We start from the raw sequence: 57,671 nt of genomic DNA on the forward strand, positions 1-57,671 counted from the left end.
TCCAAATCCAATGACAAGGAGGGTTAACCCGATGAGTGGGGCTGACCGGTAACTCAGAAGGACCATCAAAGCTGAATGAAGCTAAAGCACAATTGTCTTAAAAATTTAAGATCAATGCGGAAGCGAGGCAGTGTGTCATGGAGCACTATAAGTAAGTGAGAATCATGCCCGGGATATTTTCCCGGGTTTTTTATTTTTGTTTTTCGATACTGTAATCACCTCTTTAGTTTTTCTTTACGGTGATTTTTTTAATGACATGTTATAAAAAATAATAAACGGTCTATACTATTAAAGATTTCACTTCAAATCCAATGACAAGGAGGGTTAACCCGATGAGTGGGGCTGACCGGTAACTCAGAAGGACCATCAAAGCTGAATGAAGCTAAAGCACAGTTGTCTTAAAATTTAAGATCAATGCGGAAGCGAGGCAGTGTGTCATGGAGCACTATAAGTAAGTGAGAATCATGCCCGGGATATTATTCCCGGGTTTTTTATTTTTGCTTCGATACTGTAATCACCTCTTTAGTTTTTCTTAGCGGTGATTTTTTATGGATATTTATGTTAAAATTGTACTTTAACTAACGGAGCGGTATAGTTGAAGAAGGAACTTAACATTCAATCGAAAATCAAAAATTTCAAGATAGACAGGAGTTCGTTACGATGATAAAAGGTTTCGGAGGAATATTTTGGAGAACTAAAAATCTTGATGTAGTAAAAAAATGGTACAGTGAAGTTTTGAATATTGAAATGGAAAATTGGAATGGGGCTATGATTAAACCTCAATTAGGAAATGAGACGATCTTTTCTTTCTTTCCCGAAGATGACAGTTATTTTCCAACAGAACAACAAGTAATGTTAAATTTCCAAGTACATGACCTAAACGAGATGATTAAGCATCTTGAACATATTGGTGTACCCCTTGAAAAGAAACAAGAGATTAGTGAATATGGAAAGTTTATTTGGATTAAAGATCCTGAAGGTCGATTGATCGAGCTTTGGGAGAAATAGCAGATAGTAATACATTGCGAATATAAAGGAAGTGCCTAATTCTGTTGAATTAAGCACTCCCTTTTTCATTTTAAACTGTTTTCAAAAAAGATTGAAGAGCATCGAAGAAACGCTCTCCATATTTTTCGAATTTTACTTCACCAATCCCACTAACATGTCGTAAATCTTCAAGCTCATTCGGTTTTTTGTCACATAAATCACGTAATGTTTTATCAGAGAACACAACAAATGGTGGTACCTTTTCCTCGTCTGCAATCTCTTTACGTAATAATCGTAAGTGCTCAAATAACGGATCATTGTCTACAAGCTTACGCACAGTAACTGCTTCTTTTCGCATGACCTGCCGATTTCCAAGTAGAACTTCTTTGCCTTCCTCTGGTACATATACTGTCGGAAACGTGCCATGTTTAACGGCAAGTACGCCTTCAGAAATTAAAAACTCAATAAAGTTTGACACATCCTTTGAGGAATATTGGCCTTTTAAAATGCCATAGGTAGACAACCTTGCAAAGCCAAATTCAGTAACCTTTTGGTTTTTGGAGCCAATTAACACCTGGGCCACCATTGTCTTACCAAATTTTTGCCCCATCCTTACGACACAGGCTAATACCTTTTGTGCATCTACCGTCACATCTTTGACTTCCCGTCCATCATTACAGTTACTACAACGACTACAAGGCGCCCCTGCTTCCTCAGCAAAATACGTTAAGATAGCATTTTGTAAGCAGCCTTCAGTATGACAATAATCAACCATCGTTTGTAGCTTTCCTAATTCTTGAGCAATTCGTGTTTCATCCTGCGTTTGTTCAATTAAAAAGCGCTGTGTTTGAACATCACCTGATGCATAAAGCAAAATACAGGCACTTGGCAAGCCATCCCGTCCTGCACGTCCCGCTTCCTGATAATAGCTCTCCATATTGCGGGGCATTTGATAATGAATAACAAAGCGTACATTACTTTTATCAATACCCATCCCAAATGCATTGGTAGCTACCATAATGCGAGCCTCGTCTTTTAAAAAGCGCTCCTGCTCTGACATACGCATGTCCTCTGACAGTCCTGCATGGTATTTTGCAACAGCTTCGCCTGAGCGACTTAAAAGCTCATAGATTGCGTCTACAGCCTTTCGTGTAGCTGCATAAATAATGCCCGCTTCATTTTTATTTTTCATTAAATAGTTTTTAATGTAGCGCTCTTTGTTTTCACCGATTAACACAGAGAATGCTAAATTATCGCGCGAAAAACCGGTAATCACAGTTGATTGCTCATCAATATCTAATAATTGTCTAATATCATCACATACAGCTGGTGTAGCTGTTGCTGTAAGAGCTAAGACAGTTGGCTTTTGTGGCCACAATGTAAATAATTTTTGGATTGCTCGGTAACTTGGTCTAAAATCATGACCCCACTGGGATATACAGTGTGCTTCGTCCACAGCAAGCAAAGGTACAGATAAATTCGATAATACCTGTAAAAATGTTGCACTTTCCAATCGCTCTGGCGCTATATAAAGAAGCTTTAAATAACCTGCACTTGCTAGCTGAATCGTTTCATTCACTTCTTGCACGGTTAAGGTACTATTTATATACGCGGCTGGGATATTTGCAGCACGTAATGCTTCTACCTGATCTTGCATAAGAGAAATTAAAGGAGATATGACGACTGTAAGGCCATCTAGCATGAGTGCCGGAATTTGATAGCAAATTGATTTCCCTCCGCCAGTTGGCATCACACAAAGACTTGATTGACCTCGTAATGTTTGTTCAATAATTGGTGCTTGTCCATTGCGAAATGAATCATAGCCAAAATGATGTTGTAGCATTTGTCTTGCTTGCTCCATCCAACTTTTCACTCCTCAGTTGTTAGACGAATAAGTTTATACTCGCCTTGTTCATTTTTATTTATTTCATATACCATCATAGAGTTCGCAAGTGCCTCTTGACCAGCAGAATTTGTTAGTACATATTCTGATTTAGCACGAACAACAATATTTTGTCCTTTCATGCTGATGTTTTTAATTGAAGTATTGGTAAAATTAATTTTCGCTTGCTTAGAGGCATAGTATGCAACCATGTTATCCAATGTGTCTTGTAAATCGTCAGTACCTACGAAAGGTTTCATGACACTAACATCCTGAATCTCAACGGCTGCTTTTAAATACTTATGAAATGTATCTAAAAACAGCTTTATTTCATCGGCATTATAAGCAAAAACGTTCTTCCCATATTGATTAATAGCTTTCTGAACCGCTTCTTTATCGCCCTGTTCTATATATGGATATAAGTTTTGGGATTGCGTTAGTCGATCACTTGTCTTCATATTCCCTGAGATCTGTTCATCCAATAACTGTACAATATCTTTATATGGCAATATAAACGGCTGTGATACACCGTTTTGCTTGCGTTTTAAATAGATGCCCACAAGTTCACCATTCTCTGCTTCTAGAACCGGGCTCCCTATAAGTGTTTTTTCTTCTGCATCTATGTAATAGGCTGCTACGTTGTCACTATATTTTTTAATTATATACGGTAAACTATCGACATAAACAGCTAACTGATTTATTTCACCGTTATAGATGGTCGGCATATTAACCGATGCATTATATGCTACTTCCAAAATGGCTATATTAAAAGCTGTAGATATAAAGTGCACATCAGCTTCCATAAGTTTATCATTATTAAATTGTACGAGAGCAGCTGGCTTTGACGCTACGAGCGCACCATTTGTTAATATATAGAGCTTAGCATCTTCTTTTTTAATAATGACTCCTGCACCTATTCCATTCTCCCCAACTACCTTTACTTCCGGTACAATTTTTTCTTGCTGCTTCGTCACATTCTTTTCCGATTTTACATCGGTCTTTTTTGTATGAAACACCTCTGCCAATGTTTCATTTCCACAGCCCGTTAATAATAAAGCTGTTGCTCCAAGAATGAGCATCTTTTTCCGCATACGTTCACCAAAACTTTCTTTAAACATCTTTCTTCTATCAATTATACCTTTGCATATAATTGCGTCCAGAGGCTTTAACTTCTTTCAGTGGAAATTGTCAGCTCAAATGACACATGTAGCTGACGCTTTGCTTTCGCTACATAAAAAATTTGCTGAAAGAAGTTAAACATCTTTCTATTCTATCATAAACAAGGTTTTTATACGTTTCAAGTTTACATAATAATATTATTTACGTATATATATTATAAAAATACTGCTCTCACCTTTTATTCAATTAGTTATACCTATAAAAAACGACTCTTTTTTAACTTTGCTATGAAAAACGCCTTATGTTTAGCCCTTAAAATATTATTAATAAAAAAAGAAAAGCTTCCCTCTTTGATTAGTGCAACTTGTCATAAAGTGTTAATATTTAAAATCCAAGATGATGATAAGGAAAAGGAACATTCCTCATAAGTGGGAATGTTCCTTTTCTGCATAATGAATGACATCAGCCATAATGGCATACATCTCTTTTAATTTTAGTTTCTTGTTGTCAGAAATTCTTTTTCCTAATTTTTCGCTGATAATCCCTTTTTCAATCAATATATCCCAATTGTTTGCACTTGATTTGCCTACTAATACTTCCGTCAAGAATTCTGCAACTTCATCTCTCGTAATTTTGCTATTTTCTTCTTTAGCTACTTTATAGATAACGATATCCAGCTTGTCTCCTAGTTCTTTCATTTTCTCAGGACTAACACGTTGAATACCCTCTTTGAGCATCTTCGCAAACTTTATCTTTGTTGCAGAATCTTCTACATGTAAGTCATTCGAATAACCACCAACAACGAGTCCGTAATTGATTAATGTTTGAATAGATTTATCATACCATTCACCTTTATATGGATAATCCATCTTAAATGGATCTACTAATGCCCCTTGTTTTTTTAAATCTTCCCTTAACGTATTGATGAGTTTTTTATTCTTGCTCATTTCTCTAAAGGTTACGTCGTCTTTAATCGCTAAGGCTGCCGCCGCACCCGCTGCCTCTCCTGTCACCATACCTGTTGGAACGACACGTGCACTTCCCGCTGCGAGCGATGAATAGCCAGCAGAACGACCCACAACAAGCAAGCCATCTATTTCTTTAGGTACTAAAGAACGGAAAGGAATGGCATATTGATTTGGAGCAGAAATAACATATCCATAATCATGAGGTGTTTGCGCTTGTACATCAACTGGATACGCAGCCAAGCCAATACTATCCCAGTGATCACTATTTTTCCAAACATCGGACATCGGTAATTGATATTCTGCCCTTATATGTCTTGTTTCTCTGACATATAGTTCCTCAGGATAACTCACAACTTCTGCATTTTCAAAGCCAGGAAACTCTTCATGTAAATATTGTAAAATATGTTCTGTCTCTTTCTTTCCTTTTTCGATTGCTTCCTGTTTGGAAAGTTTATTCAAACCATCGATTCCAAAAATTTGTAAAGCATTAATATAATATTCATCATCTACTTTTGCTAAATTCAAGCCTCGCAATCTCGTACCTTCTTCTACTGGCTTATAGTCATCATGAAGCTTTGTAAACCCCCACATGACTGAATCATTTAGGTGAGCACCACCGAAAGTATTTGCGTTTGCTTCTTTCTTCACCTTATCCCAATCAACATTTTTCAAATGAATCATCAAGGTAACAGCCATTCTTTTATCCTTTATGCCAATATCTTCTCCACCCATGAAAAAAGGAACTTTTGACATCGCAGCAAAATTGGCATCCTGTGTAGCATCAATGAAAGCCTTGCCTTTCACAACATACGTACCATATTTATTTTTTAAATTCACTGACGTTAGCTGATTTTTGTCAAGATTGGCATTTATGACTTCTGTTTGTACAGAAAGCGTTAAATTTGGTTCGTCATCGACAAGCTTTTTAAAGGCAGCTTTAGCATCTAAAATTCCAAATGCATCTTTCCCTCTAACAAGATCGTGCCATTCTTTAAAAAGACCCATACTGACTGGTCGCTTAGCATCATTTCGAGGAATATCAAGGAAGTTTAGCATTCCATACGTAAATAGCCCTCCTAATTCCTCACGATTTTCTACTAGCAGTGTTTTTGCACCATTACGAGCTGATGATACTGCAGCAGCAACTCCTTCTGGTTCGCCACCAATGACAATCACATCATATTCTTCATTTATATTTTTATCAGGAATTGGCTTTTCATAGTTTTCCACAAGTTTTTTATGCACCATTTCATTTCTAATTTCTGTTATAAAATAATAACTTACTATCCCTAGTACAACTACTATTATTAAAATGGCTGACCTTATCAAGCCCTTACCCATAATATACCTCCTATAGATAAAATTTCCATTCGCATCTCTTCTTTTATAATCATGCTCATCTCTTAAAAGAGTTGACATGACATATGTATAAAGTTATTTACGGTTTTACATTTCAACGTGAGTTCGTAGCAAACCTAGAGGGTCGCTTCAGTCTAGGTATTCTTCAAAATAGCTTTTCATGCAGCAGGTGAAATTAAATCCTTCAAAAACGAACATAACCTAACGCGTTCAAAGGTTTTCATTTCCAATAACAAGTGATATCATTTGTGGACGATGTTGCATGAAAATATGATGAATATTAGTCTTCTACTGACAGTTACCTATACTGATATTCGTAGTAGTGAAGCGTTGGGGTTGGAATTGCAGAATATCAACTTTAAGAACTACCCAAATGCATTAAGAGCACAAGAAACGATAGATATGTAAGTATAACCCAAAACAAAAAAGACACATAATCATTCTAGTCGATAAAGTAGCAATGAAGCAACTAGAACCTATAAAATTATTGTAGGTCTTTATGATTGTTTTATTATAATGAAAAATTAACTACATATAAAAACAAGTATACCTTTCAAGAAAAAAGTAAAGATTTCTTTACTAAAATTAATGCTGGCCATATAAAACAAGGTGAAATCGGCTTTCTTCATGCCTAATAGCTCTATCTAAAAAAAGACATGCACGTACACTTGCGCATGTCTCAACATTATTTTTTCTTTAGCATAATTGTAGTAGCTATAATACCCATCATTAATATTAAAAAAATCATATAGGTAAATGTATGGTTTCCAGTCACATCGTAGCAGTAGCCGATAAGTATAGGGATAATGGAGCTTATCATAAAGCCACCTGAAAGCACCATAGATGACCAGCTATTTGCCTCCTCGTCATTTCTTGCCTCATCCAATGGTAACAATAAACCAATAATAAGCCGCTTAATACGATACCTATTATTAATACAGCAATCCACAACAAAGATCCCGAGCCTAACCATAGCAACACGAAGCCAACCATACCTAAGACCCCTAAAGAAAAGAGCCAACCAATTCGACTCGACCATTTTTCCATTAGTATAGGGACCAAAATATTTCCAATCATTTGTATAATAGACAAAAATGTTAGCATAGAGCTTGCAGCGACAAGGGAAAAGCCTTTCGCCTGTAATATCGGTGCTAGCCAGGACATTATCGAGAAGAACAAAGATGTCTGTATGCCAAAGTAAATTAAGATTGTCCAAGCACGGACATTTTTCCAAGGATTTCGTGCTGCATTTTTTGTTAATACACTTGTCTCTGACAGCTCTTGATTTTGTATTGCTAGTACCCATATACAAAGAGCAATAATAGCAAGTATTGCCCAACTGCCAAGCGCAATCGTCCAACTCTCATGAAAATGACTATAAAATGGTAATGTTAGTGCTGCACTCAATGTTGCCCCTGTTCCTATTCCAAATGAATAAATACCTACCACCGTAGTAAAACGGTTCGGGAATTTTTTCTTTATATAGGCATTTAATATGGGTCCAATAAGTGCAATAGCAAATCCTGCAACAAAGCTTGTGACTACAAGTAATACATAACTTTCTTTTAAAAAGCGTAGCCCATTTGCTAAAACCAGGATAATTATTAAAAGCGTAATAGCTGTTTTTGTTCCGAGTTTTCTTTGTAATGGTACCGCGAATGGTGCAAAGAGTCCCATACAAAACACCGGAATAGATGTCAAAAAGCTCATTTTTGTATTTGATATATGAAGTGATTCCAAAAGTATATTAAATAGTGGCCCTATTCCAGTGACTACTGGTCGCAAATTGAGCGCAACGAAGAAAATACTAACAACCACAAGTACCATGGAAACACTCCATTGCTTTTTCTCCATACTTTCTAAAAACCTTCTCTCTATTAATACGGTTAAAAATTCAACCGAAATCTAACATTATTGTCAGACTTCCGAATTCTTACTATTTCCTTTTACCATTTTTTCTAGTATCGGTCAATTTCAAAGCAATTAATGAATTGTCCTTACATTTTTTTAGGCGCTGCAATTCCTAATAATGATAACGATTCTTTTAAAACAACAGCTACACAATGACAAAAAGCTAATCTTGATGTTCTTTGGCTGTCATCGACCAATACTTTATTTTGCGCATAATATTTATTAAATTGACGCGCTAATTGTAAAGCATATTTAGCAATTTGCGATGGGTCTGCTTGCTCAAAAGCGTTGGCAATTACTTTCGGAAACTGCTCCAGCAATAAAATAACTGGCCATGCTTGCTCCCCTAATGCTTCGAACAATACTTCATAACTATGTTCATTTGATTTCTCCAAAAGAGATGAAATACGTGCATACGTATATTGAATATATGGCCCTGTCTCACCTTCGAAATTCATCATGTGCTCAATGGAAAACTCAATATCATGAAGACGATCATTTTTTAAATCATTAAAAATAACCGCTCCTACACCAACCTGATACGCAACGTTCTCTTTATCCACTAGATTAGGATTTTTCTCTTCGATATTTCGCTTCGCCGTAGCAATCGCTTCTTTTAACACATCTGCTAATAAAACGATCTTTCCTTTACGCGTCGACATTTTTTTACCCTCTTTTAGGATCATACCAAAAGGCACATGCTGTAAATCTTTTGCCCAATCGTACCCCATCTTCTCAATGACCTTAAATAGTTGATTAAAGTGAAGAGATTGTTCATTCCCTACAACATAAAATATTTTTTCAGGATCATATTGTTGTTTACGATAAAAAGCAGCGGCTAAATCACGTGTAGCATAAAGCGTAGCACCGTCTGTTTTAGTAATTAAGCATGGAGGCATATTGGCTATTTCAACAACATAAGCACCATCCGATTGCACAAGCAGCCCTTTTTCTTCCAACTCCTTAACAACAGCAGGCATTTTGTCATTGTAGTACGATTCCCCAGCGAATGAATCAAAATTTATCCCAAGCAGTTGATAAATAGTCTTGAATTCTTCTAGTGATGCATCTCTAAACCATTGCCAAAGCGCTAACGCCTCTTCATCCCCATCTTCTAATGCTTTAAACGCGGTACGTGCCTGTTCGTTGAGTGAATCATCTAGTTCCGCTCCTTCATGAAACTTTACATAAATTTTTAACAATTCCTCTATTGGGGCGGCTTCAATAGTTTTTTGATCTCCCCATTTTCGATAAGCAACGATTAGCTTACCAAACTGTGTTCCCCAATCACCTAAATGATTAATGCGGATTGCTTGATAGCCGTTTTTCTCGGCAATGTAGGCCAAAGCATTACCGATCACTGTAGAACGTAGATGGCCCATGGAAAAAGGCTTCGCTATATTAGGTGAAGAAAAATCCAACACTACATTCCCCTTCGATTCCTGCTGAGTCCCGTATAAATTTTTTTCTTTTACTATTTGGCTAAGCACTTGATGCGTAATCGTTGGCTGATGGTAAAATATATTGACATATCCACCTACTACTTGAACCTCTTGTATTAAGTCACAGCTTAAATTGTTTTTTATGTCGGATGCGATACTGTTAGGAGATTTTCTTAATTTCTTTGCTAAAGTAAAGCACGGAAATGCCAAGTCCCCTAGGTCTAAATTTTTCGGTTTTTCTAGTAAATTTTGAATGTCATTGACAGACAGCTCGTTATTTAATGCCACAGCGATGCTTTTCGCGATTTGTGTATTCATGTTCGTTCTCCTCTCAATTTAAAATCAATTTCGCCTTGGCGTAATTGTAGCTGACGCTTTGCTTTCGCTACAGATAAACAATGCGTCCGGATTTTGAATTGTGCCAGCACAATTCATTCCCTTGAAAATCCGTGACATCCGCCGGAGGCTTTTTCTTCATTCAGAAGGTGTTTGTACATTCACAAAAAAGGGACCACCTCTCCTTTTCATCTCGTACCAATAGAGGTAAGAGATTTCTACTGAATTAAGATAAAAAAAAGCCCCCGTCTCTAAATATAGAGACGAGAGCATAGTTATCCCGTGGTACCACTCTAGTTGCCATAATAATATGACCACTTTCCATTGTTAACGAGGTGACTCCCCGATATTCTCTACTACTAATTCGAGAACCTTCTCCAAAGTGCGTTTCATTTATGGCTTCTGCATTAGGCTCACACCATCCCTAATTCGCTTTCCAGTAACACCATAAACTACTCTCTTTTTCATCAAATTTAACTTATTTCAGCGGGCGTCCAAACATCCGCTGAAATAAGTTAAAGCCTCCGGCGGATGTCACGGAAATCGGAAAGGAGTTAATAAAGGATGTTAGCCTAAAATCATCGCATCCATGCGATAACGGCTAACTGACCTGCATCACGCAGGCCTAAGCACAAAGCCGATTCCGGACGCAATTATGCCGAGGCATAATTGATCTGTAATTTCAAAATATTCTACACGAGCCGCCATTTAAAGTCAACAGTCTTTTCTAAATTATTAAAAAATTAGTTTTACATTAAAAATGTCCCGCTGAATAATTAACAATAACACTTTTTTCTGCCTGCCAGACCGTTCTCACCTTATTTTTCTTGAAGTCATAATATGAGAGGACGCTCTCTTTAGGTATTTCTAAAATACTATAACGTTTACTTTCATCGATTATACTAGATAAAAAGTAAAATCCATTTTTGTTTTCAACAAATTTAACAGAACGAATTTTTGAATAAATACCACTACTATCTAGTAGAGGCTTCACGGTGTTTGATTGGATATCTATTTCTACAACATGCGAAATAGAGCTGTCTACAGCTTCATCATAGCTGATTATTATTGAGTTCGCACCTGGTGCCAATGATGCGCCACTAATAAATCTCTCAACATCGGCTATATGTTTTATTTTTTGACCTTCAATATTATAAATATCCAAACTGTTTTTGATCGGTTGTAATTTCGTTTGATTTTTATTAGCCTCGGTAATTTTCTTCTGATCTTCGTTCGCGGAAAAAGTAACTACAATTAATTGATTATTATTCGGGTTATAATTAAAATCTAAAACACTTCTATCCTTGTTTTCTTCGTCCCATATTTGTATTTTCTTTGTTTGAAGATTATACGTAGCTATATGAAAATTTCTAAATTCATCTCTTAATAGCACTCTCATCAAAATAATTTTTTGCTCCTTGTCTATTTGGATAAAATCAACGTTATTAAATACAGTGGTTAATTGTTTTATTTGATTCGTGATTAAGTCATTTTCAAATAATTGTATAGTATGATCTTTTATGCCATCAGCAAAGTACAATTTATTATTAAGTTCAGAATATGCGAAAGCAGTATAATCCGCCGTTTCTTTACTTAATAATAATTTACTTTTATTCTGAATCTGGTCAAATTGATAGAAGTTAAACTTCAAACTTTTAGGGTCAAACACATTGATATAAAGCTTAGATTCAGAGGAGTTATGATCATCAATTGAAAATATTTTTTTACTAAAGACAATGCAAATTATTACGATGATTATCAAAATAAATAAAAATCTTTTCAAAATCCGCTCCCTTTCTACTATAAAGTTTTGCCATTTTCACCCTACTATTTAAAGTACCCCTCACGCGTACCTTCTAGAACTCTTCCTAAAGGTTATTTAGCAAAGGAGGTCTCACAACACATATTCCACGGTTTTCACTTCACATAAAAAGAAAACTATAAAAAAGTAACCCTGATATAAATGAGAATATTCGCATCAATTTTAACCTAACCTACTCTTTAAATAAGAAAGTAAAGCTCTCCTAAGTACCAAAACGGTTGTAAACCTCTTGAAGAATAGAAATAAATTTTGCTCAGCAATGTACTAATGGTTGTACCTATTCCACTTCCTTCAGCTGTTGCAAACTAGACTAATGCAGTTGGAGCAGACACGACTAACCAAATTACTGTAATCAGAATCTGTATCTTTATTCAGAAATTTTCTACAAGGAACTCAGGTTCAAACAATAATTTAAATAACGCAAACGTTGATTTAATAATGTTTATAGACTATGGTACATATTTCATGATATACTAATGCCATTGTGAAAAAAGGAGGAACTTGCATGATTCAAGTAAGTAATGTAGGTCTTCGCTATGGCGATCGTAAACTATTTGAAGACGTAAATATAAAATTCACACCGGGGAATTGCTACGGTTTAATCGGAGCAAATGGTGCTGGTAAATCAACATTTTTAAAAATTCTTTCTGGTGAAATTGAAGCGCAAGAAGGACACGTATCAATGGGTAAGGACGAACGTTTATCAGTCCTTAAACAAAACCACTTTGAATACGATGAATACAATGTATTAGATACAGTTGTTATGGGGAACAAACGTCTTTGGGAAGTAAAAGCTGAAAAAGACGCTATCTACGCAAAAGAAGACTTTTCTGATGAGGATGGCATGCGTGCTGCTGAATTAGAGGGTGAATTCGCTGACCTAAATGGTTGGGAAGCTGACTCAGAAGCAGCAACATTATTAAACGGGTTAGGGATTGGCGACGAGCTTCACTATATGCTAATGGCTGACCTTGAAGGTTCTGACAAAGTCAAAATATTATTAGCACAAGCTCTATTTGGCAAACCAGACGTTCTATTACTAGATGAGCCTACCAACCACCTTGACTTAAAAGCAATCCAATGGTTAGAAGAATTCTTAATTAACTTTGAAAATACGGTTATTGTCGTATCCCATGACCGCCACTTCTTAAATAAAGTGTGTACGCATATCGCGGATTTAGACTTCTCTAAAATCCAATTATATGTTGGTAACTATGACTTCTGGTATGAGTCTAGCCAATTAGCACAAAAAATGATGGCAGACCAAAACAAGAAGAAAGAAGAAAAGATTAAAGAGCTACAAGCATTCGTTGCTCGTTTCTCCGCGAACGCTTCGAAATCAAGCCAAGCGACTTCTCGTAAGAAAATGTTGGATAAAATCGAACTTGACGACATTAAACCTTCTAGCCGAAAATATCCATTCATCAACTTCCAAACTGGACGTGAAATCGGTAATGATGTGTTAACAGTGGAAGGCCTTACAGCAAGCAATGAAGGCGAATCATTATTTAAAGATATTCGCTTTTCAATGAACAAAGAAGATAAAATTATTTTACTTGGTAATCCAATGGCCAAAACGGCTCTTCTTGATATTTTAATGGATGAAAGAAAAGCAGATGCTGGTACGTTCAAATGGGGCGTAACAACTTCTCAAAGTTACTTTGAAAATGATCACGATAAATACTTCGAAGGCTCAGAGAAATCATTAGTGGAATGGTTACGCCAATATTCTCCTGATGATGAAACAGAAAGCTTCTTACGTGGCTTCTTAGGTCGTATGTTATTCTCTGGTGAGGAAGTAAAAAAATCACCTTCTGTACTTTCAGGTGGAGAAAAAGTACGTTGTATGTTATCTAAAATGATGCTTGCTACAGCAAACGTTGTTTTACTAGATGAACCAACGAACCACCTTGACCTTGAATCTATTCAAGCACTAAATGAAGGACTTATGCGCTTCAAAGGTGCTATGCTCTTCACATCTCATGACCATCAGTTCATCCAAACAATTGCGAACCGTGTTATCGAAATCCGTGAAGACGGCACAATTTTAGATAAACTATTAACTTATGATGAATTCCTAGAGTGGAAAGATAGCCAAGGCTTAAACTAATTAACAAAACAGGGTTCTCCTATTCAAAAAGGAGAACCCTGTTATTTTATACATATCTTTACTTACAAAAAAATGGTGGTAGCTATTTCAAATACACTTCATTTTTGTAAATAAATTATTACTTTGTCGAGGTTGTCATTGCTACTTCCACTTGAGCATCTGACATGCTTTCATTTTCTTGTACTTTCTCGACAGCTTCTTCATATTGACTGATCATCCGTGTATCTGGTGCAAATACTGCAAGTAGCAGTGATAACAATAGCCCCGCGATCATTAATCCACCGAACAAATATGGTGATGCCCCATACTCTGTAGCTAAAGATGTCCATAGCATTGGTCCAAAACCGACGATTGCCGCAGCGACTTGATAGCCAAAGGATAGTCCTGTGTATCGAACATTCGCAGGGAATAATTCAGAGAAAAACGTACCTTGAGTCGAGAAAATGGCTGCCCATACGACACCAAGTAAAATGATTTGCAACATAAAGAAATAGGTTGAATTGATTGGAATCATTACGAAATATGGAATCGCTAGCAGTAACATTGTGATAAGTCCACCAATATAAATTTTCTTTCGACCTATAAAATCTGAAAAATACCCAACAAGTGGAATTGTGACAATCATTGTTGCACAGCTTAACGTTAGAGCAAATAACGCGACATCTCTTGTATAGCCTATATACGTAGTTGCGTACACCAAAATAAACGACATTAAAAACACATTAAAGAATCCATCCCCTATTTTTAATCCAATAATGCGGAAAATATCTTTTCTGTTATATTTAAAGACTTGAACAATTGGTAATTTGGCTAATTCACCATTGTCTTTTTTACGCTTAAATTCAGGTGTTTCTTCAATCCCACTTCGAATCCAAATAGCTAATACTATTAAAACTGCGCTAAAAAGAAATGGTAAACGCCAACCCCAGGCCATAAATTGTGCTTCAGTCGTTAATGAAGAAATAAGCGTAAAACTAAATGTACCTAAAACTAAGCCGATCGGTACACCAAGCTGTGGAATAGAACCAAAAAAGCCACGCACACCTTTTGTAGCCGATTCAGTAGCTAATAACACGGCACCTCCCCATTCACCACCAAGTGCAATCCCTTGAATCAGTCGTAAAATTACTAAAAGCGTTGGTGCGAGTAACCCCACTTGTGCATAGGTAGGTAATAAACCAATCAGAAAAGAACTACCGCCCATTCCTATTAAAGTAAGCATTAGCGAGGCTTTTCTTCCGATTCGATCCCCCATATGTCCAAAAATCAAACTTCCAATTGGACGAGCTGCATATCCAGCTCCAAACGTAGCAAATGCAATTAAAATCGAAATTGCTGGGTTAGTCGAAGGGAAAAAAAGTGTTGTAAAAACTAATCCCGTTGCAGTACCATACAAATAAAAGTCGTACCATTCAATGATTGAACCTGCTAAACTTGCTAATAATATCTTCACATTTTTCATCTAATCCCTTCCCTCTACATTCAATTTTTTATATTCATTCTCATTAACTTAAAATAGCGTTACGTAAAACATGCTTTTGAATTTTTCCGACAGGTGTCCGAGGGAAATCAGCCACGAATTCAATACTATCTGGTACTTTAAATTTTGCGAGACGTTCCCGACAATGAGCAATCAATGCCTCTTCACTTATAGTAGCGCCAGTTTGCAATATGATATAAGCTTTAATAGCTTCGTCACGCATTTCATCTGGTACTCCGATGACCGCTGCTTCAAATACTGATGGATGCTCTGTTAATACACTCTCTACTTCGTTCGCTGCCACATTTTCACCTGAACGTTTAATCATGTCCTTTATCCGATCAACGAAATAAAAATAACCATCTTTATCTATTCTTGCGTTATCCCCAGTTAGTAACCAGTTATCTATAACAGTGTCATTTGTCGCTTGCTCGTTTTTAAAGTAGCCTTTCATTAGGGTTCTCCCTGGTTCGCCTTTAACGGCAATTTGTCCAATTTCCCCTTGATTTACGGGGTTCCCATGTTCATCTACAAGTTGAACCTCATAACCAATGCTTGGTCTACCAATACTCATATTTTTCCGTATTCCAAATAGAGGATTTATCAAGGGAATCCCAACTGTTTCGGTCAATCCGTATAGTTGCAATAACTTAACATCAAATTGCTCCTCAAACTGTACTAATTGATGTTCTGCAACTGTCTGTGCGAAAAGGATGAGTCGTAAAGGATTATCCTTGGCCTCCTTTTCATAATCTTTCGCTAATATCATACGAATAGGTGCGGCGAATAAAGAACCAACTGTTCCGCCTAACGCCTTTGCTTGTTTAAAATAACGTGAAGCACTAAATTTCTCTGTAACTGCAATGCTTGCCCCTACCATGATGGCTGACATTGTTGAGTAATATTGCGCATTTCCATGGAAAAGCGGTAAGACAATAAATGTTCGATCTTCAGGTGTTAAAGCTATTGAACGAGCCATTAACTCACCAGTGTAAATATAATTGGCATGTGTCACTTGAACGCCTTTAGGTCTTGATGTTGTGCCAGAAGTATAAAGCAATGCCACAATATCTTCTGACGAAACTATTGGGAAGTGTACATTATTATCGCTTTCATTTTTTATGAGCTCAGAAAAATATAAGACACCTTCATAGCTATTTTGTTGTCTCGTAACAATAATATTTTGTAAAGTCGGTGTTTTAGATTTAATACTGACAAACTTTTCGATATAGTCCTCTTCAGTAATAATAAGGACAGCTTCGGCATGAGAAATAATATATTCCATTTCATCTGCTGGTGATAAAACGTTAGTTGGCACCATAATGCCCCCAATTTCAGCTAAAGCAAACCATGCTGTGAAAAATTCCATATTGTTTGGTAAATGTAACACAACATGATCCCCTTTTTTGATGCCAAGCTTAAGAAGTGCATTACTGAAGCGCATAATCTCTTGATAAAAATCCCCATAGTTTTTTTCGAAATAGTTTCCATTACTATCCTCAAATCGAATAAAACTTTTCTCAGGCTGTTGCTCTATTCTCTCCCTTAAAACAGAGCGTAATGTTCTATTCCCAATTAAATCCATGATATCCCCCCCACTTATAATAGTTTCATAGACTATAGTCTGTATATTAATCGGCGAGACAATTATTTGTCAACGTTTTTTCTAATAATTCAGAAAATAACTTAAATACATAATCGAGTATTATGCTAAAGTTAAGTAGAATATCTTGTGGAAATTAGGTGATGCAGAGAATGAAAAAGACACGAAAAGAGCAGGCTCAAGAAACGAAAAAACATATCTATTTAACAGCACTTAAATTGTTCGAAACGAAAGGCTTTGATCAAGTCTCGGTTGATGAAATTGTGCAAAAAAGCAAAAGCTCAAAAGGAGCTTTTTATGGTCATTTTTCGTCTAAGTACGATATTTTCCTAGAAAAATTTAAAGAAATTGATCATTTTTACGAGGAATTTACAACTACACTGCCCACAAATATTAGTTTCAAGGAAAAGGTTATCTCATTAATTGATGCACAAATGAAATATTTAAAAGATGATTTAGGAATGGATTTAATGCGTTCTGTTTACAAGAGTGGCTTAATTGAAAACGAAGAAAATTTCTTTACCAATTTTGAACGCGAATTGTATAAAATTCTGCATTCATTTATACAAAAAGCTATTAAAGATGGCGAATTAACTGTACAAATAAATGTTCAACAAACTGTTATTTACATTAGTCGTTGTATGCGAGGTTCATTATATGACTGGTTAGTCTTCGGAAAAGATTTTGATTTATTACAAGAAAGCAAAGGCTTTATTGAAATATTTTTAGATGGTTTATTAACTAAGGAAAATCAAATTAAAAATAAGTAGCCTATAAAAAACTACCTATTCTACTGCAAACCCAAAATAGGCATTTCCTCAAATTAGATTTGCCTATTTTCTCGTAATATTTAATTGTTCTTCATTCTCACAAAAACCTTATTATAGAAAAAAGACAGATACATTGAGTATCTGCCTTTGTCATTTACTTTTGCATTTCCTTCGTTGGTCCCAATACACCTGGTACTGGTAAGCCCGCTTGACGTAGAAGCACCGTTATTTGTCCACGGTGGTGTGTTTGATGATCGACCATTACACGTAATAATGCACCTCTAGCTATTGGTCCAGTGAAGCCTTTTACTTCCTCCAGCAAGTCTTCATTTGATAGCTTTGCCGCTTCCTCTTTTACACTATTTGCTACATTTTCATAAGCAGCTACGATTTCAGCAGCTGTAGATGGAATTGGATCTTCTTGTCGAGTCATTGGCACCTTTAAACCTGCCAAGAAACTGAAATAACCAGTAGCACCTACTAAATGCCAACCTAACCAACCTAGTGTGCTATGACCTTCCACGATGCTTTGCTCTAGCTTGTCATCTGTTAAAGCCTTTAATACTTGAATAGTACCTTGTGCTGATGCTGACCATTCATTTAAAAAGTCATCTACTTGTCGATACATAAAAAAGCCCCCCCATTTTCGTAAATTCATTTCTATCTTATTAAATTCTAAACTCTCTTACAAGTTTCAAGCTCATGTTTACATAATATTATTATAAATTAATCTGTTATAACTATTCATTTCAGTTACTTTTTACTTCTCTTTCATCAAAACAAGTATACGAATCTTTAAATTGTAAAATCATGTATAATAGTTTTATCTTATAATCAATTATGCCTTGGCTTAATTGTGTCCAAAGGCTTTAGGCCAAGGATAAATCATGACGATGCGTTCTTAGATTGAGTTTCTCTATTTCCGCGGATGTCTTTTGTACCGAAAGCTTGGCGACAGGTACGGATGTTTAGACAACCGTTGAAATAATTTAAATAGAAAGAGGTATTTTATGTTTCCCCCATTAAAAAAAGGCGATACCATTGGCATTTATTCGCCCTCCAAACCAGCTACAACTATTGCAAAAGCACGCTACGAACGAGGTAAGGAACGTCTGCAAGCACTCGGCTTTACAATAATAGAAGGCTCTTTAACTGGAAAGGAAGATTTTTATCGCTCCGGCACACCGAAAGACCGAGCTGAAGAGCTTAATGCCTTACTTCGTGATCCCCACATCAAAATGATCTTACCAACTATGGGTGGTACTAACGCCAATAGTATGCTGCCATATCTAGACTACGAAGCATTTAAGCAGAATCCCAAAATACTTATAGGTTTGTCTGATGTTACCGCAATACTTCTCGCAATGTATGCAAAAACTGGTGTTCCTGTCTTTTATGGACCTTCTGTTGCTTCTACATTTGGTGAATTTCCACCTTTTGTCCATTCTACTGAGCAATATTTTAAAGATTTGTTTTTACATTCATTATCGATTCCCTATACCATGCCAATCCCACCTATTTGGACAGATGATCGACTAAACTGGTTAGAAAAAACGACGAAAAAAACTCAGCATCACAATTCATGGATTACTGTTCAACCTGGCATTGCTGAAGGTCGTTTAATTGGTGGAAATATAAATACAATGTATGGCTTCATCGGAACACCTTACTTCCCCCATATTAATGAGGGAGATATTTTACTTCTTGAAGATACATCTAAAACTATTGCTGTTGTTGAGAAAAACTTTGCCATGCTAAAACTACACGGCATTTTCGACAAAGCTTCAGCGATTATTTTAGGTAAACATGAACAATATGATGATTTGGGAACTGGAAGAAAGCCTTATGATGTGTTGTTAGAGCAGTTAGATGGACGTACTATGCCTATCATCGCTGATGTTGATTGCTGCCACACCCATCCCCTGCATGCCATGCCCATCGGCTTACGTGTAAGTGTCAATGCTACTAGCAAAGAGATTACCTTTCTAGAAACCTGGATTTCATAACATTCGTATAACCTATTGGCTAAAGTGATGAGTTTAGTACAGGGCTGTTGACCAGACTATACAAATCGTTGTGGTACCCCGTTCTTAATTCGTAAAGTTATTTCTAAAAAAGACAGAACCCTGGACAGGAGGTCACTGAAAAAGTCCATATCTTCTTACATTGCGAGGTATTCAACGATTAAATCGTTGAATACCTCGCTTTTTTCATTTGGCACTGTGACTCTACTGTTGTTTTCCGAAGCATTCCGCTCGCTTTCCGCGGGCGAGCGCCGAGCCTCCTCCTACGCTTCGCTTCGTGCGGGGTCTCGTCTGTCTCGCTTTCCCGCAGGAGTCAAGCGATGCTTCTCCAAACAACGCAATGTATCACACTATTATTTTAGTCTCGCTTTCCTTTATAATGAAAGAATTAATGTGCAGGTGGTGCCCCCGATGATTTCAAATCAAGAAACCCTTAATTTAAGTCCATATATGGCGATCTACGATATTGTTGTACCAAAAGATAATATACTTCGCCAAATCAATGAACTTGTTGATTTTTCATTCATTTTAGAAGAGTTAAAAACAAAATATTGTTTAGACAATGGACGTAATGCCATTCCTCCAATTCGCATGTTTAAGTACTTATTATTAAAAGCGATTTATGATGTATCAGACGTCGATCTTGTAGAGCGTTCAAAGTACGATATGTCATTCAAATATTTCTTGGATATGGCGCCAGAAGATCCAGTCATTGATTCAAGTTCGCTTACAAAATTTCGTCGGCTTCGTCTCCAAGACGTAAGCTTATTAGACATGCTCATTGGGAAAACAGTTGAGATCGCATTGGAGAAAAAAATCATCAACAGTCAAACGATTATTGTGGATGCCACACATACAAAAGCACGTTACAACCAAAAAACACCTAAACAAGAGAAATCAAAACACGCTCGAAAAGCTGTCTACAAAATTGACGAATCGATGAAAGACAAATTCCCCGCAAAGACCACTTCTAACGAAGTAAAGGATGAATTAGCTTACTGTAAGGAAGTTATTTCAGTCATTGAAAAGGAACCACAAATTGCACAAATGCCAGCTGTCAAGGAAAAGCTGAATGTTTTAAAAGAAGTCGCAGAAGATTTTCAAGAACATCTAAATTACTCTTCTGATGCGGATGCGCGAAAAGGGCATAAGACGTCGGAATCTTCTTTCTTCGGGTACAAGACACATATCGCGTTGAGTGATGAACGTATTATTACAGCGGCTGTCATTACAACAGGTGAAAAAAACGATGGGAAATATCTTCAAGAGTTAATTGAAAAAAGCACACAAGCAGGTATGAAAATTAATACAGTTATTGGAGACGCAGCTTACTCTGAAAAGGCAAACATCGAATATACTAAAGAAGAGAAAATCGCACTTGTGGCAAAGTTGAACCCTATTCTTACACAAGGACCACGAAAAGAAGAAGACAAGTTTGAGTTTAATAAAGATGCTGGAATGTTTGTTTGTAAGGCCGGTCATCTCGCGACAAGAAAAGCACGTACGGGTAAAAAAGGAACGAGTATGAGTCAAAGTCAGACATATTATTTTGATATTGAAAAATGTAAAGTATGTCCAATGAGAGAGGGCTGTTATAAAGAAGGCGCAAAAAGTAAAACGTATTCTGTCACAATTAAGTCGGATGCACATGCCGAACAAGAGGCATTTCAAAATACGGAAGCTTTTAAGCAATTAGCCGCAAATCGCTACAAAGTAGAAGCGAAGAATAGTGAATTAAAAAACGGACACGGGTACGATACGGCATCGACTGCGGGTCTATTTGGCATGGAAATTCAAGGTGCTACAACGATATTCGCCGTCAATTTGAAACGGATATTAAAGCTACTAAACGAAAATGAATAAGGAATAGAGACAGAAATAAGGCACTTCCTGTTCAAAACTGAACAAGAAGTGCCTTATTTTTATCTGAAAAAGGTTCGCTTTTATGAAAACGTAAGTTTTTCAGTGCCCTCCTGGACAGAGGGCACTTTTTATAAAATGTCCACTATTCAGGGTTCAATTGATTAAATAACTCATTTTACGTCATATCCAATGACACACGTGCAATTTTTGCAAAGAAACATTAGATAATCAATGGCAAAATCTAATATGTAACCGTCATATCCGTAACAAAAGCTAGTTTTTTATACTCATATACTTTTATTATTTCTTTACTATCTAAGTCATACTTGTAAATACACCGTATTTTAGAAATTATACCGTCAAAACTAACATCTTCTGCATTTTTAGGTATACCCGAAAAATAAACAAATCGCTCATTTTTCGACAATACCGCTAGCCTTCTCTGACCAATCTCTGATAATATGGGATTTTTACTTTTTTTAATCATATGATCTGTTAATATGGTAGTTAATGTTTTGTCTGTAAGAGATAACTGATAAATGCCGCTTCCTTCATCTTCATTTATATTTTCCCCTCCAAGAATAACAGATTTCCCATTGGGTCCATAAGCCATCGAATCAATATTGACGGCTTTTATTTTCGTTATCAAATTCATGTCAGAGCCATCTAAATTCATTTCATATATTGAATACACAATTTGCCCTAAAGGTTCACCAGCTTCATTTGCAGCCGCTCTTCTTGCCGTATTCTCTTCCTCAGAGACAAATGCACCAATAATTTTGTCTTTAGAAATATCATACATTTCTACAGCACGGTCAGGTTGTTCAGTATCAAATACAATAGAATCTTTCTTTTCCACATCTACTTTCGCAATCTTTGAAACAGGGAATTTTTCCCCCATTATTTCACTATAGATAGTTTTGCCTTCCTTATCGCCAAATCTAGGCATAAGTTGTCCTAAAGTATCATTTGTGACTTGATAAGTTTTTTTATCATTTTTATCTAATAAAAAAATGTCCCAAGGTCCATCTCCTTTAGCACTCATATAGGCAAGATATTGCTTATTGCCTGAAAGTTTTGCATGCAACCAAACAGTTTCATTTTTAACTAACTCTTCTTCTACTTTTCTTTCAACATCTAGTTCCACTATGCTACTTTTGCCTTCGTTATCAAACAGGGAAATAATGAGTTCTTCATTATCGTTAATAGGTGTGCTTTTCTCTTCATTTTTATTAATAAGCGTAATGTCGTCTTCTTTCTTTTGACATCCAAATAGCATAATTAATAAAGATAAAAAAATTATAGCAGTAAAACACGTTGCTTTTTTGCATTTACAAACAAGTCCATACATTATGCGATTTTCCTTTGCTCAGTTATTTTTGAATTCGAAATATGTACTCTTCATTGCTAGGTGAAAAAATACAAAAAGTTATAATTATCCATTTTAGGTAAATAATCAATATAAGTCAATGTAGTTTTTATGAATTGGGGAATTTTCAGTTTCCATTCATCACAAAGACGCACCTCAATCATCTATTTGACTTACGTGCATATGTCGATGCGACTAAATAAGAAATAGCTTTCTAGAATTCTGGTTTTCCTAACATTCGTATAACCTAGGAACTTCACGTATAATGAGAGAAAATAGCTAAAAAGAGCTTACCTCCAAGACAACATGAACTTGTACTTTCTCTTGCACCACTCGTTGGCTATAAACAATAATGTGCCAGAGCACAAAATACCAGTAGGTATATAGACCTGTTATACGGAAGAGCCGTAGTTACATGAAATACACTTCACAGGCGTTCTGCTGGCCCCTTTTATTTTGAGGAAGGAGGGTTTTTATGAATGATATACATAGATCAACAACTGATGAAGAATTAACGGAAGAAGAGCTGATTGAACTTGTTCTCGCTGAACAGCAAAAGGCGTTAGCACAAGAACAAGAAGAACGTCAGCAAGAAAAAAAGCCTAAAAAACAAAAACCGATTGTCAAATGGATTGTCTGGAGCATGGCATTTGTGTTGTTTTTGAATACATTTGCACTTATCTTTCAAATTTACTCCATTCCAGCTCTTGAATTTTTAAAGGTGTCAGCTCGGCTATCAGCGCAAGAAGATATAAGAACCTATAAAAAAGCTGTCGTAGAGATCTCTACAGGTTCTAGTAAAGGCACTGGTTTTTCGATTTCTTCAGATGGACTTATCGTAACCAATGCACACGTTGTAGAAGATGCTCAATCATTATCCGTCATTTTCCCTGAGGAAGGTTTAATGAGTGCTAAGTTACTGCAAAGTTTCCCAGACGTAGATTTAGCATTATTGCAAGTAACTGGTGATGAGTTCCCCTCCCTTTCTCTTGCTGAAAATCCTAGCTATAGCAAAAATGAGCATGTCTATTTCATTGGTAATCCACTAGCCTTTACGGGCATTGCAAATGAAGGGACTTTACTTGAGTCAACTTACCTTGATGATTGGGAGGAGCCTGTTATGATGTTGAAAGCCCCTGTTTATCGGGGAAATAGTGGCAGTCCTGTCATTAATGCTGCTGGTGAGGTTATCGGGATCATTTTTGCAACGGCGAAAAAAGATCCATATGGTCGTGTCGGTTTGTTTATTCCTATTGAAGTCCTACAGCGTAAATTAAGCCCATAATACTCAAGGCTCTTATACAGCGATATATTCAACTGTAAAATGAGCATAAGATATTTAAATTTGAAGGCATTAAAAAGTATAACTACGTAATTTAGTACAGGTTGAAAATCTCTTAGTTTAATTTTTGATATTTAACTACATTAGAACGTATTACAATAAACCCTTGAGTGGAATTACAAAATTCACATGCTTCAGTAGTAAAGCCGTCAGTTCTTTAAAAATGACCTCATGTGAGAAGGTCATTTTTTATTTTATACCTCGGCATAATTGAGTCTTTAATCGGCTTAATGCTTAGGCCTGTTGATGTTTTTTGTGCGAAAACGCAGCGGCAGCAACCGTTACATAAAACATTTGTAACTGTCGCTTCGCTTTCGATACATAAAACATCTGTACCTGTCGCTTCGCTTTCGATACATAAAACATTTGCTGAAAGAAAGTTAGAATTAATTTCCTGTTTAAGAGATTTGGCTAATAATTTGGCTAAGAGCTTCGTTTACTGGTGTAGAGGGACGACCAAGTAATTTTTCTAAATCGTTACTTTCAATCTCTAAACCACCATCTCGAATACCTTTTTGCGTGTTTACGAGCATAGGAAGGTAGGCTTCTGGTACTCCAGCTCCTTTCATAATGTTTGCATAAGTTGCATCGTCGACTTGTTGTACATGGACTTCTTTCCCTAATACAACTACAAGAGCAGATACTAATTTCTCTTGAGTCATTAACTTACCAGAAAGCTCGTAAACCGTATTCTCGTGTCCTTTACCAGTCAATACATTTGCTGCAGCCTCCGCTAAATCTTGTCGAAGTACCCAGCCTACTTTTCCTTTCCCTGCTGATGTAATCCAAGGTGCACCTACCATCGCACCCTGTATGCTCCCAATTTCATTTTCAAAATACCAATTGTTTCGTAAAAATGAGTATGGAATACCTGTTTTCAAAATAGCTTCTTCTCTGGCTCTATGTGATGAAGCGAGGAAAAAATTACTTTCACTTGCATTTGTTACACTAGTATAAGCAATAAATTTCACTTGAGCACGTTCAGCAGCGGCTACAGCATTCTTATGCTGTCTCATTATTGTTTCATAATCCCCAAACGTAGATATAATTAATAGTCGATCGATTCCTGAAAAAGCAGAATCTAACGTTTTCGGTTGATTAAAATTTCCGTGTCGAACTTCTACTCCAAGAGCTCGCAACCCTTCTGCTTTCTCTGGATTTTGAACACTAACGACCAAATCACTCGCCAGTATAGTTTTTAATAATGCTTCCACTACCTTTGACCCTAATTTTCCCGTTGCACCTGTAACTAATATTTTCATTTTTTCCCTCCAATTAAATTTTCATATTAATAAATGAAATCTAGGTATATACTATATCCTCAGTTGCAATATTAAAAGTAGGCATTTTTTTATGACATAGTCACAAAAAAAGTACCTAGTGAAAGAGAGGGAAAAATCAATTAATGGCTCGATTTAATTTTCAAGGAGAACCACCTACCGAAGAAAAAGAAGATGTATGTTCTTTGACACTTGCTCAAAATGTAATCGCTGGAAGGTGGAAAATTATTATTTTATGGTATCTAAGTCGACGAACAAGAAGATTTAACGAACTTCAAAGGTTGCTACCAGGCATTTCAAAAGGCATTTTGACAAGACAACTGAGAGAGTTGGAAGAGGACGGAATGGTTCACAGAGAAGTGTATAAACAAGTTCCCCCTAAAGTTGAATACTCGCTAACACAACAAGGAAAAAGCTTTATACCAGTATTGAACACTATGGGAGAATGGGGTAAAAAATATATGGAGATAAAACAAAAAGAATAAAGTTATCCATACTAAATTAATAGTTGAAAAGCCCTGTTATAGAATTCAAGCATAATTGTTTTTGATAAAATTCTGCTTCGCTTTCCGCGAGCTAGACACGAGCTACATCACTGAGCTCCTGACATTGCGTTCACTAACACTTCGACAAAATACAGTTTCGCTAATGCTCACTGATGGTGCTGGTGCTTCTCGCAGGAGTATACTTTAAATCAAAAATTAAATGACAGAATTTCTTCTCCTCCCCTATGCTCTCAATTGTGGAAGTATTTTATTAATACAGCTATTAAATGACCCGAAAACAAAATTATGTAAATTAGGTTATCGAGTTTACATAATAAAATTATATAGAACTTTATTCGTGAAACTAGTTCATTGCGTTTCTTTATTCCCAATCACCTATATCTATTTGAATACAAAAAAAAACATCCTATATCAATAGGATGTCTTTTTTTAACGAAAGTAATTTTAATTACTGAGAATTAAAGTTTAGTTACGTTAGCAGCTTGTGGTCCGCGGTTGCCATCTACAACTTCGAATTCCACTTTTTGACCTTCGTCAAGAGTTTTGAAACCTTCTCCTCCGATAGCTGAGAAGTGTACGAATACGTCGTTTTCACCTTCAACTTCGATGAATCCAAAACCTTTTTCTGAGTTAAACCATTTTACTGTACCTTGTTTCATTTAAGAAAACCTCCAAAAAATAAAAGTGAACAATATGTAATTTCTTCAGCGATTGAAAAATATTCACATATTACAAAGAGTACCGAACTAACGCGATCACTTTTTGTAATATGTGAATTCATGTTTCCGGTGAAGCAATTAAATTGTTAACCTAAGTATAACCGCTATTCATAATTTTGTCAAATAAAGAAAAATTTTTTTAAAAATTTCTAAATTTTATTTCTATTTTTCAGATTTTAAAGCGATAATCCCATGATATATTTGTACATCATCATCACAGGCTTCACAAAAAACACTTTCATCCTCTGACCAGAAGGCCCAAAATCCTCCTTCTTTCGTTTCCTCATTGTCATATGTTAATCGGAAGTGCTGCAGTTTCGTTTGTAATGCTGACTCAAATTGCTCCTCCGTTTCAAATGTTTCATTTGTTTGAATAAAAGCCTCCCAGCCTTCAAACTTCCACCAAGGCTCATAATCAGCTTTCATGTAAATGATTGTATACATATTTGCCACATTCCCTGCTGTAATAAGATATTTCCATTTTAGCAAACACATTTGAAATGTCTATTAAAACACTCTGTAATATGCTATTATTACCTTATTATTCAAAATTTTTGGAGGTATTTTTTATGTTTTCAAGTATTCGACCTAAGGCCGAACTCGAGGAATTATTAAAGCGTGGTACAAATTTAAATGCTACCGGTCGTTTTAATAAAACACTAGCATTTAACCATTTCAATTCACATGATGAAGAAAATTTAAAAACTCTCTACTATAAATTAAAAGATATCACGCCTTCAATGAATGCTATTTTTAATAACTATTTAAGAGAAATCTCTCTCTCTTCTCAGTTAACGATTAGTGAAGAAAATATAAATCGATACTTAACTCAATTTTTCTTAGCTACTCGTGATGATGAATATGTGGATGAGACCGTTAAATTTTTTAATTTATTCAGAAAGAATCAATATGAGCCGGGTAAGTTAATCGTCGTCTTCAATCAATTTGCATTTTATATTACTACATACATTTTACATAATTTTGGTTTAAAACCTAATAAGGCATTTGAATATATGAAATCTTTCCAATCAGCTGTTAATGTTGACCAGGAATTACTCATCGAAGTATTAACAGAACGTACAATTGAAAATGTAGTCGCTGAAATTTCCTCTTTAATGGATGTCAATGCAAAAATCATGTACATGAAAGATTTAGTATTTAGCTTAGATAAACAAAACGAAGAAATCCAGTCCTCTACCGCGGCAACTGAAGAAATTGCCGCTTCTATTAACGAGGTTGCTCGAATGTCTTCCCGTATTTCTGAAAAAACAACTGAATCTGTTGATCACGCCGTTCAAGGAAAAAATGCAATAGAGCATGCCCTTACAGAAATCTTTAAAACAGAAGAGACATTTACATCAATCGTTGAGTCCTTTTCAGAATTACAAAAGCGGGTAAAGGATATTGAAAATGTTGTAACGTTAATAAACCAAATTGCCGATCAAACGAATTTACTTGCTTTAAACGCTTCTATTGAGGCTGCACGAGCAGGTGAACATGGTAAAGGCTTTGCAGTAGTTGCACAGGAAGTTCGAAAGCTTGCTGAAGGAACGGTATCAGCTCTTAGTGAAGTAACTACAAATGTACATCATTTAAAAAGCTATTCAAATGAAGTGTCAAACTCAATAACAGAAACGACAGAAATTATTAAAGATGCAACAGTGGAAGCAAAAGAATCGTTACCATTATTAAATGCAATAGTAAGTGCCATTGAAGGTATTAATCTGGATGTCACAAATACAGCTGCGATATCACAGGAACAGGCAGCTGCTATTGATGAAGTATCAGCAAGAATGATTGAAATTTCTAGTCTTCAAGATGATATTCGCGAATATAGCCATAACACCTCTAGTGATATACACGCATTAGGGAAAGAAATTGATCGTTTCCGCAATGATATTATTTCGAATAATAATGTTCAGCTATCATCTATAGCACTTTTACAATTATCAAAGGCCGATCATATTTTATGGAAATGGCGAATTTATAATATGTTCCTTGGGCTTGAAAATGTCGAGCCAAGTGATGTTTCTTCACATAGAGATTGTCGTCTCGGTAAGTGGTATACATCTGCTCGCACTGTAGAACGATTCGGACACTTGCACGAGTATAGTGAATTAGACGCACATCATTTACGTGTTCATGAATCGGCGAAGTTAGCAGCTGAGGCTTATAAAGTTGGGAATATTCAACAGGCTGAAGCTCATTTAAAAGAAGTAGATCAAGCTTCAAAGCAAGTTCTCTATTTTATCAATAACTTAATTGCATATTTAAAAAAAGAACGTGTTATGCAATAAGCACAAGGGGGGGCTCTCCCCTCTTCACTAGTAGGAGGTGTAAGCTTGAACAAGCGAGCGCTAATTAAATTTTTCGGAGATGTTTACGGGACTGGCTATCGTTTTTTCATAAAACAAAAAGCGATTGAGCTAGGATTAAAAGGATACTGTAAACTAAATAATCAAGATCAAATTGAGGTTGAAGTAGAAGGATCAAAAAAAGCACTAGATGAATTTTTAATATTTGTTCAAAAGGGTGTTAGCCCTCAAGCAGATTCCAATTCTTTTACTTTAGAGCTTTTTGATGATTTAAAAGGTTATACACGCATGGAGTCAGACATTGTTTAGTCTGGCTCCTCTTTTTTAGTAGTGTTGTAATACTAAGGTTTATCAAGGTTTTTGGCTCTAGAAGATAATGATTGAATACGGTTTATCTAAAATGGCGTTGCTGGGAGCAAAATTATTTTTTATTAATTTGGATCTGGAATAATACCCGAGTCCCTTTCATTTATCCGTTCCACAAAAAACACCTGCCGTAGCAATTGCAAATAGTTATTAAGATATTTTATCTGAAGGTCGATTCACTGATTACCCTCTTTTAAAAATTCCGTATCCTCTTACCATATTTCTAGTAACGCTCAGGGAGACGAAAGCTTTCGTCGTGTAACTGAGATGCTCCCACTTCAACCTTATGCGTGAATTTAACGCAAAGAATGCCATATCCAGCGTAATTTATCTTGAGTTTCTAAAGTGGCTGCATACGTAATTCCACTGCTCTCATGCCAACCTCTATGAGTGATCTCATCATTTTTATACATTAAATGAGATGTTGCCTTAAAACAATAAACATTGTTATTACTTTATAGCACTGCTTTTTCTAATATGGTTGTGTTTGTTGCTGCATGTTCTCATTCCTCTTTCATCTATGTTTTACTTATTTAGTTGCTACCGCATTTAAAAGTAATTGTTTGTTGTGATCAGACATTACACGCCATTCTTTAACCGTTACTTTCATTTGCCCACACATCCTTTCGAAAATACACTTCCAAACACTGTATGCAAGTATTAGCGCATGTAAGACACTTTCACATCGATTAATCATTCAACTCATGAAGTCCAATTAGATATATCAATCAGATTTCATGTCATAAAAAAAAGCCACAACTCATAATGAGTGTGACTGTGAAATCTTGATTATAATTCTTCTAAATAGATTGTAACTATGATACTTCTTGGATTGTAAGTAAAAGCTCTTTCACTCACTGCCCTGTAATTACCATCAATATTAACTACATCACTAACGTTCGGAATCAAAGCTGATAGAGAGTTGTTGATGTCATACGTCATAATTACATCACCGTTTTGTTCACAAAAACTGATTGTAATCTCTTCTATATTTTCTCTCATCTTTGTCACCACCTTCCACTCTAATCATAGAATATATGGAATAAAATGTAACAACTAGAAATATAAATCATAATAAAAAGGCCATACCTTGTTTGTACTACACCCCCAAATATTAGATTAACTTTTTGGCTGCAATACAAATTAGATCTGACTTGATATCAATATATTATTTAGTCGTTAATGTCTCAATGGTTTTACTGTTATTACAGATGAGACTTTTAGCTTTAAAATTTATACTCGTTGAAAGTATCTGCAACTTACTTAAGTCGTTAGTCAACTTTTCTAATTCAACTAAACCTTCACCTTGCAATTTACTAATTTCCAACTCAAGTTGTTTTAATGATTTTTGAACTAATTCTATATTTTCTTTGTATTTCTCTAAAATAATTTTAGTATCAATAAGCTCAATCTTTTTGTTTGTGTTTTTTTGCATATGGCTGACTCTCCCTTTTACCTATAAAGTCATCTTTTTGGTGCAGTCTTTATTGCATGAATTATTGAAAAACATCCTAGGATATGAAAAAAATTTAACAATTGGATTTAATTAACACTATTATAATGTTGATTAACTTATTTAACAATGTCATTTTTATTCAATGAAACTAAAAAACCACATCTTGTTAGATATGGTCTCCTGAAATATTATGATTTTTATATTATCTAAATAAATTGTAAATACTCTAAGACATTCCCGAAAGGATCTCTGAAGCTAATAACTTTTCCTGGAGGACAATCCATCGGCTCATCTGTAATGAACTCAACATTATGCTCTTTTAACTTATTGACGGTTTGATGAATGTCCTCTGTTTTTAAAGCTAAAACCACACCTAGAGTATCTTTTGGAATGGATTTAGATTTTTTTGTCTCTTCTAAAATTAATGGTAAATCTCCGTGAATAAGTGTTACGATTTTAGGTCCGTATTGTTTGTTTACCTTAAATCCTAAAACTGTAGTGTAAAAATCAATTGCTTTTTCTATGTTAGGTACATAGATACTGATAACACAAACTTGACTCATATTTCATCCCCCTAATTCCGTTAATTACCTTTTCCTTCATTTATAAAGATAATAGAATATATGGTAATATTTTTCAACTCTCAATGCGAAATAAAATATTTTCCTAAGAGGGCTTTATAAAATCCCTAATTCATTACTTACTCCAATTGGCATTAATAAATTTACTAGAACCCAAACGGCAAAATGTCCTAGCATTTCTTCATTGCATACAATTAGATGACCACATTATAACTAGGCGCCCTTTGGATATGACTCTAGTTAGCAACTACATTAAGTTCTTCATAGTGTATACATATTCTTAAATCTTTTTTGTGGCATTCTATGATAGAAATCTCAATCCGTATTGAAAACTATACATATTATGAATTATAGAATGGATGGAAATTACTATGTCTAATATTATGGTAATGGAAATGGTTACGGAAGTGGTTCAGCATTTGCGCTAATTGTTGTTCTATTTATTCTTCTAATTATCGTCGGCGCTACTTTCATGACTAAAGGTTATTAATACCTAACACCGCCTCTAATGCTCATAACTAATAAGATAATATAAACTTTATCCTTTCCCTTTTAATCTACCTAGGGTCACTATCCTCCGGTGACCCTATTAATATTTCCTTACTTAAAACTCATCTCTCAAAAGGTCATACGATATCATTATTCGATAATGAATTCACCATCATGATTTACAATTAATTTCCTTCCGTTATTGACTGAAATCTCGAGAGGAAGAATGGTAGAATATTTATCTGAAAAAATCCATCTTCTTCCGGGACGAGCAAGGATAATAAAAATCCCTATCTCTCTTACGCCCATAAAATTTAGAGATTTCTCATTTAACGGTTTGTTATCCCTTTCAAATATATGAGCTTTACTTAATTCTTTTCCTACCTTTAACACATCATCAACGATAAGACCAATTTCACTAATATGGAAAATACTATTAATAGTAAACGGCTCTGAGCTTTCTTCGTTTACGCCATAACGGGCTATACATTCTAAAATATTACCTGATGGATCCTCAAAATATATTGCGTGTGCTGGTAAATGTGAAAAGTTTACTTGATCTTCTCCATCCTCTGTTAAAAGTTGGACTTTGTTTTTCAACCAAAATTTTGCTTCTTCAAATTGGTTTGCTGGAATATTGAAGGCAAAATGATAAAATGGTTTGCCTACTGTATCTCTATTCGTAAACTCCAAAATACTAGTGCCTGTTTGAATTTGAAAGCTATCTTTATTTTCAGCAATCAAATGAAACCCTAATTTATTCATATAAAATTCTTTCATAGATTGTAAATTATCAGTTTGTAAAGTAAGGGATTTAATTTCCATATGCAACATTCTCCTATTCACATGTATTTGTAAAATAATATAATAAAAACAATCCCTATTCACATCAATCTTTCGGCTGAAATACATAGACAGTTTCGAACATGTTCATATGCACTAAAAGTTAATTATTATTAAGTACTTTTATTTTTCCATTACATTTCTTCCTCCTTGAATGATAAAAGCCCTCCATAATTAATACGGAAGGCAAACAATATTCAGAAGGAAGCTATCCAATCTATTGAATGTAAATTATACTTTGCAGATCTTCCAAGTTATTAGGTGAACGTTATTTTTCTGATGCACCAAATGTCGTCTATCTTTATTTTGCTCATGATAAAAACCATTTAGGGCAATTTGAGCACCATACAATTGATGCGAAAACTCTTACGACAGAGCAATTAAAGCATTTTCAGTCTTATGAATAGCTTAAAGTAGACGTAATGCACGACTCGAAATATAAGCGTATTTTGAGGTTAAAATCTCGAATACGCTTATTAATTTTTATAAAAACTAATATAACGATGATGGTGAGGAATTAACAACAGTGAAAAAAACAATACTAATAAATAAAAATTTGACTAATAACGTGTGAAGCAATCCAAAAATTCGCGAATTACACTAAGTTTGAATACAATATGAAAATGATTAATTCATTATAGGCCTTTTAACACCTATCCGTCGCCTTGGCAGTTCTATCCGTCACTTCGATGGTTCCATCCGTCGGTGGGCACTCTTTCCGTCGCTTGGGCAGTTCCATCCGTCGCTCTGGCAATTCTATCCTTCGGTAGGGATTCTATCCGTCACTTCGGCGGCTTATCCGTCTTTGCAGAAAAACATCAATGTCGGACAGTTAGAGTGACTTCTTTTTCGTCTGTCCTCTTTTCTCCTAATAATGCAAAGGTTTTTCTTTTTTTTATGGTAATATCATTGAGAAACTTTACAAATAGCAGTAAAATTTATGTAAGGTTTCTTATATAATTGAAACTTTATGTCGGTTATTTCGTATAAGAATATAGACATATTTAAATGCTAGGAGGAAGAAACATGCTCAGTGTCGGACAGTTTTTCTCTAGACATACCGCTAGCTTCTTAATTTCTCTCTCAACTGTTTCTATCGCAGCATTTGCGGCAAGTCCAGGATACTTCCTTGGTGGTTTATTATTTGCTGGAACATACGCGTCGAGTACGACGTTGTTGAAACATAGACAGAAAAAGAAATTCATGCAAATAGCTGGTATAACAAAAGAAGAATACAAACATATTGAAACACAACTTACAGCAGCCAATAAAAACATTCAAACTTTAAGTCAAAACTACTTACGTGTACGCTCTGTTTCTGCATTTAAGCAATTACTCGAAATGACACGTATTTCAAAAAATATCGTAAAAGTAGTTAAAACAGATCCACGGAAATTTTATAATGTGGAACAATTTTTTTATGCACACCTTCCTTCCGCTGTCGAATTAACGGATAAATATACGATGTTATCGAAACAGCCTGTGAAGGATAAGGAAATCCAAATTACATTATCAAAAACCAGAGAAACACTTACAGATTTAAATGATACGATTCAAATTGATTTAAAGGATGCGCTTTCCAACGATATCGACCATCTCCAAATGGAAATCGAATTTGCGAATCGTTCCAATTTAAGACGAAAAGAACAATTGGAATGGCGAGGCGATGATAAGTGACAGCAAATGATCACGCATTTCAACTAAATACAATACAAGGTATTTCCCCTCTTGTGCAATCTTATTTAGAAACAACAAATAATGAGGCGATGGCGACGTATGAAACGCTGTCGCCTCTTGCACAAAGTCGAGCACTTCTATATGCTAGTCAACTTGACCTGACAAATTTTGAATCAGTCCTGTCTTTAGGGCAAGGCTCACAACGAGCGCTTTCTCAATTTGCAGATCGCATGCTTGCACAAGTAAAACAGAAAGACGTCACAAAAATTGGTCAAATGTTAGACTCATTAATGCAAACGTTAGACCGTGTGGACCCTAACGCATTAGAACCAAAAAAGCAGTCCTTTTTCAGAAAAATGTTTGGTAAAATAGAGCCTACTGTTAAGCAAACATTAACGGAGTTTGAACGTGTTAGTATCCAAGTAGAACGAATTGGTGTTCAGCTTGAACGTTCACAGCTACAAATGATAAAAGATGTGGAAATGCTAGAGGAACTTTATGCACATAATAGAGGGTTCTTTGAAGAGTTAGCGACTGCTATTGCAGCAGGACAAATGAAGAAGCAGCAAGCCATTGAAGTTGAGCTTCCTGAAAAGGCGACTAGTGTACAGGCGACGAAACAGCCTCTAGCTATCCAACAGCTAAATGATTTTGCCGCACAAATCGAGCGTCTAGATCAACGTATTTATGACCTACAAGTTTCTCAGCAGGTTGCTTTACAAACTGCGCCACAAATACGGATGATTCAGCAGTCCAATCAAACGCTAGCTGAGAAAATAGAATTTTCAATCGTTACTCTTATTCCACTTTGGAAAAACCAGTTGGCCATGATGTTATCTATGCATATGGATCATCACTACGCGCAGCTAGAGGAAAGATTATCTCGTACAAATGATCGTTTTACGAGCCCTTCCTTTGAACAGCAAGTATCGAAATTCAAAGAAACTCAGCATGAGCTTAAAACAGCTATCAAAGACGTCTTCGCCCTTCATACAGCTACAGAACAGGAAAAGCAGCATCTACAGGATGTAGCAGAATTAAAAACCTTAAAGAGAGATTGATTCCGTTTTTCCAAAAAACAAGGGTGGCTCAGAAAACATCTGAACCACCCTTTGATTTTCATTTAAACCTACTGAATGAAAATAGTCTCCGGACTCAATTACGCCAAGCGAAATTGATTTTATGCTTATTCGAAATACTCTTTATAGTAGCCACCAATATTACCAGTGTTATCGATAATAAAAATGAATTCTTCTGTTTCATTTTTCACATCATATTGTTTTCCTACTGTTAATACGTTTGAAACTAAATATTTTGATGCATTTGTATGCTTACAAGTAACTGTGCGTGCTGTTGGTGCATCTTTCCATTTTAAATGTAACATAATCTCTCTACCTCTCTTTACTAGCATGAAGCTAATGTCTACTGCTTATTTTATAATATTTTTGAACTTTTGTGGAGAAAAAAACCATAGAAGACCATATTTTTTCCGTAACTATCGTTTTTTAACCATATCAATAATAAAAATTTTACTCGAGGTGTTAATATGAGCTTTGGTGGTGTGCCGCAATGGTTTTTTATCTTGGCCGTTGCATTTGCAATTTGCTTTGTTTTATACGCAGAATGGAATTCTAGAAAATAAGTGAGCCCATTAATTTGGACTCACTTTTTTGTTATTGTAACCGAACACGTAAATTTATTATTTTAATGTTCGTTTTAAAAACTCCTGTGTTCGTTCATGCTGAGGGTTTACTAACACCTGTGATGGTGGTCCTTCCTCTACAATTACACCTTTATCCATAAATACGACGCGATCTGCTACTTCTTTGGCGAATTCCATTTCATGTGTAACAATTAACATTGTATTCCCAGCATCCGCTAGCTGACGCATTACCTTCAACACTTCACCAACCATTTCTGGGTCAAGTGCTGAAGTCGGTTCATCAAACAACATGACATCTGGACTCATAGACAATGCTCGTGCAATCGCTACACGCTGTTTTTGACCGCCAGATAGTTGTCTCGGCTTCGCATTAACGTATTGATCCATACCAACAATTTGCAAATATTTTAAAGCAACTTCCTCTGCTTCTACCTTTGAACGCTTTAATACTTTCATTTGACCAACTGTACAATTTTTTAGCACATTATGATTGTTGAATAAGTTAAATTGCTGGAACACCATACCTAAATGTGTACGGTATTCTTGGATATTATGTTTTTCGTCTAAAATGTTTTCACCTTTGTAAATGATTTGACCACCACTCGGTGTTTCCAGTAAATTAATGCAGCGTAGTAGTGTTGATTTACCAGATCCTGAAGAACCGATTAAGCAGACAACCTCGCCCTTTTCTACTTGAAAATTTACATCTTTTAACACTTGGTTACGACCAAATGATTTACTTAAATGTTCTATTTTAATAACTGTCACTTGTTCGTCCCCCTATACTGCTTCTTTCTGTTCTTTTTGGTAGGCATCTGGTCCATCCAGTCGTTTTTCTATATACAGTAAAATTCTTGATGCTGTGAATGTCATGATGAAATAAAGGACACAAGCTATAAAGAAAGATTCGAAATATCGGAAGTTATTACCCGCAATTGACTTTGTTTGGAAGTATAATTCTGTCACCCCGATAACGTTTAATACGGCTGTATCTTTAATATTCATAATTAATTGGTTACCAGTTGCAGGCAATATATTTCGCGCAACTTGTGGTAATACAACATGAAGCATAATTTGAAAATGATTCATACCAATTGCCGATGCGGCCTCGTACTGCCCTTTATCAATGGATACAATACCACCACGTACAATTTCAGCCATATAAGCACCTGTATTTAGCGAAACAACTAAAATACCTGCCGTAATAAAGTGCATATCAATACCGAACGCCATATCTAATCCGTAAAATACAACCATCGCTTGTACAATCATTGGTGTACCACGGAAGAATTCGACATAGCATGTTAGTATAAAATTAATGAGCTTTAAGCTATAGAACTTTACACCTTTTTTACGAACCTTGATGGTATGCATAACTCCGATGAAAAATCCGATAAGTGCACCAATAATTGTACTACTAATTGAAATAAGTAACGTAAAATACGCACCTCGTAAAAACATTTGCCAGTTATTCTCAACAATAGAAATAATCCATTCAAGACTCATGATGTTCCTCCTAACAACGTCGTGTTGTTTGTTCGTTACAGTCGTCTTAGCTATCTACCATTTTTAGTGGGCCTTTTGTTTCTTTTATCTTATGAAACTCTTAGCTAAGACATTATTATTTTTTAGAGAGATTTTAATTGTATAGATTGTATTGGGATTGCACGGACTAGCAAATAGTCCGTGCATTCATATTATTGTGCTGCTGGTTGTTGGTGAATGGCTTCTTCCATAATTTTTTGGCGTTCATCTTCAGAAATACCTTTTAAGATTTCGTTGATTTTTTCAAGGTCTGCATCGCCTTTACGTAAACCAACTGCAATTGATGTATTTGAAATATCTGTATCGAAACCTTTTTCAAATTTGACGTACGTGAACTTATCATTTGCAGCTTCAGCAGAAATACCTTCTGGACGTTCTGCTACATAGCCGTCAATTTTTCCAGCTTCTAATGCAACACGCATTGCTGGGAAGCTATCCATTGCTGTTTGTTTTTTTACATCTTTGATTTGATCAATAACATTGTAGTTAGATGTATTTAATTGTGATGTGATTTTTGCTCCAGAGAAATCTTGGATAGATGTTGCTTTTTCATATTTACTACCTTTTTTAATAACCATTACAAAATCAGATGTATAGTAGTTTTCTGTGAAGTCGATAGTTTGCTTACGTTCTTCAGTAGGTGACATACCCGCAATGATTGCATCAATTTTATTTGATTGTAGAGCTGGTACTAAGCCATCCCATTCCAATTTTACGATGACTAATTCTTTTCCTAACCCTTCAGCTATTTTTTTAGCCATTTGAACATCATAACCGCCTGCATATTCTGCATTATCGGCAATTTTTACTGCGCCATTTGCATCACCTTGCTGCGTCCAGTTAAACGGAGCATAGCCTGCCTCCATTCCGATACGGAATTGGCCGCCACCTTCATCCGTATTCGTTTTACTACCCTCATTACTAGATGACGTCGTAGCTTTTTTGTCACCAGTACCACAAGCTGCTAGCAAAATTGCAGTCATTACGGACAACATCAATACCAACCATTTTCTTTTCATGTAACATTCCCCTTTTCTGTAAAAAAATAAGACAACTGTACCAAAAAAGACCTAAGTACTGAACTTAGGTCTTACTTTTTTAACAGTTGCCCAAATCCTCACTAAAATTCCATCATTCCGAGATAGCACAACCTAGTAAACCTGGAAAATAATTTACTAGGACAGTCCTGCAGTTATTCACTGCAGACCCAGCATAAAAGTACGAGCTCCTTTTATACTTCGGCGATATTTCCTTCTCCATTGCGTCTTCGCTTGCTTGAACTCAACAATAAACTAATAAATACCGCGCCTCTACCTCACAATAGGATAGATGTGAGGTTTGTATATTTAATTGATATTAAGATACTACTATAAAACTAATATGTTCGTCAAGATTATTTTATTACTTTTCTGACTAATTACAATATTAGGATATTATTCTTCTTAAATCCATTTTACACGTTTACAAATTTAGAAATGATGTTTCAATTACGTAGATATTGATCTCCGTTCCGCCTGGCCGCGCTTTCCTAGTGGCGTGACAGATTCCAAAGTAGTCGTCCAGCCTCAACTCCAATCAACTTATATAACTGTATAAGGTTCTACAAAAATGATGTTGTTTTTTCAGAAAATTCATATATTTTTATCATTAAAACGCTATACTTGTAATTCAAATGGAGCTGTTATTCAACAAAACTAAATTCTTTTGCACTATATACTTCCTGCAATGACGAACAATTTATGAAAAGCAAAAAACCCTGCAAAACAATGTTCGCAGGGTTTTAAAATATTCAGGAATTAAGAATTTAATAATAAATCTTCTGGGTTTTCAAGTAGTTCTTTAACAGTTTTAAGGAAGCCTACAGAATCTTTACCATCGATAATACGGTGGTCATAAGAAAGTGCTAAGTACATCATTGGGCGAATTTCTACTTCACCATTCACTTCAACTGGACGTTTTTTGATAGTATGCATACCAAGGATACCAGCTTGTGTACCATTCATGATAGGTGTAGACATTAATGAACCGAATACCCCACCATTTGTAATTGTGAATGAGCCACCTTGAAGATCTGATAAACCTAATTTTTTGTCGCGTGCTTTTTTCGCTAGGTCTGCGATTGAATCTTCAATTTCAGCAAAGTTTTTGCGGTCAGCGTCACGTACAACTGGTACTACTAAACCTTCTTCAGTTGATACAGCTACACCGATATCAAAGAAGTTGTTTAAGTGAATTTCATCACCAGCGATTTGTGCGTTAACATATGGGTATTTTTTAAGTGCTGCAACTACAGCTTTTGTGAAGAATGACATGAAACCAAGTTTTGAGCCAGTTGACTCGAAGAATTGGTCTTTTTTACGAGAACGTAAAGCCATTACGTTTGTCATATCTACTTCGTTGAAAGTTGTTAACATTGCTGTAGATTGTTTTACTTCAAGTAAACGTTTTGCAATTGTTTGGCGACGACGGCTCATTTTTTCAACTGTTACACGTGATTCATCAACTGCTGCAACTGCTTTAGGTGCTGCTGGAGCTGCTTGTGGTGCTGCCACTGGAGCTGTACCATGAGCTGCTACGTCTTGTACACGTACACGGCCTTGCGGATCTACTGGAGATACAGCAGCAAGGTCAATACCTTTTTCACGAGCTAGTCTACGAGCTGCTGGAGATGCGATTACACGCTCACCAGTAGTTTCTTCTACAACTGGAGCTGCTGCAACAGGAGCAGGTGCCGCTTGTTGCGCTGCTGGAGCTGGAGCTGGAGTTGCTTCAACTGGTGCGGCTGGAGCTGCTGCTGCACCTTCGCCAGCTTCTACTACTGCGATTACTTGACCTACAAGTACAGTATCGCCTTCTTCAGCTAAAATTTGAGTTAAAACTCCCGCTTCTTCAGAAATGATTTCAGCGTTTACTTTATCTGTTTCAAGTTCAACGATGAATTCACCTTTTTCAACGCGATCGCCCACTTTTTTTACCCACTGTGCGATACTACCTTCTGTAATCGATTCTGCTAATTCAGGGACTTTAATTTCAGCCACTTTCATTTCCTCCTTTAATTAACGTGCATTATGCACATAAAAGGGCTACTGCCTCAGCAAGTAGCCCGGCTCTCAAAATTTAATATGTGATTATTTAACCTTTACAGGCTCAGCAACTGCTTCTTCTACAAGTGCCGCTTGATTTGCTTTATGAGAATCTGCATCGCCTTCAGAAGTAGAGCTCATTGCAGGTCGGCCTACATAACGAAGCTTTTTACCTTCTGAAAGATCATGTAATGTTTCTAATGCATAATTCCAAGAACCTTGGTTTTTAGGTTCTTCTTGTACCCAAACAACTTCTTTTACATTTGGATACTTAGCAATAATACCAGCAACTTGCTCTTTTGGGAATGGGTAAAGTTGTTCTACACGAACAATGTGTAAGTGATCGAATCCTTCACCATCTTTAATACGGTCTGCAATGTCGATCATTACTTTACCTGAACCTAATACAACGCGTTCTACAGCTTCAGTTTTTGAACCTAGGCCTGGTTGTTCAATTACTTCTTGGAATGAGCCATTTGCTAATTGATCAGCATTTGCTGCAGCTAATGGGTGGCGAAGTAAGTACTTAGGTGATACAACTACAAGTGGTCGTACGCCTTCTGTTCCTAACAATGCTGCTTGACGACGTAATAAGTGGTAATAGTTACCTGCGTTTGAGCAGTTTGCTACGAACCAGTTATTTTCAGCCGACATTTGTAAATAACGTTCCATACGGCTTGAAGAATGCTCTGGACCTTGACCTTCATAACCATGTGGTAAAAGAATTACTAAACCAGATTTTTGACCCCATTTAGCACGTGCACCTGAAATAAAGTTATCGAACATAACTTGTGCCATGTTAGCAAAGTCACCAAATTGAGCTTCCCAAACTGATAGTACATGTTCATTTTCTATATTGTAACCATATTCAAAGCCCACTACCCCAGCTTCTGTCAGTGGGGAGTTGTGTACTGTAAATGATGCATTTGCATCTGAAATATGATGAAGTGGCGTGAATAAATTACCATTGTTTTTGTCATGTAACACTAAGTGGCGTTGAGAGAACGTACCACGTTGTGCATCTTGACCTGTAAAACGTACTGGTGTGCCATCTTGAATAATTGTTGCATAAGCTAAAGTTTCTGCATGACCCCAGTCGATTTTTGCAGAAGCAAATGCATCACGGCGTTTTTCTAAAATTTTGCCAAGTTTTTTCTGTGGTTCAAAGTTTTCTTCAAACACTAAAAGTTCTTCATTAATTTTTCCTAGACGTTCCGCACCAACTGCTGTATCAATTTGTGGGAATTCTATTTTTAATTCTTCTGGCATTTCTAAATGTTTGTGTTCATCTTTATCTGCCATATCTTTCACATGATCATAAGCTGCTTGCATTTCTGCATAAATAGCTTTATCTAAAGCTGCAACTTCATCAGCAGAAACTACACCCTCAGCTGCTAATTGAGCACCGTATAAAGCACGAACTGGCTCATGTTTAGAAACTAATTTATAAGTTTCAGGGTTTGTTACAGTTGGATCATCAGTTTCATTGTGACCATGACGACGGTAACCGATAAGGTCAACGATGATATCTTTACCGAATTTTTGACGGTAACTAGCTGCGAAACGACCCACTAGAGCTACAGACTCAGGGCTATCAGCATTTACATGCACAACTGGTACTTCGTAACCTTTTGCAGGGTCAGAAGAGTAAACAGATGAGCGAGAGTCTTGTAGTTCAGTTGTAAATCCAATCATGTTGTTAGCAATGATGTGAACTGTACCACCAGTAGTGAATCCTTCAGTTTTTGCAAAGTTTAATACTTCAGTTACGATACCTTGACCTGGGAACGCAGCGTCACCGTGCACAAGAATACCTAATCCTTTTGTGCGGTTATGAATAGCTTGCCCTGGTTTAGAAGTGTCATCTTGTGCTGCACGTGCAGTACCTAAAACAACAGGATTTCCTACTTCTAAGTGAGATGGGTTGTAAGCAAGCTTAACATTCATACCAGATTCACGCATGTATGAAGCACCCATATGATACTTAACATCACCAGTCCAGCCTTTAGTAATTTCAAGGCGACCATCTTCTGGCAGGAATAATTCATTAGAAACATGTGCAAAGTCAGAGAACATCATATCGTATGGTTTATTTAAAATGTGTGTTAATACATTTAAACGACCACGGTGTGCCATACCAATACGTACTTTTTCTACGTTGTTTGCTTCAGATGTTTTTAAAATTTCATCAAATAGAATGATTTGAGTATCTAAACCTTCACCAGAGAAACGCTTTTGACCTACAAAAGTTTTATGAATAAACTTCTCGAAGTTTTCAACACGAGTTAAACGGTCTAATAAAGCTTTTTTCTCATTAGAAGCTAATGCTTGTTTAAATGAACCTGTTTCAATTTGCGCTTGAATCCAATCACGTTCTTCTGTTGCTACTACGTGATTATATTCAAATGCTACTTTGTCTGTGTAAACAGATTTTAAGTAATCGATTGCATCTTTACCATTTTTCACGTTTGCTGGCACATCTTTGAAGAAGATAGCTGCAGGAATTTCAGCTAAATCTGCAGCGCTAAGGTTGAACGCGCTCTCTTCAATTTGAGCTGTTTGTAGTTCACGGTTTTTCAAAGGATAAATATCTGCCGCTAAATGACCGTTTGCACGGATTGCATCTGCTAATTTCACAGCTGCTAATACTTTCTTGTAATCGCCAGCAGGAGCTGCTGCTGTATTACTAGCTACAGCTACTTCACCTTCTACTACTACTGGTGCACCAAATTGTTGAAATAATAATACTAACTCCGGTTCTACTTCTTCAGGAGACTGTAAGAATAAGTCGTATTGCTCCATCACATATCCTAGGTTAGGACCAGAGAAAGCTGACCATGGAGAACTTACAGTTGTAACGTTGTTCGACATGAAAAATGACCTCCAAATTTTGCCTTTCGGCAGTTCCATTAATTAAAATACAATTAATTATATAATATTTTTCTGTTCTTTTAAAGGATGATTGACATCTTATCCATTATTTAAAGAACGTTTTTTCCATCTCAATCTTACTACTCTTCACAAAAAATACAACTCTTTTTAGCAAATTAAGCAATTTTATTCCCAAAGGATGAAATAATTAAATAAAGCATGTATTTTTCTCAATATTTCAGCGGGAATTTCAACGAGAAAACGGTTCCAACATTTTTAACACTCTTGACTTCCACAGAACAATTGTATTTTTCAAGTAACATTTTTGTAATACTAAGCCCTAAGCCTGTACCGCCTATTTGACGATTTCTTGCCTCATCAACCCGATAAAAGCGATCAAAAATATATGGAATGTTTTCATCTGCTATACCAATGCCGTTATCTTCTATTTTTATCAATGCTTCCTTTTCTGAGACAGATAGTGAAATTTGAATCTCAGGAATTTTTTCACAATAACGAATTGCATTTTCTATTATATTACGAACAATTTGACTAAGTGCATTTTCTGTAATAAATAATCGCCCTATTTCTTCATCTTTCGACAGCGATATTCGAGCTTCCGGATGAAGAAGTCTTGTGTCCTCTATAACCGCTTCTAAAACAGCTACTGCATTAGCCTCACTTTTGATGTCCTTTTCTTCTCGACGTGCAAGTTCTAGTAATTCTTCGATCATTTTACGCATCCGCGCAATTTCCATTAATGAAGTATCAATAGATTCCTCTAAAATCTCTGGATCATCCTTCCCCCATCGTTTTAAAAGGGAGAGATGTCCTTCAATTGCCTGAATAGGCGTTCGTAACTCGTGAGAAGCATCCGCAACAAACTGTTGCTGCTTTGTAAATGATATTTGCAGTTCATTCATCATTGCATTGTACATTTTCAATAAATCACCAATCTCATCATGAGACGTGTAAGATAATTGAATTGGTTCATTAAAGCCTTTATCCATAACGGTTTTCATAGATGAACGTAACGCATGCAATGGCTTCATCAAATAATTAGCTAGATAATAGCCAATTGAGGCTGATAACACCAATCCCCCTAACCCCGCTATGAGCATGGCTGTCAATAAATAATGCATTAACGACTGAAACTTAGTTAATGGATGAACAACTTGAATATACCCTTTGAAGAAGCCGAGCTGAATCGGTTCATTAATAACAAAGGCATCCTTTTTATCAATTGTCATTTCTACTATTTCATGCATTACGCTTAGGGGCGCAGCCTTCGAAGTATTATTAATGCTTAAAATCTCAATTCCGTCTACATTATACATTCGGACGGTTTGATCTCGATCCACAATGGCTTTTAAAAGACCTGTGTTTTGTTGAATTTGCTGTACAGTAAGATTGGGTCCTTGTGACTCTAAAAAGGATACCAAATCATCACTTGTAAGTTTAATCTTGCTTTGCTCATCATTTATTAGCCATGTATGCAAAGAAATATAAACGACAATACAAATAATCGTATAGCTAAAAAATATAACAGCACTAGATGTTAGCATCCATTTTCTTTGTAACGACTGATTAACTAAATAATCTCTTATTTTTTTCATTCGCGCATCACGTACCCAACACCACGAACTGTTTCGATATAAGCATTCATATCACCAGGTAGTTTATTTCGCAAATGCCGGATATATACATCTACGACATTTGTCTCTATATCCGTATCATACCCCCAAACGGAGGTTAAAATTAGTTCTCGCGTACAAACTTTATTTTTATGCTCTATCAATAATTTAAGTAAATCATATTCAGTTTTTGTTAAATCAAGCTTATTCTTTTGTACTATTACTTCGTATGCCGCTACATCGATTTCGATATCACGAAAATGTAATGATTCCCCAATTTTTTCATCAGGCGTTATCCGACGTAAAATAGTACGAATTCTAGCTAGTAGTTCTTCAATAGCGAACGGTTTTACTATGTAGTCATCTGCACCAGCATCTAAGCCAGCTACACGATCCATAACAGCATCTCGAGCCGTTAACAATATAATAGGCACCTTTGACTGCGTGCGTATTCGACGACAAATTTCAATTCCATTTATCCCCGGAAGCATTACATCTAACAACAGCACATCAAAATTTTCAGACGAGGCTAGCTCAAGTCCTTCACGTCCATCAAAAGCGACGAATACATCGTAACCTTCATGCTTTAATTCTAACTCCACAAAGCGAGCGATGTGCTTCTCATCTTCTACCAAAAGTATTTTTTTAGGCATTTCTTCACCTTCTATTCTAAAATAACCCTATGATGGGTTTCCTCTTTATTACTGTTATAGCATAACATCAAACAAAAAGTCTGTACCACAAGCAACTACTTGTTTGTACAGACTTTTTTAACTTCTTTCGGCAACTGTAAGCAGAGAGTCAGCTTCAGCTTCAGTAGTCTCCAATCTCTATAGGTGGTGAGATGAATGCGGTTTCAAGTCACTTTTCAGCGGGTGTTCCAAACATCCGTACCTGTCACTACGCTTTCGGTACAAAAGATATCCACTGAAATAGAAGAACTCACTCTAAGACCACCACGCCCTGTGGCAATTTATCTGTGCGAAAGCGACAGCAACACGGTTTTATCTGTGCGAAAGCGTAGCGACAGCAGCAACAACAACAACAACAACAACAACAACATACGACTAAGTGACCAACATCACGTTGGCCCAAAGCCTCCGGCGGATGTTACGGAATTATACCGAGGCTTAATTGATTAGGCGTTAGTAATACAGAGATTATTTTTTCCAATTTCCTTCGCTTTATATAAAGCTTGATCTGCTAATTCTAGCAATTCATTTAATGTTAGACCATGATCAGGATAATAAGCGATACCAATGGATGCAGTTGGCGCAAAGTGATGACTTTCGATCGTCCATCCATTTTTTAGTTCATTACGAATGCGATTAATAATATCCATTATTTGTGTATGCCTCGTCTTAGAATTCCGAGTTAAACCCGTTAGGACGACAATAAATTCATCGCCACCCATTCGTATAACTAAATCATGGTTACGTACAGCAGTAATTAAAACTTGCCCAAAAATTCGGATAAAATCATCCCCTGTGTCATGGCCGTACCGATCATTAACACATTTAAAGTCATCTCCATCTATATAGAGCATGGCTAAACACTCATTACGTTCTTGAGCTTCTTCCAATAGTTTCGGAAACTCCTTGTCTAAAAAACGACGATTTGGTAGTTGTGTTAACGTATCATGATAAGCTAAATATAATAAATCATTCTCTCGTTCCTTACGGTGAGTTATTTCACGAGATACCATCATGATTTGTGATACTTTTTCGCGCTCTGGATCATGAACAACCGTTACGTTTCCTTCAGTCCAAACAGGCGTACCGTCCTTTGCCCTTAACAGTAGCTCAAACTGCGTTTCCGTTTGGCCCGAATAATTATTTAGAAACGTTTGCCAAGACTTCCTACTTTGCTCATCGACAATGTTACTGTAAAACTGACCTTGTAATTCCACATTTTCGTAACCTAAAAATATCTCATAAGAAGGCGAGGTATAAATAATGATGCCATCTTCGTTTGTAATGACAATCAAATCATTTGTATTTTCTGTAATAAGACGGAATGTGCGTTCAATATTTTTCAATTCCGTTAACATTCTTTTCTTGTCCGTAATATCATAGTTAATGGATAAATATTGTTCTGTCTCGCCGAATTCATTTTTTAATGGAACAATAGCTGCTTCTACCCAAAAATCAGCATGGAATTTTGTGCGATAGCATAGCTCCCCTCGCCAAATATTCCCCGCTCTAATTGTTTTACTAATTAATTTCAATAAATTTTCCTTATTTTCACGAGGCTCTATTAATTTATATGGTTGACCTATTAGTTCTTCTGCCGTGAAGCCAGTCGCATTTAAAAACAAATCATTAACTTCTAGAATTTTAGCATCACTATCCAAAACAGCAATGGACGCTGCTGAATTTAAAGCAGCCTTAAAAACCTCTAAACCATGAGATTTTGAGCGTAACTCCGCTTTTTGTTCAGTGAATTGTGTGAAATCTTGCATGAGAAGAAAAATTGCAAAAGAATTATCCTTTTGCATAACTGGAGATAGTGAAACTAAATACATGCGCTCTTTTTTATCCAGTGTATGAAGCTTGATGAGTTTTTCGCCAATATTTTCGCCCAAAGCTGCTCTTTGTAAATAACACTGTATGTTCCCTACTTCATCTTTAGGAACAATTGGTAGATCGACGAATAATTGTTGTTTAACTGTTTCAGTATCTAATTTAAAGTCTTCCGTGAAGCTGGAGTTCACCTCATAAATAGCTCCTTCATCAGATAAGATGACCGTCGAAAAAAAAGCATGATCAAACATCGAGCGCAGAAATAAAAACTTATCTTCGATGCTACGATCATAGAGAATTTCTTTTGTAATTGCTAAAATATAGTCTTCATTATTATGTTTAAGCGGTCGAACAGATGTCTCATATTTACGAACTTCAGATTTATAATAGGCATAATCCACATAATCCACTTGACTATGCTTTGTAATTGCTTGATTGTAATTTTCTTGAATTACAGAAAAATTTTTGTGACTTAACGTAAAGGTAGAAAGCATTTTCCCAATCGCCTCATGTGATAAGAAAGCTCGAGCTGCTTTATTTAAGCGAATATATTGATAATCGTCTCCCACTTTTTTCATTAAAAAGACAAAATCTTTGCCAATAAACAATTCATTAAATAAATCTTCGCTTAAAAGATTTTCCATGCTGTCACCCCCATAAGTCGTTAATATTAATATAGAATTTTTATATAGTTTTTGTATATACAAAAAAATCAATACTACTATTATAACATAATTTAAAAGAATCACCCTTCTCGAATTGGAAAAATTTTATCCTTTTAAGGGTATTTTTTGATAATTTACCTCTTCTAAAGAAATAACATAATTCTAAAGAAACACGAATCGCTAATTTTTACTAATTAAATTGATATTATAGACTTAACGCTCACAAAAAATGTAAATAAACAAAATTTAACTATCTATCCAATTGTTTATTTTTCAGAATTTACTGACTAACAAATTTTATTTTTGTTTTAGCGAGGAAAATGATTGCATAAAGCAGGAAGATTGTTATATTATATTAAAAAAACTAGCCATTTTTCGGTATGGTCAAAAATCAGTAAGACAGCGGGAGATTATGGATTTCATAGTTATAACGTCTAGTTCTTTGGGTTTTAATTCCAGTACGAATTTTAGTTTTCTTCTTTATGTTTTAAAGGAATTGTTTTAACTACCCTAGTAAAGGAGGCGTTTCGTATGCTTAAACATCGAGACCTACATGAATGTACAGAGCTCTATGAGCTATTATCACACCCTTCTGTTTTCCCTTTTGTTCGTCAAAAAGCCACATCAGCTGATGAATATTGGTTTATGACAAAACAACTGATTGAAGAAGAAGCGAAGGGACTCGCTATTTCAAGGACGATTACTGATGATTGGGGTCAACCAATCGGCACCATTAGCATTCATGATGTCGAGGATGGTGCAGGCTTTATAGGAACGTGGATTGGTCTCCCTTATCAAGGGCAAGGTTATAACCAGAAGGCGAAAATGCTTTTTTTGAACGAACTATTTTTTGATTATAATTTCCATACGGTATTTCTCCGTATTCGTGTTGAAAATATAAAATCTCAGCGTGCAGCCTTAAAGCTACCTTATGTTGTGAGCGCAAATGAAAGCCACCCAACATTATTAGCTCAGGTTAACAGAGGCGAGGCGCAATTTAATTTATATAAAATTCCAAAAGACTTGTTCTATCTGACAACAGCCAAACAAATGGCAGAAGGCGAAGAACAAGCGATGTAATCTATATAATTTTCATAAAAATAAGCTATGTGTTCTGTCTTGATGACAGGCACATAGCTTTTTCTGTTTTCGGTACATATTATTGCTGTATTGTTATATAAGTACAAGCTATACAATAGGATACAAGTAAAGAGCCTACTTTTTATATTGTAAAATCAATTTCGCCATTTCTTCTGGCGTTTTCGGTCTTTGTGTTTTTTCCATTGTTGCAACCATCTCTGCTTTGCGCTCTGTTAATACATGGACTGATTTTTTAAAGGATTCCTTTGTTAACTCTTCCTCTTGTAATACTTCCGCATAACCCTGTCTTTTAAATAGGTTGGCATTTAATATTTGGTCACCACGACTTTTTTGTGCAGATAATGGCACTAATAACATCGGCTTGTGAAGTGCTAAAAATTCAAAAATCGAATTGGAGCCAGCACGCGAGACGATAAAGTCTGCCGCATGTAATAAATCTGGTAATTCTGTTGTTACATATTCAAACTGCTTGTAACCAGAAATAGATTCAAATGATTTGTCGTAATTTCCTTTACCACACAAATGAATGATTTGGAACTGTTTTACAAGCTCCGGTAAATTTTGACGTAGTGCATCATTCAAGACAACTGAACCTAGACTCCCTCCCATTACAAGAAGAACAGGTTTTAATGTTGTAAAGTCACATAATGATAACCCTTTCGCTCGATCTCCAGTAAATAACTCTTGGCGAATAATTGAGCCTGTGCATGTTGCCTTTTCTTTCGGCAAGTGCTGTAATGTTTCTTCAAAAATCGTAAAGATGTGTGATGCAAACGGCAGCGCAATTTTATTGGCCAAGCCAGGTGTAACATCTGATTCATGAATAACTACCGGAACACCAGCAAGTTTCGCGGCCATAACAACTGGTACAGAAACAAAGCCACCCTTTGAAAAAATTACTTGGGGTTTCACTTTTTTGATAATACGAAAAGCCTGCATAATTCCAGCAAGCACTTTAAATGGATCTGTAAAATTTTTCATTGAGAAATAACGACGCAATTTCCCACTTGAAATACCGTAAAACGGAACACTAGGAAACGCCTCGCCTATTAATTCTTTTTCAATGCCCTGGTCTGAGCCAATATAGTGGACATCATAACCTAGTACTTGTAAAGACGGGAGTATCGCTTGATTGAGCGATACATGACCAGCTGTCCCTCCACCGGTTAAAATGATTGTTTGTTGTTTCACATTAATTCTCCTATTCCTTAAAAGCCATACTACTTTTTGTTTACAGTCTTTTATTTTACTATATGCGAACGAAAAGATATAGATGAAGCTTTTAACTTCTTTCAGCAAGTGTTTTATGTAGCGAAGCAAAGCGTCAGCTACAAGTGTTTTATGTAGCGAAGCAAAGCGTCAGCTACAAGTGTTTTATGTAGCGAAAGCAAAGCGCAGCGTCAGCTACAAGTGTTTTGTGTCGCGAAAGGGCAGCGTCAGATACGAATGTTTTCTATGCGAAAGTACAATGTTAACAGAGCGACATCAACAATTATGTCGAGGCATAATTGATTTTTCAGCTTTCCTCTATTTATTTATGCTATACTCATTAATTAAATATGTAAATGAAGGAAGATATACACTATGAATCAGACAACTACGTTAAAAGAAAAATATGCATTACTATTAAAAATTATCGTACCCATTTTAGTCTCGCAGGTAGCTATTTATCTCATTTCTTTCTTCGATATTTTAATGTCGAGTCGGTACGGTACTGCAGACCTAGCCGGAGTGTCAATCGGCTCCTCTATTTGGATGCCTACTTATATAGGGTTATCTGGAATTCTCCTTGCGATCACACCTATTGTCTCACAGCTTGTTGGTGCTAAAAAGGAGTTGGCAGCAAAGAAGGCAGTTCAGCAAGGAATCTATGTAGCCATCGTATTATCGATACTTATTTTTATTGTGTTATTCTTTGGTATTGATTGGATTCTTGGCAAAATGAATTTAGAAACCTCTGTACATACTATTGCTAAATCCTATATTCATGCGATGTGCGCTGGTCTTATACCTCTCTTTTTATTTTTTGTCATGCGCTGTTTTATCGATGCGCTTGGACAAACTCGCGTCACTATGATTATTACATTACTTACAACACCTATTAATATTGTGTTGAATTATATTTTTATTTTCGGCAAATTTGGAGCACCCGAGCTTGGTGGTATAGGTGCAGGCGTTGCAACGGCGATTACATACTGGCTAGTTTTCTTGATCACAGTTTGGATTATTGCAAAGCGCGTGCCATTTGAACGCTTCCGCCTATTCCATGACTGGCCAAAATTCGAATGGCTTCGTTGGAAGGAAATTTTAATCATTGGTGTACCGATCGGAATATCTTTATTTGCAGAAACGAGTATTTTTTCTGCTGTAACAATGATGATGAGTAGCTTTAGTACAGCGATTATCGCAGCTCATCAAATAGCTTTAAATTTCACTTCCCTGCTCTATATGGTACCGCTTAGTATATCAATGGGCGTTACGATATTAGTAGGTTTTGAAATTGGCGCTAACCGAATGCACGATGCTAAACTCTACAGCTATTTATGTGTTGGCACCGCGATTTTATTTAGCTTTATTTCAGCTTGTATCCTTTTTATCCTTCGTGAGCCTGTTGCAAATATGTATACGACTGATGGAAAAGTGCTAGAATACGCTAGTCATTTTTTAATATACGCTGCCATATTCCAGCTATCTGATGCAATCCAAGCACCTGTACAAGGGGCTTTAAGAGGCTACAAGGATGTTACAATGACATTTATCATGGCGATCATTTCGTATTGGATCATCGGCTTGCCTGTCGGATATTTACTGGCCACTCACACAAACTTCGGACCGTTTGGCTATTGGATTGGGCTAGTTGCAGGTCTTACTACAGGAGCAATTACTTTATTAATACGTTTATTACTTGTTCAAAAAAGATATACAAGGACTCCCAAAACAACAATAGCAAACTAGACTTTGTTCTAGTTTGCTATTTTTCATTTAATGAAGTAACTAACCTCTAAACTGTATGAAGGGAAAATTTCTTTCTCCTAACGTTTCCCCCTATCCCTACCTGCTTTTAAAGAATTAAAAAATAAAATTGTCGACTTGTAATATTGTTACGGATTGTTTGAAATGTGAAATCAGATATTAATTAAACAAAGAACAAAACAAAATATATATCTTACCTAATGTAAAAAAAGGTTATTGACAAAAAATATGATTAGTATTACTATTGTCTCGGATTCGAGACAATTTAATTCGAGGTTTTTTAAGTTAGTGGAACTGGCAGTTTTGTTGAAAATACCTGTATAAAAATAAATCTAATTTAACTATGAGAAAGTGATGATGTAATAGAATTCTATACTAGTACAATTCCATTAGGAACTTATGGTAAAACAACTGCACAAACAGTTAATTGGTTCGGACAAGTAGATATAGTCGTAACTAATGCTGGTATTCCTAGTGACACGCCTATTCATTTAGAAACAGCAAAAACTTGGCAAAATCTTAATCTAACTGGTGTATTTTACTCAAATAAATATGCTATTTAGCAAATGAGAAAACAAGGAAAAGGTGGATCTATTATTAATACTGCCTCTACTCTTGGTTTAGTTTGTGAGCCAATTGCAATTTCTGACTCTGCGGCAAAGCAACCTTTATCATTGGGGCAACAATTCCAGTTGACGGTGGCTATACTGCAAAATAAAAGTATGCGTCAATAACATCTAATTTCGAGCTTCTACTATGAAATATAAAAAAGATGACCGCTAAGCCTTTTACGACTTAGTGGTCATCCTCTTATTCAATCAAGCTATTATTATTTTTGGATAAATTGTTGTGTCCAGTAGTTACCTGATTTCACATAGCCAACACCAATATGCGTAAATTTCTCATTTAAAATATTCGCACGGTGACCAGGTGAATCCATCCAAGCTTGTACTACTTCTTGAGGTGTACGTTGTCCTTGTGCAATGTTTTCACCTGCACTCTTATACGTAATACCTAAAGCTTTCATACGATCAAATGGTGAACCGAATGTTGGGCTTGTATGTGAAAAATAGTTTTTAGATTGCATATCTTGTGATTTTTCACGAGCAGCTGCCATCAGTTTATCATCCGTTTTAAATGGTGCTAAACCAGCTTTTGTACGTTCAGCATTCGTTAATTTTACTACCTCTTGTTCAAAAGCATTCACATCTGAAGTAGTTGTTGATGGTGTAGACTGTGATGGTGCAGTAGCTGTATTATCTTTTTGAGCTGTTTGTGTATTGTTATTAGTTGCTTGTGTATTGTTATTTGTTGTTTGATTATTTTCTGGTGCTTGAGTTTCTTTTGATGGCGTTTGTGTTTGTGGTAGATTTACATACCACTTATGATTTGACCATTGATTTGACCATTTATGATAAGAAACTTTATTACAGTCTGTTGTTGTATTCCCCTCTGTAGTATTTGCTGCAGCGGAAGCCATTTGAATTGGAGCTGCTAATAAAACTGTTGCACAAATTGCAGTTAGTGTTTTTTTCATTTTTGCAATTCCTCCTTCTCTGCAAACAATCGTAAAGTACGAATTTAATAATTTTTTTGCCAGCATCTGCTAACAACACCATCAGAGAAATAAATTCGCATCAAATAGAGGGTTTTTAACAATATTTTTTAGCAAGTTTCGCCAATCTATGAAATACTTACGTTTCAAATAGGGTTGACACCTCTAAAAAACTATCAAATATTTTCAATATTCAAATAGAGAAACACTCCAAATAAAGTCTTAATATATCGAAACACACTTCCTTTATTTTTACGAATCCACAAAAAAATCTGCCCGATTACTACTTAAATAAGACAACCGATCTTACGTGTCTTACAAGTAGAAATGAGCAGATTTAATATGTCTATATAGAGAAACCCAATATTTTAATTAAGACCTATAACGTTTAAGCTACTTACATCCTCACCAATGATTACGAGTTTTGCGGGCATTTTTACGTATTCCGGAAGCCACTGGACCATGCCATACGCATATTGAAACAGCATAGGATTTTTCACACCTTCAATTGGCACATAACCTTTCATTCGATACACGGTTTCAGGCAATGTTCGTACCCAATCCTCAAACTGCTCCTGTGTAAAGTTAACATCCTTAAATTCAACTAATCGTGAACCTAGATGCATTGAAGCTATTGGGGCTTTCACAACATCTTCTTTATCAACCTGAGCTGTTGCCTTTAAATCTTCTAATAAACTTAACGGTACTCGCCCATTTGTAGTTTGCAAAATAAAGGCATGAGGATTAAAGCCTTGTAGCTCATAAACAACCTGTGCCTGCTCTGCCTCTGTTAATAAATCCGTTTTGTTAGCCAGCAATAAATGTGCGTGACGGATTTGTTCCATAAATAAGGAACGCACTTGCGGGGTTAATGTCTCTCGATTTAGCCACAGCTTTGAGTCAGCAACCGTGACAATCCCTTTGATATTTAACTTTTCCGCAAATAACGGTGAATAAACAGCGTCTAACGCTTCAACAGGATGTGCAGCACCTGTTGTTTCAATTATTAAGACATCAAAATCACTATCTAATAGAAGAGATTGAATTTGTGCCTCTGTTTTTTCAGCGCCAGAGCAGCAAATACAGCCCTCTAGCATTTCCTTTAGCGGAATATCCTTTTCCACAGCCTGTGAGTCAAATGGTAGCTTTCCAAGCTCATTCATAATGACAGCAGGCTTTAAATCTTTTTCCTTCAGTTGTCGAATAACATCTGTTAGCATGGATGTTTTTCCGCTACCTAAAAAGCCACTAAATAAGTATACGTCCTTCATAATTATTACCTCCATATAAAAAGCTGTCGCAATAGGCCACTAGAGACGCCTGCTGCGACAGCTACTTTGTTAGTTTGTAGTTTACTCAGTTTTTGCTGGTGTACCAATAAGCAGTTCTTTTGCTTTTAACAATTGAGGATCCTCTGCTTTTATTTTAGCACGTAATGCATCCATTAAAGCATACGTTGTATCGCCTGTTAAAACACCAGTCTCTTCAAGACCACTTGCAGCTTGCAGTTTTTTCACTGCACGTTCTGTGTATTGTTCAAAAATACCGTCAGCTGTACCAGGCTCATATCCTAGAACTTCTAGCATCTCTTGTGCCGCTTTAACAGAGTTAGACTGCACGCCCTTTTTCATTTCCATAGATGGATCTAGGTATGGTAATGATGCATAAGATGGGTATGACACTTTAACATCTGGAGCAATACCTTTTTCGTGTATCCAGTTACCATTCGGTGTTAGCCATTTACCTGTTGTGAATTTAAGGTTAGAGCCATCTTTTAATGCTGTGACATTTTGCACTGTCCCTTTACCAAACGAAGTCTCTCCTACAATTTTAGCACCGACAGATTCTTTTAATGCCCCTGCCAATATTTCAGAAGCAGAAGCACTACCGCTATCGACTAACACTGTCACTGGAACATTATATTTTTTACCAGTAATAGCATTTGTAATTTTCGGCTCTTCACCTTTTTGTTGTACTTGTACAATCGGTTTACCTTCTGGAACAAATAAATTCGAAATTTCAATTGCAGCATCTAGGTAGCCACCAGGATTTTGACGTACATCTAATACGATACCTTTCAATGCTTTACTTTCGTAATCTGCAAGAATCTTCTCAAACTCTTTTGCTGTATTTTCACTAAATGACGTTATTTGAATATGGGCAATATCCCCTTCAAGCATTTCACCGTAAACCGTTTCAACCGGTATTTCATCACGGACAATTGTCATATTAAGAGGCTCAGTGTTTCCTTCTCGTTTTACGGTTAATTTTACAGGTGTTCCTTTTTCACCACGAATAAGAGCTACCGCTTCAGATGCACTTAATCCATGAATGCTTTTTCCATCAACAGTTAAGATAATATCTTTCGGTAATAGCCCTGCCTTTTCAGCAGGTGAATTTTTAATAGGTGACACAACTGTAATAGAGCCGTTACGCTCTTGAATTTCCGCACCAATTCCTTGGAAACTAGAAGACAATCCAGACTTAAATTGATCTGCTTCGTCTTTCACCATAAAATCAGAATACGGATCACCTAAAGCGTCAAACATGCCATTAATAGCGCCATCGACCACTTTTGAATCGTCGATATCTTTGTAATAGTTGTTTTTAAGCAAATCATAGGCTTCATATAATTTCGAAAATTCCGCACGCCCAGTCGGTACTTTCACTTCAACTACTTTCTTTTCTCCAAATGTTAACGCAAATATCGTTAAGCCTGCAGTAATTAGGATTGTAAAGAACATAAGCATGATAAATTTAAACGGTTTCATTCGTATAAATTTCCCTGCAGGTTTTATTTCAGCAGGGGGTATTTGTTCAGGCTGCTGTTCTATACTATCTTTTTTCTGTTCATCCATCTTGATTGTCACCACTCTCATATACACTAACTTGATGTCACACTATTACCATTTTAACAGGTTATATAGAAGACGAAAAGAAAAAGACTGTCAAAATTTCTCGACAACTCTTGTCCTACAACAATCTTCATAAAATCCAGCATTTCTTAATCACTATATTGTTAAGCACATTATTCTATGTATTATTGCTTTAGATTTTGTAAAAGTAAAGGTGCTATTGAAATACTTTCTAAAAGCACCTCTATTATCTGCTAAGTTGAAGGTATATAATGGTACTGATTTTCTATTTTACTCGTTTCCACGAAGCAGTCAACTAAAATCCTCATAGAATATTAAAAATACATACCCTCTTATGCATCTTTTATACTGTTGCCATTGACGAACACGGGCGTCAGTGTCAGCTCCAACGCACGTATTATTGGTTTCATGAATGACAATATGAATATCCACATTTTCATACTCGAAATTTGCTAATGTTTATTTTTGGTTTTGCACTAACTCAGTTCTCTTAATTTTTTTATAACAGAATGTACTGTTAACCTATGAAAAGTAAGAAGCTGCCCCTTATATATGACAGAAAAA

General features: G+C 36.0%; 46 protein-coding genes, 1 pseudogene, 1 riboswitch and 1 other annotated feature (1 of these 49 running past the window's edge). Of the genes and pseudogenes, 16 read left to right on the top strand and 31 right to left on the bottom strand.

The genetic code is table 11. From position 1 onward, the window contains the following. The first annotated feature begins 660 nt into the window (after positions 1-660). On the top strand, positions 661-1,008 hold the full coding sequence (locus ACZ11_RS08795; RefSeq protein ID WP_049665372.1) for a VOC family protein: 348 nt from the start codon (positions 661-663) through the stop codon (positions 1,006-1,008). A 70-nt stretch (positions 1,009-1,078) separates the two neighbouring features. Here the strand turns inward: ACZ11_RS08795 and recQ are convergent, their stop codons facing one another. The 6 genes from recQ to ACZ11_RS08825 all read right to left on the bottom strand — a co-directional run bounded on the left by recQ (position 1,079) and on the right by ACZ11_RS08825 (position 11,787). Further along, a complete protein-coding gene (recQ, locus tag ACZ11_RS08800; protein ID WP_049665374.1) occupies positions 1,079-2,848 on the bottom strand; it encodes a DNA helicase RecQ in 1,770 nt (589 codons plus the stop codon). Positions 2,849-2,856: 8 nt separating this feature from the next. After that, positions 2,857-3,987: a TcaA NTF2-like domain-containing protein gene (locus ACZ11_RS08805; protein ID WP_236690814.1), complete on the bottom strand. Its 1,131-nt coding sequence runs from the start codon at positions 3,985-3,987 to the stop codon at positions 2,857-2,859. Positions 3,988-4,410: 423 nt separating this feature from the next. After that, positions 4,411-6,297, bottom strand: a complete 1,887-nt coding sequence (locus ACZ11_RS08810) for an FAD-dependent oxidoreductase (protein ID WP_049665376.1) — start codon at positions 6,295-6,297, stop codon at positions 4,411-4,413. An 834-nt stretch (positions 6,298-7,131) separates the two neighbouring features. Beyond that, positions 7,132-8,169, bottom strand: a complete 1,038-nt coding sequence (locus ACZ11_RS08815; protein WP_236690815.1) for an MFS transporter — start codon at positions 8,167-8,169, stop codon at positions 7,132-7,134. 143 nt (positions 8,170-8,312) lie between these two features. Further along, positions 8,313-9,986, bottom strand: a complete 1,674-nt coding sequence (gene argS, locus ACZ11_RS08820) for an arginine--tRNA ligase (protein ID WP_049665378.1) — start codon at positions 9,984-9,986, stop codon at positions 8,313-8,315. A gap of 274 nt (positions 9,987-10,260) precedes the next feature. Further along, positions 10,261-10,481 (bottom strand) — a binding site (T-box leader). A gap of 277 nt (positions 10,482-10,758) precedes the next feature. Continuing rightward, complete coding sequence (locus ACZ11_RS08825; protein WP_049665380.1) at positions 10,759-11,787, bottom strand: hypothetical protein; 1,029 nt, start codon at positions 11,785-11,787, stop codon at positions 10,759-10,761. Between the two features lie 544 nt (positions 11,788-12,331). Here ACZ11_RS08825 and ACZ11_RS08830 point away from each other — a divergent pair. Continuing rightward, complete coding sequence (locus ACZ11_RS08830; RefSeq protein ID WP_049665381.1) at positions 12,332-13,936, top strand: ABC-F family ATP-binding cassette domain-containing protein; 1,605 nt, start codon at positions 12,332-12,334, stop codon at positions 13,934-13,936. A 118-nt stretch (positions 13,937-14,054) separates the two neighbouring features. Here the strand turns inward: ACZ11_RS08830 and ACZ11_RS08835 are convergent, their stop codons facing one another. Both ACZ11_RS08835 and ACZ11_RS08840 read right to left on the bottom strand, forming a co-directional pair. Further along, a complete protein-coding gene (locus ACZ11_RS08835) occupies positions 14,055-15,398 on the bottom strand; it encodes an MFS transporter (protein ID WP_049665383.1) in 1,344 nt (447 codons plus the stop codon). Positions 15,399-15,441: 43 nt separating this feature from the next. After that, on the bottom strand, positions 15,442-17,001 hold the full coding sequence (locus ACZ11_RS08840) for an AMP-binding protein (protein ID WP_049665384.1): 1,560 nt from the start codon (positions 16,999-17,001) through the stop codon (positions 15,442-15,444). Positions 17,002-17,171: 170 nt separating this feature from the next. Between ACZ11_RS08840 and ACZ11_RS08845 the strand changes: the two genes are divergently transcribed. Next, positions 17,172-17,789: a TetR/AcrR family transcriptional regulator gene (locus ACZ11_RS08845; RefSeq protein ID WP_134008412.1), complete on the top strand. Its 618-nt coding sequence runs from the start codon at positions 17,172-17,174 to the stop codon at positions 17,787-17,789. A gap of 154 nt (positions 17,790-17,943) precedes the next feature. Here ACZ11_RS08845 and ACZ11_RS08850 read toward each other — a convergent pair whose 3' ends face one another. Further along, on the bottom strand, positions 17,944-18,417 hold the full coding sequence (locus tag ACZ11_RS08850) for a DinB family protein (protein WP_049665387.1): 474 nt from the start codon (positions 18,415-18,417) through the stop codon (positions 17,944-17,946). Between the two features lie 382 nt (positions 18,418-18,799). Here ACZ11_RS08850 and ACZ11_RS08855 point away from each other — a divergent pair, with 382 nt between their 5' ends. Together ACZ11_RS08855 and ACZ11_RS08860 are read left to right on the top strand one after the other, a co-directional pair. Continuing rightward, positions 18,800-19,795, top strand: coding sequence for a S66 family peptidase (locus ACZ11_RS08855; RefSeq protein ID WP_049665388.1), 996 nt, complete (start codon positions 18,800-18,802; stop codon positions 19,793-19,795). Between the two features lie 429 nt (positions 19,796-20,224). After that, positions 20,225-21,676 carry an IS1182 family transposase gene (locus tag ACZ11_RS08860; protein WP_049665390.1) on the top strand — a complete coding sequence of 484 codons (1,452 nt, stop codon included), beginning with the start codon at positions 20,225-20,227 and terminating at the stop codon, positions 21,674-21,676. 241 nt (positions 21,677-21,917) lie between these two features. Here ACZ11_RS08860 and ACZ11_RS08865 read toward each other — a convergent pair whose 3' ends face one another. Continuing rightward, positions 21,918-23,027 (bottom strand): hypothetical protein, encoded by a 1,110-nt coding sequence (locus ACZ11_RS08865; RefSeq protein ID WP_049665391.1) that lies wholly within the window; start codon positions 23,025-23,027, stop codon positions 21,918-21,920. A gap of 493 nt (positions 23,028-23,520) precedes the next feature. Between ACZ11_RS08865 and ACZ11_RS08870 the strand changes: the two genes are divergently transcribed. Further along, on the top strand, positions 23,521-24,330 hold the full coding sequence (locus ACZ11_RS08870) for a S1C family serine protease (RefSeq protein ID WP_049665393.1): 810 nt from the start codon (positions 23,521-23,523) through the stop codon (positions 24,328-24,330). Between the two features lie 455 nt (positions 24,331-24,785). Here the strand turns inward: ACZ11_RS08870 and ACZ11_RS08875 are convergent, their stop codons facing one another. Next, positions 24,786-25,649, bottom strand: coding sequence for an SDR family oxidoreductase (locus tag ACZ11_RS08875; RefSeq protein ID WP_049665394.1), 864 nt, complete (start codon positions 25,647-25,649; stop codon positions 24,786-24,788). Positions 25,650-25,792: 143 nt separating this feature from the next. Between ACZ11_RS08875 and ACZ11_RS08880 the strand changes: the two genes are divergently transcribed. Beyond that, positions 25,793-26,152, top strand: coding sequence for a winged helix-turn-helix transcriptional regulator (locus ACZ11_RS08880; protein ID WP_049665396.1), 360 nt, complete (start codon positions 25,793-25,795; stop codon positions 26,150-26,152). Positions 26,153-26,631: 479 nt separating this feature from the next. Here the strand turns inward: ACZ11_RS08880 and ACZ11_RS08885 are convergent, their stop codons facing one another. After that, positions 26,632-26,832, bottom strand: coding sequence for a cold-shock protein (locus ACZ11_RS08885; protein ID WP_049665398.1), 201 nt, complete (start codon positions 26,830-26,832; stop codon positions 26,632-26,634). Positions 26,833-27,054: 222 nt separating this feature from the next. Further along, the gene (locus ACZ11_RS08890) at positions 27,055-27,336 is read right to left on the bottom strand and encodes a DUF1033 family protein (protein WP_049667131.1); all 282 of its coding nucleotides are present in this window, start codon (positions 27,334-27,336) and stop codon (positions 27,055-27,057) included. Positions 27,337-27,461: 125 nt separating this feature from the next. Between ACZ11_RS08890 and ACZ11_RS08895 the strand changes: the two genes are divergently transcribed. Beyond that, positions 27,462-29,189, top strand: a complete 1,728-nt coding sequence (locus tag ACZ11_RS08895; protein WP_049665400.1) for a globin-coupled sensor protein — start codon at positions 27,462-27,464, stop codon at positions 29,187-29,189. A gap of 45 nt (positions 29,190-29,234) precedes the next feature. Beyond that, the gene (locus ACZ11_RS08900; RefSeq protein ID WP_049665401.1) at positions 29,235-29,516 is read left to right on the top strand and encodes an acylphosphatase; all 282 of its coding nucleotides are present in this window, start codon (positions 29,235-29,237) and stop codon (positions 29,514-29,516) included. Between the two features lie 846 nt (positions 29,517-30,362). On the opposite strand, the gene ACZ11_RS08905 is transcribed toward ACZ11_RS08900, so the two are convergent. From ACZ11_RS08905 to ACZ11_RS08915, 3 genes are all read right to left on the bottom strand, one after another. Continuing rightward, positions 30,363-30,575, bottom strand: coding sequence for a hypothetical protein (locus ACZ11_RS08905; RefSeq protein WP_049665402.1), 213 nt, complete (start codon positions 30,573-30,575; stop codon positions 30,363-30,365). A gap of 166 nt (positions 30,576-30,741) precedes the next feature. After that, positions 30,742-31,008: a hypothetical protein gene (locus tag ACZ11_RS08910; protein WP_049665404.1), complete on the bottom strand. Its 267-nt coding sequence runs from the start codon at positions 31,006-31,008 to the stop codon at positions 30,742-30,744. 227 nt (positions 31,009-31,235) lie between these two features. Beyond that, positions 31,236-31,592 carry a VOC family protein gene (locus ACZ11_RS08915; RefSeq protein ID WP_049665405.1) on the bottom strand — a complete coding sequence of 119 codons (357 nt, stop codon included), beginning with the start codon at positions 31,590-31,592 and terminating at the stop codon, positions 31,236-31,238. Positions 31,593-32,004: 412 nt separating this feature from the next. Here ACZ11_RS08915 and ACZ11_RS25130 point away from each other — a divergent pair. Next, positions 32,005-32,100, top strand: a pseudogene (locus ACZ11_RS25130) (YjcZ family sporulation protein); the annotation flags it as partial. 149 nt (positions 32,101-32,249) lie between these two features. Here the strand turns inward: ACZ11_RS25130 and ACZ11_RS08920 are convergent. Further along, positions 32,250-32,924, bottom strand: a complete 675-nt coding sequence (locus ACZ11_RS08920; RefSeq protein ID WP_049665406.1) for a VOC family protein — start codon at positions 32,922-32,924, stop codon at positions 32,250-32,252. A 1,044-nt stretch (positions 32,925-33,968) separates the two neighbouring features. On the opposite strand from ACZ11_RS08920, the gene ACZ11_RS08925 reads away from it, so the two are divergent. Continuing rightward, positions 33,969-34,619 (top strand): 5-bromo-4-chloroindolyl phosphate hydrolysis family protein, encoded by a 651-nt coding sequence (locus ACZ11_RS08925; protein ID WP_049665408.1) that lies wholly within the window; start codon positions 33,969-33,971, stop codon positions 34,617-34,619. Next, positions 34,616-35,680: a toxic anion resistance protein gene (locus ACZ11_RS08930; RefSeq protein ID WP_049665409.1), complete on the top strand. Its 1,065-nt coding sequence runs from the start codon at positions 34,616-34,618 to the stop codon at positions 35,678-35,680. The genes ACZ11_RS08925 and ACZ11_RS08930 overlap by 4 nt, the downstream gene beginning before the upstream one ends. 125 nt (positions 35,681-35,805) lie before the next feature. Here the strand turns inward: ACZ11_RS08930 and ACZ11_RS08935 are convergent, their stop codons facing one another. The 8 genes from ACZ11_RS08935 to ACZ11_RS08970 all read right to left on the bottom strand — a co-directional run bounded on the left by ACZ11_RS08935 (position 35,806) and on the right by ACZ11_RS08970 (position 46,068). Next, the gene (locus ACZ11_RS08935) at positions 35,806-36,003 is read right to left on the bottom strand and encodes a DUF6501 family protein (RefSeq protein ID WP_049665410.1); all 198 of its coding nucleotides are present in this window, start codon (positions 36,001-36,003) and stop codon (positions 35,806-35,808) included. A 315-nt stretch (positions 36,004-36,318) separates the two neighbouring features. Then, the gene (locus tag ACZ11_RS08940) at positions 36,319-37,050 is read right to left on the bottom strand and encodes an amino acid ABC transporter ATP-binding protein (RefSeq protein ID WP_049665412.1); all 732 of its coding nucleotides are present in this window, start codon (positions 37,048-37,050) and stop codon (positions 36,319-36,321) included. Positions 37,051-37,062: 12 nt separating this feature from the next. Continuing rightward, positions 37,063-37,788 carry an amino acid ABC transporter permease gene (locus tag ACZ11_RS08945; RefSeq protein WP_049665413.1) on the bottom strand — a complete coding sequence of 242 codons (726 nt, stop codon included), beginning with the start codon at positions 37,786-37,788 and terminating at the stop codon, positions 37,063-37,065. Positions 37,789-37,979: 191 nt separating this feature from the next. Beyond that, entirely contained in the window at positions 37,980-38,846 is an 867-nt protein-coding gene (locus tag ACZ11_RS08950) for a transporter substrate-binding domain-containing protein (protein WP_049665415.1), read from the bottom strand. Positions 38,847-38,961: 115 nt separating this feature from the next. Beyond that, a riboswitch (Lysine riboswitch) is annotated at positions 38,962-39,148 on the bottom strand. Positions 39,149-39,623: 475 nt separating this feature from the next. Then, positions 39,624-40,865, bottom strand: a complete 1,242-nt coding sequence (odhB, locus tag ACZ11_RS08955; protein ID WP_049665416.1) for a 2-oxoglutarate dehydrogenase complex dihydrolipoyllysine-residue succinyltransferase — start codon at positions 40,863-40,865, stop codon at positions 39,624-39,626. A gap of 90 nt (positions 40,866-40,955) precedes the next feature. Further along, the gene (locus ACZ11_RS08960) at positions 40,956-43,781 is read right to left on the bottom strand and encodes a 2-oxoglutarate dehydrogenase E1 component (RefSeq protein WP_049665418.1); all 2,826 of its coding nucleotides are present in this window, start codon (positions 43,779-43,781) and stop codon (positions 40,956-40,958) included. 230 nt (positions 43,782-44,011) lie between these two features. After that, positions 44,012-45,397 carry a HAMP domain-containing histidine kinase gene (locus tag ACZ11_RS08965; protein ID WP_049665419.1) on the bottom strand — a complete coding sequence of 462 codons (1,386 nt, stop codon included), beginning with the start codon at positions 45,395-45,397 and terminating at the stop codon, positions 44,012-44,014. Continuing rightward, a complete protein-coding gene (locus tag ACZ11_RS08970; protein WP_049665420.1) occupies positions 45,394-46,068 on the bottom strand; it encodes a response regulator transcription factor in 675 nt (224 codons plus the stop codon). Before ACZ11_RS08970 ends, ACZ11_RS08965 begins: the two co-directional genes overlap by 4 nt. Positions 46,069-46,263: 195 nt before the next feature. Between ACZ11_RS08970 and ACZ11_RS08975 the strand changes: the two genes are divergently transcribed. After that, complete coding sequence (locus ACZ11_RS08975; RefSeq protein WP_049665422.1) at positions 46,264-46,557, top strand: hypothetical protein; 294 nt, start codon at positions 46,264-46,266, stop codon at positions 46,555-46,557. On the opposite strand, the gene ACZ11_RS08980 is transcribed toward ACZ11_RS08975, so the two are convergent. Continuing rightward, positions 46,554-48,581 carry a diguanylate cyclase domain-containing protein gene (locus ACZ11_RS08980; RefSeq protein WP_049665423.1) on the bottom strand — a complete coding sequence of 676 codons (2,028 nt, stop codon included), beginning with the start codon at positions 48,579-48,581 and terminating at the stop codon, positions 46,554-46,556. The genes ACZ11_RS08975 and ACZ11_RS08980 overlap by 4 nt on opposite strands. Before the next feature lie 552 nt (positions 48,582-49,133). Between ACZ11_RS08980 and ACZ11_RS08985 the strand changes: the two genes are divergently transcribed. After that, entirely contained in the window at positions 49,134-49,682 is a 549-nt protein-coding gene (locus tag ACZ11_RS08985) for a GNAT family N-acetyltransferase (RefSeq protein WP_049665425.1), read from the top strand. A 135-nt stretch (positions 49,683-49,817) separates the two neighbouring features. On the opposite strand, the gene ACZ11_RS08990 is transcribed toward ACZ11_RS08985, so the two are convergent. Further along, positions 49,818-50,894, bottom strand: a complete 1,077-nt coding sequence (locus ACZ11_RS08990; protein WP_049665426.1) for an undecaprenyldiphospho-muramoylpentapeptide beta-N-acetylglucosaminyltransferase — start codon at positions 50,892-50,894, stop codon at positions 49,818-49,820. Positions 50,895-51,287: 393 nt separating this feature from the next. Here ACZ11_RS08990 and ACZ11_RS08995 point away from each other — a divergent pair, with 393 nt between their 5' ends. Then, on the top strand, positions 51,288-52,658 hold the full coding sequence (locus tag ACZ11_RS08995) for an MATE family efflux transporter (RefSeq protein WP_049665427.1): 1,371 nt from the start codon (positions 51,288-51,290) through the stop codon (positions 52,656-52,658). 584 nt (positions 52,659-53,242) lie between these two features. Next, complete coding sequence (locus ACZ11_RS26260) at positions 53,243-53,410, top strand: hypothetical protein (protein WP_161804451.1); 168 nt, start codon at positions 53,243-53,245, stop codon at positions 53,408-53,410. Positions 53,411-53,505: 95 nt separating this feature from the next. Here the strand turns inward: ACZ11_RS26260 and ACZ11_RS09000 are convergent, their stop codons facing one another. From ACZ11_RS09000 to ACZ11_RS09015, 4 genes are all read right to left on the bottom strand, one after another. After that, positions 53,506-54,213: a CAP domain-containing protein gene (locus tag ACZ11_RS09000; protein WP_049665429.1), complete on the bottom strand. Its 708-nt coding sequence runs from the start codon at positions 54,211-54,213 to the stop codon at positions 53,506-53,508. 386 nt (positions 54,214-54,599) lie between these two features. Next, positions 54,600-55,502 carry a CobW family GTP-binding protein gene (locus ACZ11_RS09005; protein WP_049665430.1) on the bottom strand — a complete coding sequence of 301 codons (903 nt, stop codon included), beginning with the start codon at positions 55,500-55,502 and terminating at the stop codon, positions 54,600-54,602. Between the two features lie 81 nt (positions 55,503-55,583). Next, positions 55,584-57,089: a lmo1851 family serine protease gene (locus ACZ11_RS09010; protein ID WP_049665431.1), complete on the bottom strand. Its 1,506-nt coding sequence runs from the start codon at positions 57,087-57,089 to the stop codon at positions 55,584-55,586. 494 nt (positions 57,090-57,583) lie between these two features. Next, a protein-coding gene (locus ACZ11_RS09015) for a GNAT family N-acetyltransferase (protein WP_049665433.1) crosses the window boundary here: on the bottom strand, positions 57,584-57,671 show its 3' portion. Its footprint extends 674 nt past the window's final position; the window shows 88 of its 762 coding nt (coding positions 675-762); its start codon lies beyond the right edge, outside the window; the stop codon is at positions 57,584-57,586.

The organism is Lysinibacillus xylanilyticus (assembly GCF_001183605.1).
Classification (GTDB): Bacteria; Bacillota; Bacilli; order Bacillales_A; family Planococcaceae; genus Lysinibacillus; species Lysinibacillus xylanilyticus.

Coding starts and splice junctions, on each gene's coding strand:
- ACZ11_RS08795 (WP_049665372.1), top strand. CDS start 661: ATGATAAAAGGTTTCGGAGGAATATTTTGGAGAACTAAAAATCTTGAT.
- recQ (WP_049665374.1), bottom strand. CDS start 2,848: ATGGAGCAAGCAAGACAAATGCTACAACATCATTTTGGCTATGATTCA.
- ACZ11_RS08805 (WP_236690814.1), bottom strand. CDS start 3,987: ATGTTTAAAGAAAGTTTTGGTGAACGTATGCGGAAAAAGATGCTCATT.
- ACZ11_RS08810 (WP_049665376.1), bottom strand. CDS start 6,297: ATGGGTAAGGGCTTGATAAGGTCAGCCATTTTAATAATAGTAGTTGTA.
- ACZ11_RS08815 (WP_236690815.1), bottom strand. CDS start 8,169: ATGGAGAAAAAGCAATGGAGTGTTTCCATGGTACTTGTGGTTGTTAGT.
- argS (WP_049665378.1), bottom strand. CDS start 9,986: ATGAATACACAAATCGCGAAAAGCATCGCTGTGGCATTAAATAACGAG.
- ACZ11_RS08830 (WP_049665381.1), top strand. CDS start 12,332: ATGATTCAAGTAAGTAATGTAGGTCTTCGCTATGGCGATCGTAAACTA.
- ACZ11_RS08835 (WP_049665383.1), bottom strand. CDS start 15,398: ATGAAAAATGTGAAGATATTATTAGCAAGTTTAGCAGGTTCAATCATT.
- ACZ11_RS08840 (WP_049665384.1), bottom strand. CDS start 17,001: ATGGATTTAATTGGGAATAGAACATTACGCTCTGTTTTAAGGGAGAGA.
- ACZ11_RS08845 (WP_134008412.1), top strand. CDS start 17,172: ATGAAAAAGACACGAAAAGAGCAGGCTCAAGAAACGAAAAAACATATC.
- ACZ11_RS08850 (WP_049665387.1), bottom strand. CDS start 18,417: ATGTATCGACAAGTAGATGACTTTTTAAATGAATGGTCAGCATCAGCA.
- ACZ11_RS08855 (WP_049665388.1), top strand. CDS start 18,800: ATGTTTCCCCCATTAAAAAAAGGCGATACCATTGGCATTTATTCGCCC.
- ACZ11_RS08860 (WP_049665390.1), top strand. CDS start 20,225: ATGATTTCAAATCAAGAAACCCTTAATTTAAGTCCATATATGGCGATC.
- ACZ11_RS08865 (WP_049665391.1), bottom strand. CDS start 23,027: ATGTATGGACTTGTTTGTAAATGCAAAAAAGCAACGTGTTTTACTGCT.
- ACZ11_RS08870 (WP_049665393.1), top strand. CDS start 23,521: ATGAATGATATACATAGATCAACAACTGATGAAGAATTAACGGAAGAA.
- ACZ11_RS08875 (WP_049665394.1), bottom strand. CDS start 25,649: ATGAAAATATTAGTTACAGGTGCAACGGGAAAATTAGGGTCAAAGGTA.
- ACZ11_RS08880 (WP_049665396.1), top strand. CDS start 25,793: ATGGCTCGATTTAATTTTCAAGGAGAACCACCTACCGAAGAAAAAGAA.
- ACZ11_RS08885 (WP_049665398.1), bottom strand. CDS start 26,832: ATGAAACAAGGTACAGTAAAATGGTTTAACTCAGAAAAAGGTTTTGGA.
- ACZ11_RS08890 (WP_049667131.1), bottom strand. CDS start 27,336: ATGTATACAATCATTTACATGAAAGCTGATTATGAGCCTTGGTGGAAG.
- ACZ11_RS08895 (WP_049665400.1), top strand. CDS start 27,462: ATGTTTTCAAGTATTCGACCTAAGGCCGAACTCGAGGAATTATTAAAG.
- ACZ11_RS08905 (WP_049665402.1), bottom strand. CDS start 30,575: ATGAGAGAAAATATAGAAGAGATTACAATCAGTTTTTGTGAACAAAAC.
- ACZ11_RS08910 (WP_049665404.1), bottom strand. CDS start 31,008: ATGCAAAAAAACACAAACAAAAAGATTGAGCTTATTGATACTAAAATT.
- ACZ11_RS08915 (WP_049665405.1), bottom strand. CDS start 31,592: ATGAGTCAAGTTTGTGTTATCAGTATCTATGTACCTAACATAGAAAAA.
- ACZ11_RS08920 (WP_049665406.1), bottom strand. CDS start 32,924: ATGGAAATTAAATCCCTTACTTTACAAACTGATAATTTACAATCTATG.
- ACZ11_RS08925 (WP_049665408.1), top strand. CDS start 33,969: ATGCTCAGTGTCGGACAGTTTTTCTCTAGACATACCGCTAGCTTCTTA.
- ACZ11_RS08935 (WP_049665410.1), bottom strand. CDS start 36,003: ATGTTACATTTAAAATGGAAAGATGCACCAACAGCACGCACAGTTACT.
- ACZ11_RS08945 (WP_049665413.1), bottom strand. CDS start 37,788: ATGAGTCTTGAATGGATTATTTCTATTGTTGAGAATAACTGGCAAATG.
- ACZ11_RS08950 (WP_049665415.1), bottom strand. CDS start 38,846: ATGAAAAGAAAATGGTTGGTATTGATGTTGTCCGTAATGACTGCAATT.
- ACZ11_RS08960 (WP_049665418.1), bottom strand. CDS start 43,781: ATGTCGAACAACGTTACAACTGTAAGTTCTCCATGGTCAGCTTTCTCT.
- ACZ11_RS08965 (WP_049665419.1), bottom strand. CDS start 45,397: ATGAAAAAAATAAGAGATTATTTAGTTAATCAGTCGTTACAAAGAAAA.
- ACZ11_RS08970 (WP_049665420.1), bottom strand. CDS start 46,068: ATGCCTAAAAAAATACTTTTGGTAGAAGATGAGAAGCACATCGCTCGC.
- ACZ11_RS08975 (WP_049665422.1), top strand. CDS start 46,264: ATGCGGTTTCAAGTCACTTTTCAGCGGGTGTTCCAAACATCCGTACCT.
- ACZ11_RS08980 (WP_049665423.1), bottom strand. CDS start 48,581: ATGGAAAATCTTTTAAGCGAAGATTTATTTAATGAATTGTTTATTGGC.
- ACZ11_RS08985 (WP_049665425.1), top strand. CDS start 49,134: ATGCTTAAACATCGAGACCTACATGAATGTACAGAGCTCTATGAGCTA.
- ACZ11_RS08995 (WP_049665427.1), top strand. CDS start 51,288: ATGAATCAGACAACTACGTTAAAAGAAAAATATGCATTACTATTAAAA.
- ACZ11_RS26260 (WP_161804451.1), top strand. CDS start 53,243: ATGAGAAAACAAGGAAAAGGTGGATCTATTATTAATACTGCCTCTACT.
- ACZ11_RS09000 (WP_049665429.1), bottom strand. CDS start 54,213: ATGAAAAAAACACTAACTGCAATTTGTGCAACAGTTTTATTAGCAGCT.
- ACZ11_RS09005 (WP_049665430.1), bottom strand. CDS start 55,502: ATGAAGGACGTATACTTATTTAGTGGCTTTTTAGGTAGCGGAAAAACA.
- ACZ11_RS09010 (WP_049665431.1), bottom strand. CDS start 57,089: ATGGATGAACAGAAAAAAGATAGTATAGAACAGCAGCCTGAACAAATA.